The 57,289-nt window shown below is 65.9% G+C and carries 53 protein-coding genes and 1 tRNA gene (2 of these 54 only partly in view); 25 read left to right on the top strand and 29 right to left on the bottom strand.

What is annotated here, in order from left to right; all coding sequences use genetic code 11:
• The 4 genes from IFT54_RS13770 to rsmA form a co-directional block, all read left to right on the top strand.
• Window positions 1-1,444, top strand: partial view of an LPS-assembly protein LptD gene (locus tag IFT54_RS13770; RefSeq protein ID WP_192071122.1) — the 3' portion only. Its footprint begins 800 nt before the window's first position; the window shows 1,444 of its 2,244 coding nt (coding positions 801-2,244); its start codon lies off the left edge, out of view; its stop codon occupies window positions 1,442-1,444.
• A 138-nt stretch (window positions 1,445-1,582) separates the two neighbouring features.
• Window positions 1,583-2,920: a peptidylprolyl isomerase gene (locus IFT54_RS13765; RefSeq protein ID WP_446740675.1), complete on the top strand. Its 1,338-nt coding sequence runs from the start codon at window positions 1,583-1,585 to the stop codon at window positions 2,918-2,920.
• A gap of 7 nt (window positions 2,921-2,927) precedes the next feature.
• On the top strand, window positions 2,928-3,938 hold the full coding sequence (pdxA, locus tag IFT54_RS13760) for a 4-hydroxythreonine-4-phosphate dehydrogenase PdxA (protein ID WP_192071057.1): 1,011 nt from the start codon (window positions 2,928-2,930) through the stop codon (window positions 3,936-3,938).
• Entirely contained in the window at window positions 3,935-4,786 is an 852-nt protein-coding gene (gene rsmA, locus IFT54_RS13755) for a 16S rRNA (adenine(1518)-N(6)/adenine(1519)-N(6))-dimethyltransferase RsmA (RefSeq protein ID WP_183936486.1), read from the top strand. The genes pdxA and rsmA overlap by 4 nt, the downstream gene beginning before the upstream one ends.
• An 11-nt stretch (window positions 4,787-4,797) precedes the next feature.
• Here the strand turns inward: rsmA and IFT54_RS13750 are convergent, their stop codons facing one another.
• From IFT54_RS13750 to guaB, 3 genes are all read right to left on the bottom strand, one after another.
• Window positions 4,798-5,298, bottom strand: a complete 501-nt coding sequence (locus IFT54_RS13750; RefSeq protein ID WP_031393398.1) for a tetratricopeptide repeat protein — start codon at window positions 5,296-5,298, stop codon at window positions 4,798-4,800.
• 32 nt (window positions 5,299-5,330) lie between these two features.
• The gene (locus tag IFT54_RS13745; RefSeq protein ID WP_192071056.1) at window positions 5,331-6,518 is read right to left on the bottom strand and encodes an RsmB/NOP family class I SAM-dependent RNA methyltransferase; all 1,188 of its coding nucleotides are present in this window, start codon (window positions 6,516-6,518) and stop codon (window positions 5,331-5,333) included.
• A 173-nt stretch (window positions 6,519-6,691) separates the two neighbouring features.
• Complete coding sequence (gene guaB / locus IFT54_RS13740; RefSeq protein ID WP_192071055.1) at window positions 6,692-8,149, bottom strand: IMP dehydrogenase; 1,458 nt, start codon at window positions 8,147-8,149, stop codon at window positions 6,692-6,694.
• A gap of 120 nt (window positions 8,150-8,269) precedes the next feature.
• Between guaB and IFT54_RS13735 the strand changes: the two genes are divergently transcribed.
• Window positions 8,270-9,262, top strand: coding sequence for an SPFH domain-containing protein (locus tag IFT54_RS13735; protein ID WP_192071054.1), 993 nt, complete (start codon window positions 8,270-8,272; stop codon window positions 9,260-9,262).
• A complete protein-coding gene (locus tag IFT54_RS13730) occupies window positions 9,262-9,699 on the top strand; it encodes an NfeD family protein (protein ID WP_192071053.1) in 438 nt (145 codons plus the stop codon). Before IFT54_RS13735 ends, IFT54_RS13730 begins: the two co-directional genes overlap by 1 nt.
• Window positions 9,700-9,811: 112 nt before the next feature.
• Here IFT54_RS13730 and IFT54_RS13725 read toward each other — a convergent pair whose 3' ends face one another.
• A complete protein-coding gene (locus IFT54_RS13725; RefSeq protein WP_192071052.1) occupies window positions 9,812-11,422 on the bottom strand; it encodes a phosphoenolpyruvate carboxykinase in 1,611 nt (536 codons plus the stop codon).
• A gap of 202 nt (window positions 11,423-11,624) precedes the next feature.
• Between IFT54_RS13725 and IFT54_RS13720 the strand changes: the two genes are divergently transcribed.
• From IFT54_RS13720 to IFT54_RS13690, 7 genes are all read left to right on the top strand, one after another.
• Window positions 11,625-12,332 (top strand): response regulator transcription factor, encoded by a 708-nt coding sequence (locus IFT54_RS13720; protein WP_031393404.1) that lies wholly within the window; start codon window positions 11,625-11,627, stop codon window positions 12,330-12,332.
• Window position 12,333: 1 nt separating this feature from the next.
• Window positions 12,334-13,917, top strand: a complete 1,584-nt coding sequence (locus tag IFT54_RS13715; protein WP_192071051.1) for a sensor histidine kinase — start codon at window positions 12,334-12,336, stop codon at window positions 13,915-13,917.
• Window positions 13,918-13,930: 13 nt separating this feature from the next.
• Window positions 13,931-14,362: an HPr kinase/phosphorylase gene (locus IFT54_RS13710; protein ID WP_159512651.1), complete on the top strand. Its 432-nt coding sequence runs from the start codon at window positions 13,931-13,933 to the stop codon at window positions 14,360-14,362.
• Window positions 14,359-15,276, top strand: coding sequence for an RNase adapter RapZ (gene rapZ, locus IFT54_RS13705; RefSeq protein ID WP_192071050.1), 918 nt, complete (start codon window positions 14,359-14,361; stop codon window positions 15,274-15,276). Before IFT54_RS13710 ends, rapZ begins: the two co-directional genes overlap by 4 nt.
• Before the next feature lie 16 nt (window positions 15,277-15,292).
• Window positions 15,293-15,700, top strand: coding sequence for a PTS sugar transporter subunit IIA (locus IFT54_RS13700; protein WP_031393408.1), 408 nt, complete (start codon window positions 15,293-15,295; stop codon window positions 15,698-15,700).
• Window positions 15,697-15,972: an HPr family phosphocarrier protein gene (locus IFT54_RS13695; protein WP_031393409.1), complete on the top strand. Its 276-nt coding sequence runs from the start codon at window positions 15,697-15,699 to the stop codon at window positions 15,970-15,972. The genes IFT54_RS13700 and IFT54_RS13695 overlap by 4 nt, the downstream gene beginning before the upstream one ends.
• Before the next feature lie 99 nt (window positions 15,973-16,071).
• Complete coding sequence (locus IFT54_RS13690) at window positions 16,072-16,869, top strand: TrmH family RNA methyltransferase (protein WP_192071049.1); 798 nt, start codon at window positions 16,072-16,074, stop codon at window positions 16,867-16,869.
• Between the two features lie 9 nt (window positions 16,870-16,878).
• On the opposite strand, the gene rmuC is transcribed toward IFT54_RS13690, so the two are convergent.
• The 3 genes from rmuC to recR all read right to left on the bottom strand — a co-directional run bounded on the left by rmuC (window position 16,879) and on the right by recR (window position 19,936).
• A complete protein-coding gene (rmuC, locus tag IFT54_RS13685) occupies window positions 16,879-18,342 on the bottom strand; it encodes a DNA recombination protein RmuC (RefSeq protein ID WP_192071048.1) in 1,464 nt (487 codons plus the stop codon).
• A gap of 414 nt (window positions 18,343-18,756) precedes the next feature.
• On the bottom strand, window positions 18,757-19,281 hold the full coding sequence (gene def, locus IFT54_RS13680) for a peptide deformylase (RefSeq protein WP_031393412.1): 525 nt from the start codon (window positions 19,279-19,281) through the stop codon (window positions 18,757-18,759).
• Window positions 19,282-19,339: 58 nt separating this feature from the next.
• Window positions 19,340-19,936 (bottom strand): recombination mediator RecR, encoded by a 597-nt coding sequence (gene recR / locus IFT54_RS13675; protein WP_031393413.1) that lies wholly within the window; start codon window positions 19,934-19,936, stop codon window positions 19,340-19,342.
• A gap of 52 nt (window positions 19,937-19,988) precedes the next feature.
• Here recR and fmt point away from each other — a divergent pair, with 52 nt between their 5' ends.
• Window positions 19,989-20,915 carry a methionyl-tRNA formyltransferase gene (gene fmt, locus IFT54_RS13670; RefSeq protein ID WP_192071047.1) on the top strand — a complete coding sequence of 309 codons (927 nt, stop codon included), beginning with the start codon at window positions 19,989-19,991 and terminating at the stop codon, window positions 20,913-20,915.
• Window positions 20,912-21,652, top strand: a complete 741-nt coding sequence (truA, locus tag IFT54_RS13665; protein ID WP_192071046.1) for a tRNA pseudouridine(38-40) synthase TruA — start codon at window positions 20,912-20,914, stop codon at window positions 21,650-21,652. Before fmt ends, truA begins: the two co-directional genes overlap by 4 nt.
• A 12-nt stretch (window positions 21,653-21,664) precedes the next feature.
• On the opposite strand, the gene IFT54_RS13660 is transcribed toward truA, so the two are convergent.
• From IFT54_RS13660 to dapA, 11 genes are all read right to left on the bottom strand, one after another.
• Window positions 21,665-22,861, bottom strand: a complete 1,197-nt coding sequence (locus IFT54_RS13660; RefSeq protein ID WP_192071045.1) for a class I SAM-dependent RNA methyltransferase — start codon at window positions 22,859-22,861, stop codon at window positions 21,665-21,667.
• Window positions 22,858-24,348: an NAD(P)H-hydrate dehydratase gene (locus IFT54_RS13655; protein ID WP_192071044.1), complete on the bottom strand. Its 1,491-nt coding sequence runs from the start codon at window positions 24,346-24,348 to the stop codon at window positions 22,858-22,860. Before IFT54_RS13655 ends, IFT54_RS13660 begins: the two co-directional genes overlap by 4 nt.
• Window positions 24,345-24,620, bottom strand: a complete 276-nt coding sequence (locus IFT54_RS13650) for a hypothetical protein (RefSeq protein WP_244648977.1) — start codon at window positions 24,618-24,620, stop codon at window positions 24,345-24,347. Before IFT54_RS13650 ends, IFT54_RS13655 begins: the two co-directional genes overlap by 4 nt.
• Before the next feature lie 106 nt (window positions 24,621-24,726).
• Window positions 24,727-26,448 (bottom strand): dihydroxy-acid dehydratase, encoded by a 1,722-nt coding sequence (ilvD, locus tag IFT54_RS13645; RefSeq protein WP_031440068.1) that lies wholly within the window; start codon window positions 26,446-26,448, stop codon window positions 24,727-24,729.
• 117 nt (window positions 26,449-26,565) lie between these two features.
• A complete protein-coding gene (locus IFT54_RS13640) occupies window positions 26,566-26,916 on the bottom strand; it encodes a response regulator (RefSeq protein ID WP_031396103.1) in 351 nt (116 codons plus the stop codon).
• Between the two features lie 48 nt (window positions 26,917-26,964).
• On the bottom strand, window positions 26,965-29,349 hold the full coding sequence (locus tag IFT54_RS13635; protein ID WP_192071042.1) for a hybrid sensor histidine kinase/response regulator: 2,385 nt from the start codon (window positions 29,347-29,349) through the stop codon (window positions 26,965-26,967).
• 80 nt (window positions 29,350-29,429) lie between these two features.
• The gene (locus tag IFT54_RS13630; RefSeq protein WP_192071041.1) at window positions 29,430-31,490 is read right to left on the bottom strand and encodes a M13 family metallopeptidase; all 2,061 of its coding nucleotides are present in this window, start codon (window positions 31,488-31,490) and stop codon (window positions 29,430-29,432) included.
• 127 nt (window positions 31,491-31,617) lie between these two features.
• The gene (locus IFT54_RS13625; RefSeq protein ID WP_192071040.1) at window positions 31,618-33,705 is read right to left on the bottom strand and encodes a M13 family metallopeptidase; all 2,088 of its coding nucleotides are present in this window, start codon (window positions 33,703-33,705) and stop codon (window positions 31,618-31,620) included.
• Window positions 33,706-33,797: 92 nt separating this feature from the next.
• Window positions 33,798-34,283, bottom strand: a complete 486-nt coding sequence (locus tag IFT54_RS13620) for a DUF2062 domain-containing protein (RefSeq protein ID WP_192071121.1) — start codon at window positions 34,281-34,283, stop codon at window positions 33,798-33,800.
• 78 nt (window positions 34,284-34,361) lie between these two features.
• Window positions 34,362-34,844 carry an SsrA-binding protein SmpB gene (smpB, locus tag IFT54_RS13615; protein ID WP_031395420.1) on the bottom strand — a complete coding sequence of 161 codons (483 nt, stop codon included), beginning with the start codon at window positions 34,842-34,844 and terminating at the stop codon, window positions 34,362-34,364.
• Between the two features lie 115 nt (window positions 34,845-34,959).
• Entirely contained in the window at window positions 34,960-35,859 is a 900-nt protein-coding gene (gene dapA, locus IFT54_RS13610) for a 4-hydroxy-tetrahydrodipicolinate synthase (protein ID WP_192071039.1), read from the bottom strand.
• A 79-nt stretch (window positions 35,860-35,938) separates the two neighbouring features.
• On the opposite strand from dapA, the gene IFT54_RS13605 reads away from it, so the two are divergent.
• The 4 genes from IFT54_RS13605 (at window position 35,939) to IFT54_RS13590 (ending at window position 39,697) form a co-directional block, all read left to right on the top strand.
• Window positions 35,939-37,942, top strand: a complete 2,004-nt coding sequence (locus tag IFT54_RS13605; RefSeq protein ID WP_192071038.1) for a lytic transglycosylase domain-containing protein — start codon at window positions 35,939-35,941, stop codon at window positions 37,940-37,942.
• Window positions 37,943-37,961: 19 nt separating this feature from the next.
• On the top strand, window positions 37,962-38,438 hold the full coding sequence (gene greB / locus IFT54_RS13600) for a transcription elongation factor GreB (protein WP_031439512.1): 477 nt from the start codon (window positions 37,962-37,964) through the stop codon (window positions 38,436-38,438).
• Window positions 38,439-38,535: 97 nt separating this feature from the next.
• Window positions 38,536-38,916: a DoxX family protein gene (locus IFT54_RS13595; RefSeq protein ID WP_192071037.1), complete on the top strand. Its 381-nt coding sequence runs from the start codon at window positions 38,536-38,538 to the stop codon at window positions 38,914-38,916.
• Between the two features lie 10 nt (window positions 38,917-38,926).
• Window positions 38,927-39,697, top strand: coding sequence for an NYN domain-containing protein (locus IFT54_RS13590; protein ID WP_031439510.1), 771 nt, complete (start codon window positions 38,927-38,929; stop codon window positions 39,695-39,697).
• A 17-nt stretch (window positions 39,698-39,714) separates the two neighbouring features.
• On the opposite strand, the gene IFT54_RS13585 is transcribed toward IFT54_RS13590, so the two are convergent.
• The 3 genes from IFT54_RS13585 to ettA form a co-directional block, all read right to left on the bottom strand.
• On the bottom strand, window positions 39,715-40,479 hold the full coding sequence (locus IFT54_RS13585; RefSeq protein ID WP_192071036.1) for a DUF3108 domain-containing protein: 765 nt from the start codon (window positions 40,477-40,479) through the stop codon (window positions 39,715-39,717).
• Window positions 40,480-40,494: 15 nt separating this feature from the next.
• Window positions 40,495-41,688, bottom strand: coding sequence for a sensor histidine kinase (locus tag IFT54_RS13580; protein ID WP_244180764.1), 1,194 nt, complete (start codon window positions 41,686-41,688; stop codon window positions 40,495-40,497).
• A 242-nt stretch (window positions 41,689-41,930) separates the two neighbouring features.
• Window positions 41,931-43,610 (bottom strand): energy-dependent translational throttle protein EttA, encoded by a 1,680-nt coding sequence (gene ettA, locus IFT54_RS13575; RefSeq protein ID WP_192071120.1) that lies wholly within the window; start codon window positions 43,608-43,610, stop codon window positions 41,931-41,933.
• A 104-nt stretch (window positions 43,611-43,714) separates the two neighbouring features.
• Between ettA and IFT54_RS13570 the strand changes: the two genes are divergently transcribed.
• From IFT54_RS13570 to IFT54_RS20530, 6 genes are all read left to right on the top strand, one after another.
• Window positions 43,715-45,115, top strand: coding sequence for a M20/M25/M40 family metallo-hydrolase (locus tag IFT54_RS13570; protein WP_192071035.1), 1,401 nt, complete (start codon window positions 43,715-43,717; stop codon window positions 45,113-45,115).
• A 154-nt stretch (window positions 45,116-45,269) separates the two neighbouring features.
• Window positions 45,270-45,536, top strand: a complete 267-nt coding sequence (locus tag IFT54_RS13565; RefSeq protein WP_031393308.1) for a hypothetical protein — start codon at window positions 45,270-45,272, stop codon at window positions 45,534-45,536.
• Window positions 45,537-45,659: 123 nt separating this feature from the next.
• Window positions 45,660-45,735: transfer RNA gene (locus IFT54_RS13560), tRNA-Ile, on the top strand.
• An 856-nt stretch (window positions 45,736-46,591) separates the two neighbouring features.
• On the top strand, window positions 46,592-47,143 hold the full coding sequence (locus tag IFT54_RS13555) for an FxDxF family PEP-CTERM protein (protein WP_192071034.1): 552 nt from the start codon (window positions 46,592-46,594) through the stop codon (window positions 47,141-47,143).
• A gap of 1,834 nt (window positions 47,144-48,977) precedes the next feature.
• Entirely contained in the window at window positions 48,978-49,238 is a 261-nt protein-coding gene (locus tag IFT54_RS20535; protein ID WP_244648974.1) for a hypothetical protein, read from the top strand.
• Window positions 49,239-51,330: 2,092 nt separating this feature from the next.
• A complete protein-coding gene (locus tag IFT54_RS20530; protein ID WP_244648973.1) occupies window positions 51,331-51,990 on the top strand; it encodes a PEPxxWA-CTERM sorting domain-containing protein in 660 nt (219 codons plus the stop codon).
• A gap of 128 nt (window positions 51,991-52,118) precedes the next feature.
• Here IFT54_RS20530 and IFT54_RS13540 read toward each other — a convergent pair whose 3' ends face one another.
• The 8 genes from IFT54_RS13540 to mdcC form a co-directional block, all read right to left on the bottom strand.
• Window positions 52,119-52,457, bottom strand: coding sequence for a hypothetical protein (locus tag IFT54_RS13540; RefSeq protein ID WP_192071032.1), 339 nt, complete (start codon window positions 52,455-52,457; stop codon window positions 52,119-52,121).
• Window positions 52,458-52,509: 52 nt separating this feature from the next.
• Window positions 52,510-53,085, bottom strand: coding sequence for a GAF domain-containing protein (locus IFT54_RS13535; protein ID WP_197984674.1), 576 nt, complete (start codon window positions 53,083-53,085; stop codon window positions 52,510-52,512).
• A gap of 152 nt (window positions 53,086-53,237) precedes the next feature.
• Window positions 53,238-54,149 (bottom strand): acyltransferase domain-containing protein, encoded by a 912-nt coding sequence (locus IFT54_RS13530; RefSeq protein ID WP_192071031.1) that lies wholly within the window; start codon window positions 54,147-54,149, stop codon window positions 53,238-53,240.
• Complete coding sequence (mdcB, locus tag IFT54_RS13525; protein ID WP_197984673.1) at window positions 54,146-54,982, bottom strand: triphosphoribosyl-dephospho-CoA synthase MdcB; 837 nt, start codon at window positions 54,980-54,982, stop codon at window positions 54,146-54,148. The genes IFT54_RS13530 and mdcB overlap by 4 nt, the downstream gene beginning before the upstream one ends.
• Window positions 54,979-55,608 carry a malonate decarboxylase holo-[acyl-carrier-protein] synthase gene (gene mdcG, locus IFT54_RS13520; RefSeq protein ID WP_192071029.1) on the bottom strand — a complete coding sequence of 210 codons (630 nt, stop codon included), beginning with the start codon at window positions 55,606-55,608 and terminating at the stop codon, window positions 54,979-54,981. The genes mdcB and mdcG overlap by 4 nt, the downstream gene beginning before the upstream one ends.
• Complete coding sequence (gene mdcE / locus IFT54_RS13515; RefSeq protein WP_192071028.1) at window positions 55,608-56,324, bottom strand: biotin-independent malonate decarboxylase subunit gamma; 717 nt, start codon at window positions 56,322-56,324, stop codon at window positions 55,608-55,610. Before mdcE ends, mdcG begins: the two co-directional genes overlap by 1 nt.
• Window positions 56,311-57,270: a biotin-independent malonate decarboxylase subunit beta gene (locus IFT54_RS13510; protein WP_192071027.1), complete on the bottom strand. Its 960-nt coding sequence runs from the start codon at window positions 57,268-57,270 to the stop codon at window positions 56,311-56,313. The genes mdcE and IFT54_RS13510 overlap by 14 nt, the downstream gene beginning before the upstream one ends.
• Window positions 57,267-57,289, bottom strand: the final stretch of a protein-coding gene (mdcC, locus tag IFT54_RS13505) for a malonate decarboxylase acyl carrier protein (protein ID WP_192071026.1). The gene runs 295 nt beyond the window's last position; the window shows 23 of its 318 coding nt (coding positions 296-318); its start codon lies off the right edge, out of view; its stop codon occupies window positions 57,267-57,269. The genes IFT54_RS13510 and mdcC overlap by 4 nt, the downstream gene beginning before the upstream one ends.

The raw sequence follows: 57,289 nt of genomic DNA, 5'->3' as shown, positions 1-57,289 counted from the left end.
CCAGGCTGACTATTCCGCGCTCAGCACCAGGGGCGCGTTCAGCCTGCGCGCCTATGCGACCGAAAGCCGCCGAAGCGACGATCTGACCACGGCAAATTCGGCGGACACCAGCATGGCGTTCCGCGGCTACCTCGACGGCATGGCACGCTATCAGCTGACACCCAACTGGAGTGTTAGCGGCTCGCTCCGCCTGACGACCGACCGGACATTCCTGCGGCGCTACGACATCTCGCGCGACGACCGGTTGCGCAGCACGGCCAGCCTCGAGCGGATCGACGACAGCAGCTATTTCGCGCTGACCGGCTGGTACGTCCAGACGCTGCGCGTCAATGACAGCCAGGGTCAGCAGCCGATCGCGCTTCCCGAGATCGACTATCGCAAGCGCTTCGACGATGGACTGGTCGGGGGCCGCGTCCAGCTCCAGCTCAACACGCTCGCGCTGACACGCACCGACGGACAGGACACGCAGCGCGCGTTCGCCAGCGCGCAATGGGATCTTCGGCGTCTGACGAACTGGGGTCAGGAAGTTACCTTCACGGCATTCGCCCGCGCCGATGCCTATAACACGAACAACACCGACGCGACCTCGATCGTCAGTTATCGCGGACTCGAAGGGTTTCACAAGCGGGCGATCGGCGCAGCGGCCGTCGACGTGAAATGGCCGTTCATCGGCACGTTCCTCGGCGGCACGCAGCGGTTCACGCCGCGTGTCCAGCTCGTCGCCGCACCGAGCATTGCCAACACGCGCATCCCCAACGAGGATTCGCGCGCCGTCGACCTCGATGATACCAACCTGTTCGCACTGAACCGGTTTGCCGGGTATGACCGGTTCGAGGATTCCTCGCGCGCTACCTATGGTGGCGAGTGGGCACTCGACCTTCCGGGAATCGCGTTCACGACGAATATCGGACAGAGCTATCGCCTTGGTACGCGGCCGACGATCCTGCCCGACGGTACCGGGCTCAGCGACCGGTTCTCCGATATTGTCGGCCGCAGCGAATTGCGATTTCGCGACTTTGTCTCGGTGGTGCACCGCTACCGGCTCGACAAGGACAGCCTGGCGATCCGCCGCAACGAGATCGACGCCACGATCGGGTCGCGCGCGACTTACGTGCTCGTCGGCTATCTAAAGCTCAACCGCAACATCGACGCCGCGATCGAGGATTTGCGCGACCGAGAGGAAATCCGCGTCGCCGGCCGTGTCCAGTTTGCCCGGTTCTGGTCGGCCTTCGGATCGGGAGTCGTCGATTTGACGAACAAGTCGGAAGATCCGCTGTCGGTCAGCGACGGTTTCAGCCCGATCCGCCACCGTGTCGGCGTTCAGTATGAAGACGATTGCCTGCGGCTTGGCGCGACGTGGCGGCGGACGTACAACGATACCGGTGATGCGCGGAAGGGGAACAGTTTCTTGCTGACGCTGGCCTTCACCAATCTTGGCCGCTAAGCCCGCATTCAGCTAAGCCAGGGTAGGCCGCGCGGCACGTGCGATGATACGCGATGATGGGATACCGACACCTTGAAGCATGATGTTCGACTGACGGCGCGTGGTGGCCGCGTAATCGGCGCTGTGGTCCTTGCCGCATTGACCGCAAGCGCAATTGCCCAGACCGCGCCAACGCCCGCGCCCGCTGGAGGATCCGGGCAGACCGTGTCCGATCAGAGCGTGCCCGACAATACCGGGCTTAATCTGCCGACGAATCTTCAGATCTTCGGCAAGGTTGATCCGAACGTCCGCAAGCCGACGGCGATCGTCAACGACTCCGTGATCACCGGCACCGACGTCGATCAGCGCGTCGCCTTGATCGCGATGGCCAACGAGGGCGCCAAGCTCTCGCCCGAAGACCGCGACCGGTTGAAGCTTCAGGTCCTGCGGCAGCTGATCGACGAGACGTTGCAGATCCAGGAGGCGAAGACCGCCGACATCACGATCACGCCTGCCGAACTCACGCAGAGCTATGACGCGGTGTCGAAGCGGTTCAACCGGACCCCTGCCACCATGGCGGCCTATCTGCGGCAGACCGGCTCGTCGGATCGCTCGCTCAAGCGTCAGATCGAAGGCGAACTGGCCTGGCAGCGCTATCTGCGGCGCCGCGTCGAGCCCTTCGTCAACGTCGGCGACGAGGAGGTCAAAGGCATCATCGACCGTCTCGAGGCGGCCAAGGGTACGGACGAGTTCAACCTGAAGGAAATCTACCTCGCCGGGAATGCGACGAACGGGCAACAGGTCTATGCCAATGCCCGCCAGCTGATCCAGGAAATCCAGAAGGGCACGCAGCCGTTCGAGTCCTATGCGCGGCAATTCTCCGAGGCGTCGACCCGCGCGGTCGGCGGCGATCTCGGCTGGGTTCGTGCATCGACGCTGCCGCCGGAGCTCGCCCAGGCGACGCAGTCGATGCAGGTCGGCCAGGTGGCCGGTCCGATCGAGGTGTCGGGCGGCTATTCCATCCTGTACCTTACCGACAAGCGCCAGGTGCTGACCGCCGACCCACGCGACGCGCGGCTCAGCCTGAAGCAGCTGACGTTGCGCTTCCCGCCCAATACCTCGCAGGCGCAGGCCGCGGCTCGCGCCGAGGCGTTCGCTAGAGCGACGAAGGATCTGCGCGGGTGCGGCACCGTCGAAAAGGTCGCCGCGGGCATCGGCGCGGATGTTGTCGACAATGATACGGTCCGGATCCGCGATCTTCCGCCGCAGCTTCAGGAAGTGATGCTCAAGTTGCAGGTCGGCGAATCGAGCCCGCCGTTTGGGTCCGCCGAACAGGGCGTACGTGCCCTCGTCCTGTGCGGACGCGACGATCCGCAGTCAGGCAATCTGCCGAGTTCGGAACAGATCCAGGGACAGCTCGAGCAGCAGCGCGTCAATCTGCGGGCCCAGCAGAAACTGCGCGATCTGCGTCGTGACGCCGTCGTCGAATATCGCTGATCCTGACATGCCGCAGTCGCGCCCCCTCGCCGTCTCGATGGGCGACCCTGCGGGGATCGGACCTGAAATCATCGCCAAGGCTTGGGCCGCGCGTGTTGCGCACGACCTGCCCCCGTTCGTTGCGATCGGCGACATCCGGGCGATCGAGCGGGTCTGGTCCGGGCCCGTGGTCCGGATCGCTGATTCTACCGAAACGGCCACGGTATTCGCCGGTGCGCTGCCGGTGCTGAGCGTCGAAGACGCGGGCGAGATCGTGCCCGGGAATCCGGATGTCGAGGGCGCCCGTTGCGCCTTGCATGCGCTCGAGCTTGCGGTGGGACTGGTCAAGACCGGAGCAGCACGCGCACTGGTCACGGGGCCGGTATCGAAGGCAAAGCTTTATGCGATTGGCTTCACCCATCCCGGGCAGACGGAGTTCGTCGCTGAACGGTTCGGCGTCGCGGGCGAGAATGCCGTGATGATGCTTGCCGGCCCGTCACTCCGTGTCGTGCCGATCACAACGCATGTACCGCTCAGCGACGTCGCGTCCCTGCTGTCGGTCGATTTGATCGTCGCAAAGGGGCGGGCAACGGCTCGTGGGTTGACGCGGAATTTCGGGATCGCGGCCCCGAGGCTCGCCTTTGCCGGGTTCAATCCGCATGCGGGCGAACAGGGCGCGCTCGGTCGTGAGGAGATTGATATCATCGCCCCGGCGATCGAGCTGCTGCGCGCGGAGGGCATCGATGCGACCGGGCCTTTTGCGGCAGATACCTTGTTCCACCCGCGCGCGCGCGCAACCTATGACGCGGTACTTTGCTGCTATCATGACCAGGCGCTCGTGCCGCTCAAGACCATCCATTTTGACGAAGGCGTCAACATCACGCTCGGGCTGCCTATCGTGCGTACGTCGCCTGACCACGGCACGGCATTCCCGATCGCCGGTAAAAACCTCGCCGAACCGGGTGCCATGATCGCGGCGATCGCGATGGCCGGCCAGGCATCCGATCGGCGTGCCGCGCAAAGCGCCGAAAGTCGATGATCGCCCCGGCAACGGCCCTCCCCCCGCTGCGCGAGGTGATCGCGCGGCATGGCCTCAATGCCAGCAAGGCGCTGGGGCAGAATTTCCTGTTCGACGGGCAATTGCTGGCGCGCATCGCCGCTGTGCCGGGTGACCTGCACGACGCTGAAGTCCTCGAGGTCGGCCCAGGTCCCGGTGGACTGACCCGCGCTTTGCTTGCGGCGGGTGCGCGCGTGACGGCGATCGAGCGGGATCACCGCTGTATCCCGGCGCTAGCCGAACTGGGCGACGCGTTCCCGGGGCAGTTGACGGTCATCGAGGGCGATGCGCTGGCGATCGACGCACCGGCGTTGTTCAAGACAAAGCCACACATCGTCTCCAACCTGCCCTATAATGTCGGTACCGCCTTGCTGGTCGGCTGGCTGTCGGCGGACTGGGTGCCATGGTGGCAATCGCTGACGCTGATGTTCCAGAAGGAGGTCGCTGAACGGATTGTCGCGACCACCAATAGCGACCATTACGGACGTCTGGCGGTGCTGGCACAATGGCGAAGCGCGTCGCGGATCGCGATGCCGGTCCACAGGTCGGCCTTCACGCCGCCTCCCAAGGTCATGTCCGCGGTCGTCCACATCACGCCACATGCTGCGCCCGAGGGTGTCGACTTCGCCCTGCTCGAACGGCTGACCGGCGCCGCCTTTGGCCAGCGTCGCAAGATGCTCCGCCAGAGCCTGAAGTCGGTGCCTGGTGCTCTCGATGCGCTGGAGCGGATCGGGATCGATGGGACGCGACGCGCGGAGACCTTGTCGGTGCTGGATTTCGTGGCACTGGCGCGCGCTGCGAAGACACGGCCGCTCACCGTCAGCGGCTGAGGTCGTTCCGCTCAGTCCTTGGCGGGGGTCGCGGGCTTTACGACCTGCGCAGTCGTGATGGGCGGCCCCTTGGCGATGATCGCGGCAAGCTGCACGGCTTCGGGACACTGACCCTTGCAGATGGTGCGGATCTTGGCGAGGTTGTCGCGGGCCCGGACGACCGCGCCCTTCATCACCAACGCACTGCCCTGCCCCTGCAACGCGGTGACGTCGTTGGGCTCGAGCAACAGCGCCTCGCGGTAAAGGCGGATCGCCTTGCCCGGCAGTTCGCGTGCCTCTGCGACCCTGCCCAGTTCGACGAACGCCGCGCGATTGCGCGGATCCACCGCGACCGCGGTTTCGAGCATGTCGGTCGCACCGTCGAGATTGCCGGCCGCCTTCAGGCTGCGCCCCTGTGCGAGCAGTTGCAACGACCGCGCATCAATCTGCGTATCGGGCCGTTGGCCGCTCAGCGACGTCGATACGGACACGACCGTCAGCGCGGCGGCAACGGCAACGGTCGAAAAACGCATGATGGTCTCCAGGCGGGGCACAGCGGATTTGGCTAGCATGGGCTGATAAGGCGCGCGACAAAAAATCCGTCGGTGCCGTCGCGGCCGGGCTCGAGGCGAACCCCGTGGCCATGGACAGCGCCTGCGGGCAACGACAGCGGCGCGGTCGTCCAGCCGGGATGCGCGCCCAGGAACCACGCAACCTGGTCCGTGCCTTCTGCATCGAGCAGCGAACAGACGATATATACCAATGCACCGCCCGGTTTCACCAGCGTTGCCGCGACCGACAGGACCTGCTGTTGGGTCGACTGCAATCTGGACACGCGGTCGGGCGTCAGGCGCCAGCGCGCCTCGGGATTGCGTCGCCACGTGCCTGTTCCCGAACAAGGCGCATCGACGAGCACGCCGTCCGCGCGGCCCGCCCATTCACTCAACGCCTCGATCTCGCGGGTCGGGTTGAGCAACTGCGTCTCGATGATCGCGGCGCCCGCGCGGGTCGCGCGCGGCGCCAGCCGTGACAGCCGGTTACGATCGGTATCGCAGGCCAGGACGGTACCCGTGTTCGCCATCATCGCGGCGAGCGCGAGCGTCTTGCCGCCAGCGCCCGCGCACAGGTCGACGATCCTTTGGCCGGCCTTGGCCTGCATCGCGAGCCCGACGATCTGGCTGCCCTCGTCCTGGACTTCCAGCGCACCCTCATTGAACAGCGCCAATGCCTCGACATTCGTGCCGGTCGGCAGCCGGATGCCGTCGGGAGCGTGCGGTGTCGCCTCGGCCTCGGGCAATGCGGCGAGCACGGCGGGACGATCCGCGACGAGCGTGTTGACGCGCAGGTCGAGCGTCGCACGCCCGGCAAGATCGGTGAGCGCCGCGCCATCGAGTCCCGATGCCCGCAACGCCTTGGTCAGCCATTGCGGCGCGACGCCGGCGCGTGCGCGCGGTTCATCCTTGCCGATCGGCGCTGGTGCATGGGTCGAGCCGTCGAAGGTCGCGGCCAGCGCGGGGTCAGCATCGGCTACCAGCAGCATCGCGGCACGACCGTTCTCGGGTCGATCTCCTGCCTTGCGGATCGCCGCATAGACGAGCTCACGCACGGCGCGACGGTCCTTCGACCCAGCATAACGACGCGTGGCGAAGTAGCGGGCGATGAGCGTGTCGGCTGCCGCGCCACTCTCGCGGGCAGCGGCAATGATCTGGTCGAGCAGTTCGATCGCGGCCTGCGTCCGTGCCGACGGGGTCAAGGCCGGCCTCCCGGGATTGCGCAATATCGGGCAGTGATTTGGTAGGGGATCATCATCATCCCCTGTCCCTACCCCCTCCCGGACGCAGAAGGGAATGATTTCAGGTATCCGCTTGCCACATTCCCGGCCGGCGGGCCCTCCCGATCCCGTTGCGGCATCGGGAGGCGTCGATGCTAGCGCGTCGGGTAGTTCGGGGCCTCGCGCGTGATCGTGACGTCGTGGACATGGCTCTCCATCAGGCCGGCACCGGTGATCTGGACGAATTCCGCGCGTGCCTGCAGATCCGGAATCGTTGCCGACCCTGTATAGCCCATCGCCGCCTTGATCCCGCCGACGAGTTGGTGGACGACATCGCGTGCCGGGCCCTTATACGCAACCTGCCCCTCGATGCCCTCGGGCACGAGCTTCAACTGGTCCTTGATATCGCCCTGGAAGTAGCGATCCGCGGACCCGCGGCCCATCGCACCGACCGAGCCCATGCCACGATAGGATTTATACGCGCGCCCCTGATACAGGAATGTCTCGCCCGGCGCCTCGTCCGTCCCGGCAAGCAGCGATCCGATCATCACGGTCGATGCGCCTGCAGCCAGCGCCTTGGCCATGTCGCCCGACGTGCGGATACCGCCATCCGCGATCACCGGTACGCCGGCCTTGTGGCCGGCCTCGGCGCAATCCATCACGGCCGTTAGCTGCGGCACGCCCACGCCAGCGACCACCCGCGTGGTGCAGATCGACCCTGGACCGATGCCGACCTTGATGCCGTCCGCGCCCGCGTCGATAAGCGCACGGGTGGCGTCGCCCGTCGCGACGTTCCCGGCCACGACCTGCACCGAGTTGGACAGCTTCTTGACCCGCTCAACGGCACGCCCGACGTCGCGATTATGCCCATGTGCCGTGTCGATCACGATCAGGTCGCATCCGGCGTCGACCAGCTGTTCCGTGCGATCGAAGCCTTTGTCGCCGACGGTCGTCGCCGCAGCGACACGCAGGCGACCCGCTTCGTCCTTGGTCGCGTCAGGGAACATGACGGCCTTTTCGATATCCTTGACCGTGATGAGGCCGACGCAACGATACTCGGCATCGACGACCAGCAGCTTTTCGATGCGACGCTGGTGCAGCAGCCGGCGCGCTTCCTCCTTGCCGACCTCGGTCGATACAGTCGCAAGATTCTCGTGCGTCATAAGCTCGCTGACCGGCTGCTGCGGGTTACCGGCGAAGCGAACGTCGCGATTGGTCAGGATTCCGACTAGCTTGCCATTCGACTCGACGACCGGAATGCCGCTAATCCGATGGCCGGCCATCAACGCCTGCGCTTCGCCTAGAGTGGCGGTCGGCTTGATCGTGATCGGGTTGACCACCATCCCCGATTCGAACCGCTTGACCTGACGGACCGCGACAACCTGTTCCTCGATCGTCAGGTTACGGTGTAGCACGCCGATGCCGCCGAGCTGCGCCATGACGATCGCCATGTCCGCTTCGGTCACAGTGTCCATCGCGGAGGACAGGATCGGAATGTTGAGGGCTATCCCCCGCGTTACCTGGGTCCGCGTGTCCGCCTGGCTTGGCAGCACGTCCGATCCCCCCGGATACAGTAGGACGTCGTCGAAAGTGAGGCCGAGGCGGATATCCATGAAAGCTGCCGATCCTGGGTGTGGGGTGGCGCGCCATGTAACCAAAGCGGGCGCGTACGGCTAGGCCCCTCTGCGAACGGCGTGCTATAGCCGGGCACTACACGCATGGGGGATATTCCGATGGGGTTGATTGTCGCCGGGCTCGCAGTGGCGCTGGTGCTGTTCTATTTGATGACCAGTATCAAGATCGTACGGCAGGGCTATCAATACACGATCGAGCATTTCGGAAGGTTCACCACGGTCGCAAGGCCCGGCTTCAATTTCTATCCGGCGTTTTTCTACCGTGTCGGGCGGAAGGTGAACATGATGGAACAGGTGATCGATATTCCCGGGCAGGAGATCATCACCAAGGACAATGCGATGATATCGACCGACGGGGTCGTGTTCTTCCAGGTGCTGGATTCGGCCAAGGCCGCCTATGAGGTGTCGGACCTGTATCAGGCGCTGCTGCAGCTCACGACGACAAATCTTCGCACAGTGATGGGCTCGATGGATCTCGACGAGACGTTGAGCAAGCGCGACGAGATCAATGCGCGATTGCTGAGCGTCGTCGACCACGCAACGACGCCCTGGGGGGTCAAGATCACCCGGGTGGAGATCAAGGACATTCGTCCGCCCGCCGACATCGTCAACGCCATGGGCCGCCAGATGAAGGCCGAGCGCGAGAAGCGCGCAAACATTCTGGACGCGGAAGGCTCACGCGCCTCGGAAATCCTCCGGGCAGAGGGCCAGAAGCAGGCACGGATCCTCGAATCGGAGGGCCGCAAGGAATCGGCCTTTCGTGATGCCGAGGCGCGCGAGCGCGCGGCCGTTGCCGAAGCGTCGGCCACCCGGGCGGTGTCGCAGGCGATCGAGGAGGGCGGCGCGCAGGCGATCAACTATTTCATTGCGCAAAAATATGTCGAGGCAATCGGCAAATTCGCCACGTCGCCCAATGCGAAGACGATCCTGTTTCCCGTCGAGGCGACCCAGTTGATGGGAACGCTGGGTGGCATTGGCGAGATTGCGAAGGATGCCCTGCGCGACACGGTGCCGACAGCCGCCCCGGCAGCGAAGCCGTCACCCAGGGGACCATTTGAACTCTCGAACACCAACGAGGTGCCGAAAAGCTGATGTATGGAATCGGACCGGCCGTTGCATGGCTGATCGCTGCGCTGGTGTTGGGGATCGCGGAATTGGCTGTTCCGGGCGTTTTCCTGGTCTTTCTGGCGATCGCCGCAGCGTTCACCGGGGTGATGGCGCTCGCGCTGCCGGACCTGCCGGTCGCCGTACAGCTTGTAGCCTTCGCGGTCTGGAGTGTGGTCGCGGTCACGATCGGCAAACGATGGTATCGTGACTATCCGGTCGAGGGCGGGGATCCGCTGCTTAACGACCGCGCGGCGCGATTGATCGGCCAGATCGTGATCGTCGAGACGGCGCTCGTTGGTGGCCAAGGCCGTGTTCTCGTCGGTGACGGCAGCTGGCCCGCACGCGGGCCCGACGCGGCGGTCGGCACGCGGGTCAGGATCGTCGCGGTGATGGACGGCGCGGTGGCTGTGGAACCTCAGTAGACGGGCGTCGCAACGTCTCGGACGGCCCGTTTAATGTCGATGGCGGGACCGAGAAGGGCTCGACGCCCCATCCCGGTCCGGCACCCGCGAACCTACCGGGCCGCTCGGTTTGTCACGCAGCTTCGGTCACCTTCGGCGCCGCCTGCATTACGCTGGCATCGACATGCTCTGAGAACTGCGCGAAATTCTCGACGAACAGATCGACCAGCTTTGCCGCTGTCGCGTCATAGGCATCGGTATCTGCCCATGTCGTCCGCGGATCGAGGATGGCGTCGTCGACGCCCTGTACGCTAACCGGAACCTGAAACCCAAAGTTAGGGTCCGTACGAAATTCGGCAGTCTTCAGACTGCCGTCCAGCGCAGCGTTCAGAAGCGCACGCGTAGCCTTGATCGGCATCCGGCTGCCGACACCATATTTGCCCCCGGTCCAACCCGTATTCACCAGCCAGCAGTCGACCCCGCCGCGGGCGATCCGCGCTTTCAGGAGATTACCATAAACTGAGGGATGCCGCGGCATGAACGGAGCGCCGAAACAGGTCGAGAACGTCGCATCGGGCTCGGTCACGCCGATCTCGGTGCCGGCGACGCGGGCCGTATAGCCTGACAGAAAGTGGTACATCGCCTGATCCGGCGTCAGTTTGGCAATCGGCGGGAGCACACCATAGGCATCGGCGGTCAACATCACGATGTTCCGCGGAACCGGACCCATATTGTCCGCCGAGCTGTTGGGAATGAAGTCGATCGGATAGGCGCCCCGGCTATTTTCCGCGAGCGTGTGATCGTCAAGATCAAGCAGGCGCGTGGTGGGATCCATCACGACATTCTCGAGAACCGTTCCGAACCGCTTCGTCGTCGCGAAGATCTCGGGCTCGGCATCGGCCGACAAACGGATCATCTTGGCGTAGCAGCCACCTTCGAAGTTGAAGACGGCGGTATCGGACCAGCCATGCTCATCGTCGCCGATCAGCGTTCGGCTGGCATCGGCACTCAAGGTCGTCTTGCCGGTGCCAGAAAGCCCGAAGAACACCGCGGTATCGCCGTTTGCGCCCATGTTTGCCGAACAATGCATCGGCATCACCCCGGCCGGCGGCAGGAGGTAGTTGAGCAGGCCGAAGACCGACTTTTTCATCTCCCCGGCATATTTCGTACCCCCGATAAGGATGAGCCGATCGGTGAAATTGACCGCGATGACGGTTTCGCTGCGGCAACCATGCCGCGCGGGATCGGCCTGGAAGCTGGGCAGATCGATGATCGTATAGTCGGCTTGAAAGCCTTTCAGCGCTGGCGCTTCCGGACGGACAAGCATCGTCCGGATGAAGAGATTGTGCCAGGCGAGTTCCGTGACGACGCGAACATTCACCCGGTGATCGGGTTGCGATCCGCCATATAGGTCCTGAACGAACAGCGTATTCTTCTGCGCCAGCGCGGCGTAGAAATCTGCCTTCAGTGCGGCAAAGTGCGCCGCAGCCATCGGCTTGTTGCTCTTGCCCCACCAGACGGTCGCGTCGGTTTCCGCGTCGCGGACGATGAACTTGTCCTGAGCCGAACGTCCGGTATGGGCGCCCGTTTCGACGACCAGGGGCCCGTCGGCGGACAGACGCCCCTCACCCCGGTCGAGCGCGGCTTCGACCAGCTGCGCGGTCACCAGATTCCAGTGCACCTCCGCATGTGTTTCAATTCCCTGCGCATCGAGCCCTGAGGCAGGGGTTCGCAAATCGGACACGGCATCTCTCCATAAGACACTTGCGCATACGTATGTATGTCGTTGAGTCTCGATCTAGGCGGGCCTGTGATCCGGGTCAATTCGACCGGAGGGCGTGCAACTCACGCCGCGGTCTGGTGTACCCCGGTTGAGTACGCTAGCACTTTGCCCTACGCAGCCCGAGATTTATCCCGGCGGGCGCCAAGAAGATGACAGCCAGACCATGACGGCAACGATCGCGCTCGTCGATGACGACCGAAACATCCTGACGTCCGTGTCGATCGCCCTTCAGACCGAAGGGTTTGTCACGCGGGTCTATTCGGATGGCGAGACCGCGCTGAAGGCCTTGACGGACAATCCCCCCGATCTGGCGATCTTCGACATCAAGATGCCCCGTATGGATGGTCTGGAACTGTTGCGGCGGCTGCGCGAAAAGAGCCAGATTCCTGTCATCTTCCTGACCAGCAAGGACGACGAGCTCGACGAGGCGCTTGGTCTTGCGATGGGGGCGGACGACTATATCGCGAAGCCGTTCTCGCAGCGGTTGCTGATTGCGCGGGTCCGGGCGATCCTGCGGCGCGCGGAACTGACCCGGTCGCCTGGCACGGAGACGGAGGCCGAGGCGGCCGGGCCGCTCGACCGGGGACGGCTCAGCATGGACCCGGCGCGCCACCGGACCCTATGGGCAGGCGAGCCCGTGACGCTGACGGTGACGGAATTCATGATCCTCGAAACGCTCGCGCAGCGGCCGGGTATCGTCAAGACGCGCAACCAGTTGATGGACGCCGCCTATCAGGACGACATCTATGTCGACGACCGGACGATCGACAGCCACATAAAGCGGCTTCGTCGCAAGTTCCGACAGGTCGATCCAGATTTCGACGCGATCGAAACGCTGTATGGGGCAGGCTATCGGTTCTCCGAAGATTAGCATGGGACGGAGCGATCCGGGCGACGACGTGGGCGATCGTACCGAGGATGACGGTCGCGACCTGACATTACGCTGGTCCGGTCAGATTTCGCTTACGCGGCGCATCCTCGCCGTCAATATCTTTGCGCTCCTGCTGCTCGCAGGCGGCTTTTTCTACCTCGATTCCTATCGCAGCCGGATCGTCGACAGCCGCGTCGCGCAGGCCGCACGCGAGGCGCGGCTGATTGGCGAGGCGATCGCCGCAGTCGATCCGGCGCTGCGTGAGCCGCTCATCGTTCGGCTGGCGCAGGATACGGGCTCGCAGATCCGGGTCTTCGACCGCAACGGGCAGATCATCAAGGACAGTCGCGCACTGGGGCTGCGCAGTTTCGTGCTGCACGACCCGGACAAGGAAGACTGGGGGCAGGATGCCGCGCGCTTTCTCGACGCGGTCATCGACGTGGTCGTGATGGCGCCCCGCGCACCGCTTTACCGCGAACGCGGCCCGCGGCAACGCTGGCCCGACGTCGAGGACGTGCGGCTGCGGCATGGGATCTCCACGACGGTCTGGCGCGCGCCCGACCGCACCCCGGTGATAACGGCGGCAGCCCGAGTGCCGGGCGGCGGCGTGGTGATGACCACGGTGAACGCACGCGATATCACGCGCACCGTCCGTATCGAACGCTTCCGCCTGAGCATGGTGCTGTTGTTGGTCTCGATCGTCTCCGTGCTGCTGTCGCTATTCCTTGCACGAACGATCGTCCGCCCCCTCCGCCGTCTGGCACGAGCGGCGGTACGGGTACGGCTCGGACGCGCGCGCGAGGTCGTTGTCCCTCGACTGCCGTCGCGCCGGGATGAATTGGGGATGCTCGCCCGCGCGCTGTCGGACATGAGCCTGGCGCTCAGGGCTCGCATCGACGCGACCGAAGCCTTCGCTGCCGATGTTACGCATGAAATGAAGAACCCGCTGGCGTCGTTACGGTCTGCGGTGGAAGGGCTGTCACGCGTGCAGGATCCCGCCCTCAAGGAGCAGCTGATGGCGATCGTGCGAGACGATGTCCATCGACTAGATCGGCTGATCTCCGACATCTCCGACGCGTCGCGACTGGACGCACAGCTCAGCCGGGCAAAGTTCGAACCGATCGACATGGTCAGCCTGATCGACGGCTTGCTGTCGCAGCGCCTCGCTCGCGACGTCGAACGTGAAATCCGTTTTCGCTTCGATCGCAGCGACGATGGCCCGTTCGTCGTGCTCGGCGAAGGCGCCCGGCTTGAGCGTGTGATCGAGAACCTGATCGATAACGCGGTATCCTTCTCGCCCGACCGCGGCCTGATCACGTTGTCCGCAATGCGCGGCGCGCACGAGGTCGTCCTTCGTGTCGAGGATGAGGGCCCGGGCGTCCCTCCAGACGCACGCGATGCGATCTTTCGCCGCTTCCACTCGGTCAGACCTGACGGCGAGGCCTTCGGGCGTCACTCCGGATTGGGACTCGCCATTGCGCGTACCATCGTCGAGGGGCATCAGGGCACGATCACCGTAGAATCGCGCGAGGATCGGCTGGGCGGTGCCCGGTTCGTAATCCATCTGCCGCTGTACGCACGATGAGGGAGCTCTAGTTCTGTCTGTCCTCTCGTCCGATCGCCTGCATGCGACGACCGTCTCGATCGGCGGCCAGGGCGTCCTGCTGGAAGGACCTTCCGGCATCGGCAAGTCCGACCTCGCCCTTCGCCTGATCGACCGCGGCGCAATGCTGGTCAGCGACGACCAGACCATCGTGGTGCGCTCGGGTGCCCGGTTGCTGGCACACCCACCCGCTTCCATCGCAGGCCGGATCGAGGTTCGGGGTCTGGGCATTATCGCCATGCCCTATGTTGTCGACATACCCATCGCCCTGCTCGTACGGCTAGGTGGACAGGTTCCGAGGATGCCCGAGCGAGAGGCACGGCGGATCGCCGGCGTCGACATCCCGGTCCTCCTGCTCGAACCACTCCAGGCGTCCGCTCCACTGAAGGTTGAATTGGCTCTGACACACGGAATTCTCGCCGCATGACGCGCCAATCAAAGCCGATCCTGCTGATCACCGGCATGTCGGGCGCGGGCAAATCGACCGTTCTCAAGACGCTTGAGGATCTGGGCTGGGAGATCGTCGACAACCTGCCGCTGATGCTGCTCGATCGGCTGCTAGATACGCCGCGCGCAAAGGGACAAATGGATGATTCCACCCCCCTGGCGATTGGTATTGGCTCGCAAACGCGCGATTTTGATGCCGATCGCATCATCGGGCGTATCCGCGATCTGCGCGATCGGCACGATCTGGAAATCGGGACGCTGTTTCTCGACTGCTCGGGGGTAGAACTCGAGCGACGCTATTCGGAGACGCGGCGACGTCATCCGCTCGCGCCCGATCGCCCCGCGGGCGACGGGATCGCGCGCGAGCGTGAAATGCTTCGGCCGCTGCGCGACTGGGCGAACCGGTTGATCGACACGACCACATTGGCGGCCAACGAACTGGCGCAACAGATCCGCCACAGCTTCGCGCAGGACGATCAGGGTGCTCCGACGCTGTCGATCCAGTCGTTCGGCTTCGCTCGCGGGCTACCCCGCAACGCCGACCTCGTCTTCGACATGCGGTTTCTGCGAAATCCGCATTGGGATCCGCGGCTGCGTCCTGGGACCGGACTGGATCTCGAGGTTGCGCAATATGTCATGGCCGATCCGGCCTATGAAGCCGCTGTCAGCCGCATCGAGGATCTGCTGCTCCTGTTGCTGCCGCGCTACAAGGCGGAGGGCAAGTCCTATGTCAGCGTTGCGATCGGGTGTACCGGAGGGAGACACCGGTCGGTTCATGTTGCCGAACGGATCGCCGGACGGTTGCGCGCAGAGGGTTTTTCGCCCACGGTAAACCATCGCGACCTGGGGGCCGCGCCGCAGGACTCGCTTGAGGGACCACCGGTCGGCTTATGAGTATGAAGCGTCTGATATGATCGGCCTAGTTTTGGTGACCCACGGGCGGCTCGCCGACGAGTTCGTGACCGCAATGGTCCATGTCGTCGGCCCGCAGGAACGTGTCGCGGCAATCGCGATCGGCCCGGATGACGATATGGAGGAACGCCGCGCGGATATTGCGACGGCGATCGCCGAAGTCGATGCGGGACGCGGCGTGATCGTCCTTACCGATCTGTTCGGCGGTACCCCGTCCAACCTTGCCATCTCCCTGATGGAGCGGGGCCGGGTGGAGGTGATCGCGGGAATGAACCTACCGATGCTGATCCGGCTGGGGTCGGCGCGCAAGGCGATGACGGTCGTGGCGGCGGTCGCTGCCGCGCGTGAAGCCGGCCGGAAATATATATCCGTCGCATCCGAGGTTCTCGGCGAGGCGGCAGCGTGACCGCGGTTGCGCGCACTGTCCTGATCACCAACCGCCGGGGATTGCATGCCCGGGCGAGCGCGAAGTTCGTTACGCTCGCCTCCTCGCAGCCCTGCGATGTGCTGGTCGAAAAGGACGGCGCGGGCAGCGTGACGGGAACGTCGATCATGGGGCTGATGATGCTCGGGGCCGCGATGGGCGATTCGATCGTCATATCGGCGACGGGCGATGGCGCGGATGAAACCGTCGCCCGGCTGGTCGAACTTGTCGAAGCCAAGTTCGGCGAGGATTGAGCCCCCTTCCCCGCAGCGCTTGCCGCGGCGGGTAGCGGCGGGCATGAGCAGCGCGTGCTGACCAACCTCCCCTGTTTCCGCGCGCCGAAGGGCCGATAAATGCCTCGCGAAATTACCGCCTTCTCGAACCCGTTGATCAAATATGTCCGCGATCTTCGCGACAAGCGACATCGCAAGGCTGCACGCCAGTTCCTTGCGGAGGGATTGCGGATCTTGACCGAGGCACGCGAGACCGGCCGGCTGCCCCGCACGCTCTTCTACGCTGCGGCGAGTGCCAACCACCCGCTGGTCCATGCGCTGTCGATGGATGTCGAGGAGGCGGGTGGCGAATCGATCCAGACGACGCCAGACATCCTGTCGAAGCTGTCGGGCAAGGACAATCCGCAGGCGGTGGTCGGCGTGTTCGATGAGTTCGACGCGGCACTCGAGGATCTGGACCGGACCAGTGCAGGGATCTGGCTGGTAGCCGAGCGGCTGCGAGATCCGGGCAATCTCGGCACGATTTTGCGGACCGGCGATGCCGTCGGCGCGGGCGGGCTGATCCTGATCGGCGAGTCGGTCGATCCGTTCTCGGTCGAGGCGGTGCGGGCGAGCATGGGGGCGCTGTTCACCATTCCGGTCGTCAAGACCGAGTGGGCGCCGTTCGAGGCCTGGCTCCGCAGCGGTCCCGGGCAGCTGGTCGGGCTAAGCCTCGACACCGAGACCGATTACCGGGCGGCGTCGTACAGCGCCCCGACCTTCTTGCTGACCGGCAACGAGGCGCAGGGCATGCCGGCGGAGATGGCCGAAGGCTGCGACACGCTGGTCAAGATTCCGATGCTGGGCAAGGCCGACAGCCTCAACGCCGCGGTCGCCACCGCGGTGATGGCCTATGAGGTTCTTGCCCAACAGCGTTGAAAACGCGGGTTAAACGTCCGCGGTCTCCGGTTTCTCGATCAATGCCGGCCCCTCGCCCAACGCCAGCGCGTCGATCGACGACACGTCCTCGAGATCGCGCGCGCCGGTCTCGATATTGAGGTCGCGGAACTTGCGGCCGGTGACCATCAGGCGGCCGTTGAACGAGTTGGTAAAGCCGTTGAAGTTCTTCACCGCGCTGTTCAGACCGACCCCGACCTTGCGCAGATCGTCGGCGACCTTGGCCAGCCGGTCGTGCATCTCCTTGCCAAGTTCGCCGATCTTGCGTGCCTCGTTGGCGAGCTTTTCTTGCCGCCAGACCGCAGCGACGGTCCGCGCGATCGCAATCAGATTGGTAGGAGTGGCGAGCAAGACCCTCTTTTCAAACGCGAAATCCCACAGCGTCGGATCATGTTCGAGCGCGGCGGAGAGGAAATGTTCGCCGGGGACGAACATGATCACATAATCGGGCGTGTCCGCGAACTGGCTCCAATAGGCCTTGTTGCCGAGCCCGTTGACATGCGCGCGCATCGACGCGGCGTGTGCCGCCAGACCGACCAGCCGCTCGGCCTCGTCGACCGCGCCGAACGCATCCTGATAGGCGTTGAGCGAGACCTTGGCATCGATGACGAGTGCGCGGCCGCCGGGGACGCGGATGATTGCATCGGGGCGCAGCCGGGCGCGGGCGCGCTCATCGGCATCGCCGACCGCAACGCTGACCTCGGTCTGGAAGTCGGTATGTTCGCTCAGGCCGCAGGTTTCGAGCACGTTCTTCAACTGCTGCTCGCCCCAGCGACCGCGCGACTTGGGCGCATTGCGGAGCGAGTTGACGAGCTTGGCGGCTTCGGTCGAGACCTTTTCCTGGCCGAGCCGCATCTGCTCGATCTGCCCCTTGAGATCGCCGAACGCGTCGCGGCGCTCCGCCTCAACCTTGGCGACGCCCTCTTCATAGCGTTGCAGCCGGTCGCTGACGGGCTGGAGCATCGACTTGAGGTTCTGGCCGGCGGATTCCTCAGACTGGCGGAAGCGGGCGTCGGCGCGGTCGAGGAAGGTCTTCTGCGCGTCGCTCAGCAGCTTGTTGGCGACATCGCCGAATTGCGCGGCCATCACGTCCTTGGCGTCGCGGAACTCGACCAGCCGCGCCTCGAACGCCTCGCTGCGGGCATGCTCGGTAGCGAGTTCGGTGCGCGCGGCGTCGCGGTCAGCGCGGATCGTCGCGAGATCGGTGCGCAGGCGGTCCGCCTCCCCGGCCCGCTCGGCATTCTGCGCACGCAGCGTGGCGACATCCTGAAGCGCGGCATTGCACTCCTGCTCGACCGCGTCGCGCGCGGTACGGACGAGATCATAGTCCGCGGCCCGCGTTCGGGCGACCGCGAGATCGCTGGCGAGTGCGCCGGCACGGCGCGAGGCCAGCAACCAGCCGAGCAGCAGTCCGGCGGCGGCCGCGAGCAGCGCGACGATCACGAGTTCGGTCATGCTAGCGTCCCAATGTTGTGAATGTTGAGACGATAAGCGGGTTCTGCGCCGAGATTCGTACAATTTCCGGCTGCGGGACCGGCCATGCAGGGTTTGGGCGCGGGCGGCTGGGGGGGCACGGTCTGGAAGGTCATCGTTGGAACATAGCACGAACGACGTGGGTAGGACAGAGGGATTTTCCTACCTTCGGACGTTGGCCTTGGTCGCTACGGGAGCGAACGGGGCTTTGCGGGCGGTAGTGCGTTATCGCCGGGGACGTGCCAACTGGGCCCCGGCCTTCGCCGGGGTGGTGTTTTTGGGGGTGGTGTTCTTGGCGTGTGCCGCCCCCGGTTACGCGGGGCTGCCTGCCTGGGCCCCGGCCTTCGCCGGGGACCTGGTCTGGGTTGGCCGGTCGAGGTAACGACCGGCGTCGGGTCAGCCAAGCTTGCGGGCCTTGGCGAGTTTCTTGAGGACCATGTCGCGCTTGAGGCGGCTGATGTGGTCGATGAACAATACGCCGTCGAGATGGTCGATCTCGTGCTGCATGCAGGTCGAGAGCAGGCCGTCGAGCTCTTCCTCATGCGCGGCACCGGTCTCGTCGAGCCACTTCACGCGGCAGCGGGCGGGGCGGACGACCTCGGCATATTGCTCGGGGATCGAAAGGCAGCCCTCGTTATAGGTCGACATCTCTTCGCTGACCGAAAGGATCTCGGCGTTGATATAGGCCTTGGGATTTTTGATCGGCTTGTCCTCTTCGTCCTTCTCTTCCTGAAGGTCGATGACGAGGACGCGCTGCTGCACGCCGACCTGAGTCGCGGCGAGGCCGATGCCGTTGAAGTCGTACATCGTCTCGATCATGTCGGCGACGAGCGTACGGGTGGAATCGTCCACCGACGCCACCGGCTCCGCGACGAGGCGCAGGCGGGGATCGGGGACTTCGAGAACGGTCATGACGGTCATGCTGCGCAGCTAGGTTCCGCGGGTTGAGCCGTCAAGCATTTGGGTTAGGCCGCAACGATCAGGCCATCGGGCGACGCGCGCGCAGCGCCTGGGCGAGCGTGCCCTCGTCGAGATAGTCGAGCTCGCCGCCCACCGGCAGGCCGTGCGCGAGCTGCGTGACGCGGACGGGGAATCGTTCGATCCGTTCGGCGATGTAATGCGCGGTGGTCTGGCCTTCGAGCGTCGCGTTCATCGCGAGCACGACCTCGTCGATCCCCCCCGCCTCGATCCGGCGGACGAGATTGTCGATGCTGAGATCCTCGGGACGGATCCCTTCAAGCGCGGACAGGCGACCGCCGAGCACGTGGAAGCGACCGGGGAACAGCCGCGAGCGATCGAGCGCCCAGAGATCGGCGACCTCCTCGACGACGCAGAGCGAGCGCTGGTCGCGGCGCGGGTCGGCGCAGATCGCGCACGGGTTGGTGGTGTCTACATTGCCGCAGACGCTGCAATTCTCTAGCCGCTCGTCGACCGCGGTCAGCGCCTCGCGCAGCGGACCCAGCGCGGCGTCGCGCTTCTTGAGCAGATGCAGCACGGCGCGACGTGCGGACCGGGGGCCGAGGCCGGGGAGCCGGGCCAGCGCCTGCGTCAGCGCCTCGATCTCGGGGGATGCCATCGCAACCAGATAGGGGGTTGCGTCGCTCCCCGCCAGCGTGTTCGAGAGGGGCATGCGGATCATCTTCATGGGAACGCCGGACTTCGCGGTGCCGGTGCTGGAGGCCCTCGTCGCGGCGGGGCACGACTTGGTGGCGGCCTATTGCCAGCCGGCACGCCCGGGCGGGCGACGCGGGCGCGAGCTGGTGGCCTCACCAGTGCAGGTCCGGGCAGAGGCGCTGGGCATCGAGGTTCGGACGCCGGTGTCGTTCAAGGCGTCGCTGCCCGAGGGGCTCGCCGCGCGGGAAGCGTTTGCGGCGCTCGACGCTGATGTTGCGGTGGTGGCGGCGTATGGCCTGATCCTGCCGCGTGCGGTGCTCGACGCGCCGCGGCTCGGGTGCCTCAACGTACACGGCTCGCTGTTGCCGCGGTGGCGCGGGGCGGCACCGGTGCAGCGCGCGATCCTCGCGGGCGATGCCGAGACGGGCGTCGGGATCATGCAGATGGAGGCCGGGCTCGATACCGGGCCGGTCAGGCTGGAGGGGCGGACGCCGGTCGTGGGCAAGACCGCGGGCGACCTGACCGCCGAGCTGTCGGTGATGGGGGCGCGGTTGATGGTCGAGGTGCTGGGCGATCTGGACGGCTACCCTGCCCGGCCGCAGCCCGACGAGGGCGTCACCTATGCGGCCAAGATCGACAAGGCGGAGGCGCGGATCGATTTCGAGCGGTCGGCGGTCGAGGTCGAGCGGCTGGTGCGCGCGATGAACCCGGCGCCCGGCGCGTGGTTCGAGGTCGCCGGCGAGCGGGTGAAGGTGCTGGCGGCGGACGTGTTGCCGTTCAGCTTCCTGGGGTGCGAGGGGCTGACCGTGAACGCCGAGTTGACGATCGGGTGCGGCGACGGCGCGATCCGGCCGACTCTGGTGCAGCGGGCCGGGCGCGGCATGACATCGGCCGAGGAGCTGCTGCGCGGGTTTGCGATTCCCTCGGGGACCCAGCTTTGACGCGGTTCGCGCTGACGGTGGAGTTTGACGGCCGGCCGTTCATGGGCTGGCAGCGACAGAAGCATGGGCCGAGCGTGCAGGCCGCGCTCGAGGCGGCGGTGCTGAAGATGACCGGCGAGACCGTGGCGGTGCAGGCGGCGGGGCGGACCGATGCAGGGGTGCACGGGATCGCGATGCGCGCGCATGTCGATATCGAGAAGCCGGTCGCGGCGTTCCGGCTGATGGAGGGGCTGAACGCGCTGGTCAAACCGGCGCCGGTGTCGGTGCTGGCGTGCGAGGTGGTGCCCGACGACTGGCATGCGCGGTTCTCGTGTATCGGGCGGTCGTACGAGTACCGGATCGTCAACCGGCGCGCGCCGCTGAGCTTCGAGGCGGGGCTGGCGTGGCAGGTGCCGCAGCCGCTCGATGCGGACGCGATGGCCGAAGCGGCGCGCGCGCTGGTAGGGCGGCATGATTTCACGACGTTTCGGTCGGCGCATTGCCAGGCGGACAGTCCGTTGCGGACTTTGGACCGGCTGGATGTGGTACGCGAGGGCGAGCGGCTGTTCGTCTACGCGGCGGCGCGGTCGTTCCTGCATCACCAGGTGCGGTCGATGGTCGGGTGCCTCGCGCTGGTCGGCATGGGACGCTGGGCGGTCGGCGATGTCGCGGACGCGCTGGCGGCGAAGGATCGGGCGATGCTGGGGCTCAACGCACCGCCCGATGGGCTGTTCTTCGTTACTGCGGTTTATCCGTAAAGAGACAAGAGGTTAGCGGACGAACTTCGCAGCGAGTTCGACATGCGTCGACCAGAGGAACTGGCCGACCGGCTGGATCCAGTCGATCCGCCAGCCGGCGTCGCAGAGCTCCTTGGCATCGCGCGCGAAGCTCGCCGGGTTGCACGAGACGTAGACGATCACCGGCGTCGTCGACGCGGCGAGCGCGCCGGCCTGTTCGCGCGCGCCCGAGCGGGGCGGATCGATCACCACCGCGTCGAACCGGTCGAGCTCGGCCACCGTCAGCGGGCGACGGTAGAGATCGCGGTGTTCGGGGAAGACCGGGCGTTGCAGCCGGTGCGCGGCGGCCTTGAGCGCGGTCAGCGCGTCGCGCGCGCCCTCCGCGGCATAGACCTTCGCCGGAATCGCGAGCGTGAAGGTGCCGAGCCCGGCGAACAGGTCGGCGACGGTGGCGGGCGTGCCGATCGCCTCGAGCACCGCGGCGGTGAGCGCGGCCTCGCCGTCGGGGGTCGCCTGGAGGAACGAGGCAGGTGGCAGCGGCACGGGGACGCCGCCCAGCGTGATCGTCACCGCATCGGGCTCCCAGCGGGTCTCCGGCCCCAGCCCGTCGTCGAACGCGACGCGGGCGATGCCGTGCTCCTCGCAGAACCGGGTGAGCGCCTCGGCGGCGGGGAGGCCTTCGGGCGCGAATCCGGTGATGAGGATGTCGGCGCCCTGGTCCGCGAGCGTCAGGTGGATGTCCGCGCGGCGGCGGAAATTGAGGCGCTTGAGCAGGGTGCGCAAGGGGGCGACGAGCGCGAACAGGCGCGGATCGAGGATCCAGCATTCCTTGATGTCGACGATCAGATGCGCCTTCTCGGCGGTGAAGCCGAGCGTGATCCTGCCGCCCTTCGCTTCCGCATGCAGCGTCGCGCGGCGGCGGCTGCGGACCGGCGAGATATGCGGGGTGCGGATCGGCGCGGACAGGCCCTGCCCGTCGAGCGCGGAGGCGATCCGGTCGGTGACGAAGGCGCTGTAGCTCTCATCGTCGAGATGCTGGAGCTGGCAGCCGCCACAGGTCGGGAAATGGACGCAGGGCGGCGTCTGGTGGTGCGGGCCGTGGGTCACGCTGCCATCGGCCGCGAGCGTGTCGCCGGGCGCGGTGAAGGCGGCGTGGCGGCCATCGGCGGTGATGCCGTCGCCGCGCGCGGCGACGCGGACGATGGTGTCGGTCGTTGGGTCACTAATCATAAGGACGCTCTGGCCGACCGGAGCGCATTCGCCAAGTCATCGGCGATAAATGCCGGCCCGGATCGACGCGCGGCCTCGCCGTGAAGCCACACGCCCGCGGCGGCGGCGGCGAGCGGATCGAGCCCTGCGGCCAGCATCGCGCCGATCGCGCCGGCGAGGACGTCGCCGGTGCCGGCGGTGGACAGCCAGTCGCTCGCGCCGGGGGCGAGCCGGACGCGGCCGTCGGGCGCGGCGATGACGGTGTCCGCGCCCTTGAAGACGACGACTGAACCGGTGCGCGCGGCGGCGTCGCGGGCGCGGGTGATCTTGTCGTCGTCCGATCGTCCGAAGAGCGCGTCGAATTCGCCGGCATGCGGGGTGAGGATGACGGGGACGGTGAGCGCGCGGATCCGGTCGGGATCCAGCAGGCGGAGCGCGTCGCCGTCGAGGACGAGCGGGTGGCCGGCGGCGAGCGCGGCGTCGAGTCGGGCGCGGGCGGTGTCATCACGGCCGAGGCCTGGACCGATGACCAGCGCACCGATCCGGTCGTTGGCGAGCGCGTGGTCGGAGAATGCCGCACGGACGAGTGCGTGCGGCGGGCCCGCGCTGTCGCCGAGCAGCGTCACATAGCCCGCGCCCGCGCGCATCGCGGCGAGCGCGGCGAGGTCGGCCGCGCCCGCCATCGTGCCAGCGATGATCGCGACCATGCCGCGGGTATATTTGTGCGCGTCGGGTCCGGGGGGTGCGAGGTGCGGGCTTTTGAGCACTTCGGTCCGGCTGGTGACGGGGACGCCGATGTCGAGGAGGCGGATCTCGCCGCAACAGCGGGCGGCAGGCTGGAGCAGGTGCACGGGTTTGAGTGCGCCGAGGGCGAGCGTGAGGTGGAAGACGGGGGGTGTCGTGAGCGCGCGGCCGGAGTCGGTGGCGAGGCCGCTGGGGAGGTCGATGGCTATGGCGAGGGTGGCGGCTTTGGTCAGGGTGTGGAGTCTTTCCCCGATCGATACCTCCCCGGCGGAGGCCGGGGTCCAGTTGGGTGAACCGTGCGCGTCGTCGATAGCGGTGCCCAACTGGGCCCCGGCCTTCGCCGGGGGGGTGTTTGGGGTTTGGGGAGAGGTACCATTCAAGGGTCGGGTCAGGCCGGTGCCGAAGAGGGCGTCGACGAGGACGGGCGCTGGCTTCGCGTCGGCGAGAGCTTCGACGGGGCCGGGCCACCCTGCCCTTGCCGCCCTGGCCGCGTCGGTGCGGGGCTCGGAGAGCGCGGCGACGCGGACGGTTGCGCCCAGTTCGGCGAGCACGCGCGCGGCGACATAGCCGTCGCCGCCATTGTTGCCGGGGCCGCAGAGGATCAGGATGGCGTTCGATCCCGCCAGGCGGCGGACCGCGTGCGCGATCGCGGTGCCCGCGCGGTCCATCAGCGTATCGACCGTGACACCGGTTGCGATCACCGCATCCTCGGCCGCGCGCATCGCGGCAGCGGTCAGGACGGGCTGGCCCTCGATCCGGATCATGAGCCGTTCGCGCCCGGCTGGACCGTCCCCGGGAGGCGGTAGCGGTCGGTGCCCAGCGCGACGTCGATGCTGCCGGCCGTGGATGCCGTGACGCGCGCCCGCTCGGCCCCGTCGGCGGCGATGACGCCGCGCCCATCCGCGGAGATGCGCAGCCGGCGAAAGCCGCCATCGGCGTGGCGGAGGGTCAGGATCACGCCATCGGGACCGCGCGCCTGCTCGATCGTGCAGTCGGGGGCCAAAGCGGCGGCCCCCTTCGCGCAGGGGACATGCATGACGGGTGGGTCGTCGCGGCGCGACGCCGTGTCACCGGCATCGGGCTTGCCGCTCCCGCAGGCTGCCAGCGGGAGTGAGACAAGCCCGACAAGGTACTGCGATCGTTTAGATATCCGCGTAGACATGCGTTTCGGCTGCGGCTCCCGGGTGCGTGACCGCGCCCTTGTACGCCGGACCGACGGTCTTCGCATAGCGCCACAGCGCGCCCGAACCGTAATCGGTCTTGCGCGGGACCCAGACCGCGCGGCGTGCCGCCATCACGTCCTCGGGAACATCGAGATCGATCGTTCCCGCCTCGGCATCGATATGGATGATGTCGCCATCCTCGACGAGCGCGATCGGGCCGCCATCGGCGGCCTCGGGACCGACATGGCCGATGCAGAAGCCGCGCGTGCCGCCCGAGAAGCGGCCGTCGGTGATCAGCGCGACGCTCTCGCCCATCCCCAGCCCGTAGAGCGCGGCGGTGGTCGAGAGCATCTCGCGCATGCCCGGGCCACCCTTGGGACCTTCGTATCGGATGACGATGACCTCGCCCTCGTTGATCGCGCGGGCCTCGACCGCGGCGAAGGTGTCCTCCTCGCAGTCGAACACGCGCGCCGGGCCGCTGAACTGCAGCCGGTGCATGCCCGCGACCTTCACGATCGCGCCATCGGGGGCGAGGCTGCCACGCAGGCCGACGACACCACCCGTCGGCGTCAACGGCGTGCTGATGTCGTAGATGACCTTCTGGTCGGGGTTCCACGTCACCTGATCGATATTCTCGGCCAGCGTCTTGCCGGTGACGGTCATGCAGCTGCCGTCGAGGAAGCCGCCGCTGAGCATCGTCTTCATCAGCATGTAGACGCCGCCCGCCTCGTACATGTCCTTGGCGACATACTTCCCACCGGGTTTGAGGTCGGCGATGTACGGCGTTGTCTTGAAGATCTCGGCAACGTCGAACAGGTCGAACTCGATCCCCGCTTCCGACGCCATGGCGGGCAGATGCAGCGCGGCATTGGTCGAGCCGCCGGTCGCGGCGACGACTCGCGCCGCATTGATGAAGGCCTCGCGCGTGCAGATGTCGCGCGGGCGGATATTGTCGGCCAGACACTCCATAACCTGCGCGCCGGCGGCCACCGCGATCTGTTCACGCGTCGTGTAAGGAGCTGGCACCATGTTGCTGTTCGGAATGGACAATCCGATCGCTTCCGCGACGCAGGCCATGGTGTTGGCGGTATATTGGCCGCCGCAGGCGCCGTGGCCCGGGCAGGCGACCTTCTCGAGCGCATGCACCTCCGACAGCGGGCAGGCGCCGGCAGCATATTTGCCGACGATCTCGAACACGTCGACGACGGTGACGTCGCGTTCCTGATAGCGGCCGGGCAGGATCGACCCGCCATAGACGAACACCGAGGGGATGTTGAGGCGGAGCATCGCCATCATCATGCCGGGCAGCGACTTGTCGCAGCCGGCAAAGCCGACCAGCGCGTCGTAGCAATGGCCGCGGACCGAGAGTTCTACCGAGTCGGCGATGACTTCACGGCTGACGAGGCTCGCCTTCATCCCCTGATGCCCCATCGCGATGCCGTCGGTGACGGTGATCGTGTTGAAGCGGCGCGGCATCCCGCCGCCCTGGATGACGCCGGCCTGCGCGGCGTCGGCCTGCGCGTCGAGCGTGGTGTTGCAGGGGGCCGAGTTGTTGCCGGCGGACGCGAGCGCGACGAACGGACGCGCAATATCCTCTTCGGGGATACCCATCGCGTAGTAATAGCTGCGGTGCGGCGCACGCTCTGGACCGACGGAGACATGCCGGCTCGGCAGGCGCGATTTATCGAATATACGGGTCATGGCGACCGCCTATGTCGCGAGACGGGGCCTTTACGCAAGACAGTTGCGCATGGATTTGCAGTTTTATCCGCCGCGGCCGCGGTCCGACGAGGACCGCAGAGCCCGCGCGGCGGACCGTCAGAGGCTTTCGAGCGCCTTGGCGACGCCGTCCATCGTGAACGGCTTCTGCAGGCGGGGCCGGTCGCGGAAACGGGGATCGAGGCCGTCATCGCCACCGCCGGTCGCGAATACGAAGGGAATTCCGCCTTCGGCAAGCCGTTCGGCGATCGGAGTACTCTTCTCACCGCCACGCAGGTTGACGTCGAGGATCGCGGCGTCGACACCCCCGGCCGAGATGCGGTGAAGGGCATCGGCGACGGTGTCGACGGACCCTGCGACGCCCTTGTCCAGCACCTCGAGGAAATCCTCGAGCATCATGGCGATCAACGGTTCATCCTCTACGATGAGGATCTGCTGTGGCACGTTCATATTTTGTACCTTAGGCGGCAATTTCGCCGAGCGCCAACATCTTGTTGCTTAACGTGCCGCAAGAACGTCGCGCGCGGCTTCGGCAAGCTGCTGAACCGAGAAGGGCTTGGGAAGAAACTCGACATTGTCGAGGTCGATCGACTTGCGCAGCTGTTCCTCGGCATAGCCCGACATGAAGACGATCGGCAGGTCGGGATATTTCTCGCGTGCGTGCCGGACCATCGTCGGGCCGTCCATGGTCGGCATCACCACGTCGGTGATCAGCAGATCGGGGCGGCCGTTCTTCGCCATGATCTCGAGCGCGACCTCGCCATTCTCCGCGGTCAGCACGCTATAGCCCTGGCGGGTGAGCGCGCGTTCGGCGACTGCGCGGACCATGTCCTCGTCCTCGACGAGCAGGATGGTCCCCGTGCCCCACAGGTCGGCGGGCTTGGCCGCGGGCTTGGGCGCGGTGAGCCGCGGCGCGGCAGGGGCGGCGTGGACGGGGAGGAAGATGGTGAAGGTCGCCCCCTGCCCCGGCTGCGATTCGGCGAAGATATAGCCGCCCGACTGCTTGACGATGCCGTAGACGGTCGAGAGGCCGAGCCCGGTGCCCTTGCCGAATTCCTTGGTCGTGAAGAACGGCTCGAAGATCTTGGGCAGGACCTCGGGCGGGATTCCGGTGCCGGTGTCCTGGACGATCAGCGCGGTATAATCCGCGACGGGCAGGATGTCGGAGGCCATCTGCCGCACCTCGGTCGCCGAGACCGAGCGCGTGGTGATGGTCAGCGTGCCGCCGCCGCGCGGGTTGGCGGACAGGATCGCATCGCGGGCGTTGACCGCGAGATTGACGACGACCTGTTCGAGCTGCCCCGGATCGGCGCGGACCGGCCCCAGGTTGCGGCCGTGCATCATGTCGAGCCGGACGGTCTCGCCCATCAGTCGCTTGAGCAGGTTCGAGACCTCGGACACGACGTCGGGCAGCTGCAGGATCTGCGGGCGCAGCGTCTGCTGGCGGCTGAAGGCGAGCAGCTGGCGGGTCAGCCCGGCGGCGCGGTTCGAGTTGGTGCGGATCTGCTGGATGTCGTCATAATCGCTGTCGCCGGGCGAATGGCGCATCAGCATCAGGTCGCAGTGGCCGATGATCGCGGTCAGGATGTTGTTGAAATCATGCGCGACACCGCCGGCGAGCTGGCCGACCGCCTGCATCTTGGTCGCCTGCGCCACCTCGCGCTTCAGTCGCGATTCCTCGCTATTGTCCTTGAGGCTGAGCAGGACTGCGGCGTCGCCGAGCCCGCGCGCGCCGGCGATGGTCAGCGCGACCGGCTCGTCGGGATGATCCTTCAGCCGCACCGCCATGTCGGTCGAATGCGTCTGCCCGCCTGCGAACCGGCGGATCGCGTCGGCGACCGCGGTCTTGTCCTCGCGCACGACGAGGTCGCCGGGGTAGAGCGGCGGCGCGGCGCCGACGACCCCGGCGGCGCGCAGGAACGAGTCGTTCATCTGGATGAAGCGGCCTTCGCGATCGACCAGCGCCATGCTGAACGGCATCAGGCTGACGAGGCTGCGGACATGCGCGGAGGCAGACGCGCCGATCGCGGGCGCGTCTTCCTCGTCGTCGAGCAGGATGACGAGGACGGGGGCGTCGTCACCCTCGACAAAGGGCACCTGCACCACGCGCAGCGGCGTCCCCGCGCCGCCCTCGCGCGCGAAGCGGACGAGGCCGCGATTGTCGGTGATCAGGAAGCGCGCGAAGTCGCGTCCCTCGATCGCCTCATGCTCGTCGCCGATCGCGCGGACGCGGAGCACGCGGTTGGTCGCGCGGACGCGGCCGTCGGCGCTGAGCAACGCCGCCATGATCCCGCTGCCGCCGAGCCGGTCGCCGGTCGGCCCGTCGATCAGCCGCTCGGCGGTCTGCGCGAGGTCATAGTCGGGCGCGGTGACGAACCGCCAGACGAGCATGTCCGCCTCGTCGCCGGCGCGGGTGATCGATGCCGAGATGCGCAGCCCGTTGGCGACCAGCCGTTCCGCCTGCGCGTGACCGTCGCGCCACGCGGTGCGTCCGGCCTCGGCCAGCAATACGCCCCCACTCGCGTCGAGCGGCAGCCCCGGCGGGGTCGGGAAGCCGCTGAACACCGCGTCATAGGCATCGTTCGCGCAGACCAGCCGGCCCGCGCGATCGGTCACCGCGATCGCATCGCCGCTCGCCTGCGCCACCGCCCGCGTGAAGTCCCAGTCGATCGTGCGCAGTTCGGCGCTGCCGGCGCGCGCGAGCACGCGCCAGACGATCACCGCGCCGATGACGATGATCGCCGCGGCGAGAAAGGCCGCCGCGACGACGAGGTCGCCGATCATGCCGAGCACCAGCCCCGACGCGGCGATCCCCGTCACCGCCGCGACGAGGGCGGCGCGGCGGTTCGGCCCGAGGCCGGTCTGGGGCGGAAGCGAAACCATGCGATGCCTCTTCCGCTGTTCGGGGGTTTGGGGTCAAGCATCATGTCCCCACCCGGTTTCCCGGGCAGGGACGCGGCCGGTCACCAGATGCGCACGCGCTGTTCGGGTGCGAGATACAGGCGCTGCGTCGGCTTGGGCTGATAGGCGGCATACCAGGGGTCGAGATTGCGGACGACCGAGGCGCGCTGCTGCGACGGCGAATGCGGATCGGTCAGCAGCCGCTGACGCAGGTTCGCCTCGCGGTAGTTGCGGCGCCAGACCTGCGCCCAGCCGAGATAGAAGCGCTGGTCGCTGGTGAAGCCGTCAAGCACGGGCGCCGCCTTGCCGCCGAGCGCGGTGTGATAGGCGTCATAGGCGACCGTCAGCCCGGCGAGATCGGCGATGTTCTCGCCCATCGTCAGCTGGCCCTTCACGTGCATCCCCGGCAGCGGCTCATAGGCGTCGTACTGCGCGCCGAGCTTGCCGGTGAGCGCGTTGAACCCGGCGATGTCCTTGGGCGTCCACCAGTCGGTGAGCTGGCCCTTGGCATCGTATTTCGAACCCTGGTCGTCGAAATGATGGCTGAGCTCGTGCCCGATCACCGCACCGATGCCGCCATAATTGACCGCGTCGTCGGCCTTGGGGTCGAAGAAGGGCGGCTGGAGGATGGCTGCGGGGAAGACGATCTCTACCATGCCGAAATTGGCATAGGCGTTCACCGTCATCGGCGTCATGCCCCATTCCCAGCGCTGCAGGGGCTTGCCGAGCTTGGCGATATTGTCCTGATGCTGCCATTCATTGGCGCGCCATTCGTTGCCGAACGCGTCGCCGGACGTGATCGTCAGCGCGGACAGGTCCTTCCACTGGCTGGGATAGCCGATCTTGGGGGTGAAGGCGGCGAGCTTGGCATGCGCCTTCTGCTTGGTTTCGGGCGCCATCCAGTCGAGCTTGTCGATCCGGCGGCCCATCGCGGCGAGCACGTTCTTCACGAGCACATCGGCTGCCGCCTTGGTCTCGGGCGGGAAATACTGCGCGACGTAGAGCTTGCTGACCTCGTCGCCGAGCGCACCACTGGTGAACTGGACGCCGCGCTTCCAGCGGGCCTCCTGCTCGGGGGTGCCGCCGAGCACGGTGCCGTAGAAGGCGAACTGTTCGGCGTCGAACGCCTTTGGCAGCACGTCCGCATAGCCGTCGAGCGAACGCAGGATCAGCTGGTCCTTGAGCACGCCGATCGGCGCGGTCGCGACGAGTTTTGCAATGCCGGTGATCGCCGAGGGCTGTGCGACGATGACGGTCGGCACGGGCGTGCCGGTCGCCTTGAAATAGCCGGCGAAGTCGAAGCCGGGTGCGCGCCTGGCGAGATCGGCGACGGACATCTTGTTATAGGTCTTGGTCGCGTCGCGGCTGTCGACGCGGGTCCAGCTGACCCGGGCGATCTCGGTCTCGAACGCCAGCAGCGCGGCGGCGCGCGCCTCGGCATCGGGTTCGCCGGCGAGCGTCAGCATCTTCGCGATGTGCGCGCGGTAGGCGGTGCGCGCCTCGACCAGCTTGGCGTCGGTGCTGAGATAATAGTCGCGGTCGGGCAGGCCGAGCCCCGACTGGCCGAGCGAGAGGGCGTATTGCTCGGGTATCTTGTCGTCCTGGCCGACGCCGCTGCCGAACGGGCCGCCGATCCCGGCGCGATCCGCCTCGGCGAGCAGCGCGGGATAGCCCGACCGGTCCTTCAGCGCGGCGATCTTCGCGAGCCATGGGCGGATCGGTGCCAGCCCCTTGGCCTCGATCGTGCCGGTGTCGAGGAAGGTTGCATAGGCGCGGCCGATCTTCGAGTTCGAGTCCTTGGCCGCGGTGTCGAGGATGCCGCGGGTGCGCGTCTCGGACAGGTCGGAGAGGAAGTTGAACGCGCCGTAGTTCGACTTGTCCGCGGGGATCGGGGTGGTCTTCGCCCAGTTGCCATTGGCGAAGGCGTAGAAATCGTCACCGGGCTGGACGCTCTTGTCCATGCCCTTCTCGTCGAAGCCGAAGCTGCCATATTGCGCGCCGGTCGCGGCGGGTGCGGCGGGTGCGGCGGGTGCGGCCGTTGGTTCGGCGGTCTGCGAGATGGCGGCGGTGACGCCGGTGATCGCGGTGGCGGCGAGCAGGCCGGCGGCGATGTAGGTCTTCATGTTTCTCTCCAAACTACGTCATCCTGACGAAAATCAGGATCCAGAGCCACCGGCGTCCGCGCGTGTGGCTCTGGATCCTGGGTCGAGCCCAGGATGACGGGGCTATGTGGGGCGGTAGGAGTGTAGCTTACCAGATGCGGACGCGGGTTGCCGGGGCGAGGTAGCTGGCTTCGCCGGGCTTCACGCCGAACGCCGCGTACCAGGGGTCGAGGTTGCGGACGGTGAGGACGCGCTGGTGACCCGGCGAGTGCGGATCGGACAGCAAGGTCTGGCGCAGTGCGGGTTCGCGGAACTTGCTGCGCCAGACGCCGGCCCAGCCATAATAGAAGCGCTGGTCGCCGGTGGTGCCGTCGATCACCGGCGCGGGCTTGCCGCCGAGCGAGCGGTGATAGGCGTCATAGGCGACGGTCAGCCCGGCGAGATCGGCGATGTTCTCGCCGAGCGTCAGGCCGCCCTGGACGTGCAGCCCGAGCAAGGGCTCATAGGCGTCGTACTGCTTGACCAGCGCGTCGGTGAAGACCTTGAAGCGCGCGACGTCCTGCGGCGTCCACCAGTCGGTGAGCTTGCCGCTCGCGTCGTATTTGCGGCCCTGATCGTCGAAATGATGGCTGATCTCGTGACCGATCACCGCGCCGATGCCGCCATAGTTGATCGCCGGGTCCGCCTTAGGATCGAAGAAGGGCGGCTGGAGGATCGCGGCGGGAAAGACGACCTCGTTCATCGTCGGATTGGCATAGGCGTTGATCGTCATCGGCGTCATGAACCATTCGCCGCGGTCGATCGGCTGGCCGAGCTTCTTGAGGTCGCGATCATAGTCGAAGGCGTTGGCGCGCGCGACGTTACCGACGAGATCGCCGCGCTGGACCTGAAGCGCGGAATAGTCGCGCCATTTATCAGGATAGCCGATCTTGGGGGTGAAGGCGGCGAGCTTGGCGAGCGCCTTGGTCTTGGTCTCGGGCGCCATCCAGGCGAGGTTGCGCAACCGGTCGCCCATCGCCGCGATGACGTTCTTGACGAGCTGGTCGGCGGCGGCCTTCGATTCCGGCGGGAAATATCTGGCGACATACTGCTCGCCGATCGCCTCGCCCATCGCGCCCGACACGGTCGAGACGCCGCGCTTCCAGCGGACCTGCTGCTCGGGCGTGCCCGACAGGGTGGTGCCGTAGAAGCCGAAATTGGCCTTGTCGAAATCGCTCGAGAGATAGGGTGCATAGGCGCGCAGCACCTTGAGCATCGCATAGTCCTGAAGGACATTCACCGGCGTGTCGGCAAAGACCTTCGCCTCGCCGGTCAGCGCGCTCGGCTGCGCGACGAGGTAGAAGGGACGGCCGGTGACGCCCATCGCGGTCATGTACTGCGCCCAGGGGAAGCCGGGCGCCTTGGCCGCGAAGTCGGCGGCGGTCCATTTATTGTAGGTCTTGTCCGCGTCGCGGCTTTCGATCCGCGTCCAGTGCGCGGTGGCGAGGCCCTTCTCCATCGCGAAGACCGCCGCGGCGCGCGCGGCCGCGTTGGGCTCGCCCGCGAGCGTCAGCATCTGCGCGAGATACGCCTGATAGGCGGTGCGGACCGCGGCGAGCTTGGCATCGTCCTTCAGATAATAATCTCGATCGGGCAGCCCGAGACCACTCTGCCCGAAGCCGACGACATAGGTGGTCGGGTCCTTGTCGTCCTGCTGGACGCTGACGCCGACGAGCCCGCCGACCCCCTGGCGCTGCAGCTTCGCAATCTGGGTGACAAGCGCGGTCTTGTCGGTGGTCGTCTTGAGCGCGGCGAGCATCGGCTTCACCGGGCCCGCGCCCTTCGCGTTGACCGCCGCCTCGTCCATGAAGCTCGCGTAGAAGTCACCGACCTTGTCGCCGGGCTTCGCGGTCGCGGCGTCGAGGATCGTCCGGGTGCGCTCGAGCGACAGGTCCTGGAGGACGTGGAACATGCCGTAGGACGAGCGATCGGCGGGGATCGGCGTCGCCTTCTCCCAGCCGCCATTGGCATAGTCGAAGAAGTCGGTGCCGGGCTTCACCGCGGTATCGCGCCCCGCCATGTCGAAGCCGAAATCGCCGATCTGTGGCTTGTTCGCATCCTTAGGCGCAACGGGACCGCTGGCCGCACCGGCGAGCGCGGGCGACGGCGCGGCCGGTCGGGCCGGGGTCTGACTGGTCTGGGCCGAGACCGTTGCGGTGGAGGCGAGCAGAATGGCGGTGACAATCGACGTACGCATCAAGGACCCTCGGGGAAGAACTTCAGGATGCGGTGTGTTCTACGCCGATAAGACGCTCCGTCAATTCGTCGGGCGACAGATAGTGACGATTGTTACGATCCGCGATTATCGTGGCGGTGCCGCCACTTGCGGGCAATCCACAGCCGCCAGCCAAGTGCGCTGAGCGCATAGCCGCCGATCGAGGCGACGATGGTGATGGCAAGGAGGCCGAGCGCGGTGGCGGGTCCGGCCTGCATCAGCCAGGGGACCCAGTCGGCCTGCGCGGCGGCTTCGGCGACCGGCTGGCCGGGGACATGCGCGTCGATCCGCAGCATCCACGACCCGATCCAATAGGCGGCGATCCAGAGCGGCGGCGTCGTCAGCGGATTGGTGATGAAGGTGGTCAGCGCGGCGGTCGGCACATTGGCACGGAATGGCAGCGCGAACAGCGCGGCGACGGGGGTCTGCGCGACCGGCACGAGGATCCCTGCGACCATGCCGAGCGCGACGCCGCGGGGCACCGAGCGCCGCGTGAAGCGCCACAATTCGGGCGCGAGCACGCGGTGCGCGACGGGGCGCAACAGGCGGTTGCGCTCCATCGAATCGCGGGTCGGCAGATTGCGATGCGACCACGCCGCGAGGCGCCCGAAAAGACCGACCGGCGCCCTGGTCACGGCCTATCCACGATCCCGCATGATCCGGCCCTGCTCGCGCTTCCAGTCCTGTTCCTTCACCGAATCGCGCTTGTCGTGGTTCTGCTTGCCCTTGGCGAGAGCGAGCTCGACCTTCGCGCGGCCCTTGGAATTGAAATAGATCATCAGCGGCACGAGCGTCATGCCCTGGCGCGCGACCGCGCCGAACATCTTGTTGATCTCGCGCTCGTGCAGCAGCAGCTTGCGCGGCCGCTTGGGCTCATGGTTGAAGCGGTTGCCGTGGCTGAATTCGGGGATGTTCGAATTGACGAGCTGGACCGTGCTGCCCTTCACCTCGGCATAGGCCTCGGCGATCGAGCCTTCGCCCCCGCGCAACGCCTTCACCTCGGTGCCGGTCAGCGCGATCCCCGCCTCGAACACCTGCTCGATATAATAGTCGTACCGCGCGCGCCGGTTCTCGGCGACGATCTTGGTCTTTTCGAAGGTCGGGGGTTTGGGGCGTGCCATGGGATGCGCGATGTAGGAGGTCGGAGGGCGAAGGGGAAGCGGGCGTCGTATCGCGTTGGACGTTAATTGTCGGTCCCCCCGTCATCCTGACGTGCGTCAGGATGACGGACGGGGATCAGACCAGGCCGGCGTGCGCCAGCGCCGCGTCGACCGCGGCGCGCGAGGCGTCGCCCGCGGGGGTCATCGGCAGGCGCAGCGTCTCGGGGAAGCCGGCCCGTACCCGCGCCATGGCGTATTTGACCGGGCCCGGCGACGCGTCGGTGAACAGCGCGTCGTGCAGGGGATAGAGCCGGTCCTGATAGGCGAGCGCCGTGACGAAATCGCCCGCCTGGCACGCCGCCTGAAACTCGGCGCAGAGCTTCGGCGCGACGTTGGCGGTGACCGAGATGCAGCCGGTGCCGCCCATAACGTTGAACGCGAGCGCGAGGTCGTCATTGCCCGACAGCTGGCAGAAGTCTGGCCCGCAGGCTTCGCGGTGCTGCGACACGCGCGCGAGCACGCCGCTGGCGTCCTTCACGCCGACGAACACCTGCGGAAAGGCGGTGACGACCCGCGCCAGCGTCGCGGGCTGGATGTCGGTGACGGTGCGGCCGGGCACGTTGTAGAGGATGATCGGCAGCGGCGCGTCGGCGGCGAGCGCCTCGAAATGCCGGAAGATCCCCTCCTGGCTCGGGCGGTTGTAATAGGGCGGGACCATCAGCGCGGCATCGGCGCCAGCCTCGTGCGCCGCACGCAGATTGGCCGAGGCAACGCGCGTGTCGTTCGACCCTGCCCCGGCGATCACGGGCACGCGGCCTTTCGCCTGATCGACGCAGACGCGGACGACGTGGAAATGCTCGTCATAGGACAGAGTCGCTGCCTCGCCGGTGGTGCCGCACGCGACCAGCGCGGACGAGCCCTCGGCGATCTGCCACTCGACGAAATCGCGATAGGCGCGCTCGTCGAAAGCACCGTCCGCGGCGAACGGCGTGACGAGCGCCGGGATCGACCCGGCAAAGGAAAAACCTGCAAACATCGGTATATTGCGCTCCTGCCGCGCTAAATTCGGGCGTTTCGTTCAGGACAGATACGGGTTGAACTGCTATCCTGTCCACATGGTAGCATTGGCGTTCAAATCGAGCATCGCTCTGGCGGCTCTGGCCGGCACGGCGGTATCTTCAGGGGTCGGACAGGAAACGCTCGACCGGTACCGGACGCAGCTTTCGAATATCGGCCCGCAGGCGCAGCCGATGGCGAGCGACGGCGCGATCGCCTCGACGATCGCGCAATGGCGTGCGCTGCAACAGACCGACGCGCTGCCGTTCGACAGCTATGCCGGGTTCCTGATGGCGCATCCCGGCTGGCCGAACGAGACCGCCAATCGCCGCGCGGCGGAGCGGCAGGCGGCGATCGGCAGCGGTGCGGCGGGCAGCGTCGTCGCGTTCTTCACGCGCTATCCGCCACAGTCCGCAGCGGGCAATCTTGCCTATGCGCGCGCATTGCAGGCGACCGGGCAGCGCGACCGCGCCTATGCCGCGGTGCGCACCGCATGGCGATCGGGCGGACTGACGCCGATCGATCAGGTCGCGGTGACGACGGGCTTCCCCGGCGCCCTGTCGCCGGACGATCAGGATGCGCGGATGGACGCGCTGCTCTGGTCGGGACAGACGAGCGCAGCGCAGCGGCAGATCCTGATGGTCAGTCCGGCGAAGCGCGCGCTGTTCGAGGCGCGGCTCGCCTTCCGGACCAATGCGCCGAACGCGTCCGACCTGTCCGCGGCGACGATGGAGACGTATCGCGGCGACGCGGGCTATGTCGCCGATCGGGCTGTGTGGCTGCGCAACAGCGGCGCGAGCCCGAGCGCGCGCGCCTGGCTCGCACGGCCGCGGGCGCTGACCACGCGGCCGGGCAATGCGGGCGAATGGTACGAGATCCTGGTGACCAATGCGCGCGGCGCGGCGAATGACGGCCAGTGGCAGGTCGCCTATGACATCGCGCGGCAGATCGACGATGCCTATCCGGCGGGTGCGAACATCTCGGCCAAATCCTATGCCGAGCGCGACGAATATACCAATCTCGCCTGGCTCGGCGGGCAGGCGGCGATGAAGAAGCTCGGCCGCCCCGCGGATGCGATGACGTTGTTCGACCGCTATGCGCGCGGGTCGAATTCGCCGGTGGTGCGGGCGCGCGGCTATTACTGGGCGGGACGCGCGGCCGAGGCGGCGGGCCGGCAGGCCGATGCGACCGCCTTCTACACGCAGGCGGCCGGCTACCGCGATCAATATTACGGACAGCTCGCGACCGAGCGGATGGGTCGCGCGCTGACCCCGCCACCGCCGATGGCCAGCCTTGCGATCGCACCCGCGGTGCGCGCCGCGTTCGAGCAGCGCGAGACGGTGCGCGCGGTCAAGTTCCTCGGCCAGATCGCGGACTGGCAGGACCAGACCGCGTTCGTCCGCCAGATCGCCGCGGATGCGACGACCGACACCGATCACGCGCTTGCCGCCGAACTGTCGACGCGCATCAACCGTCCCGATCTGGGCGTGATGGTCGGGCGCAGCGCGCTGGCGAACGGGCTCAGCGACTATTCCGCAGCAGGCTTCCCGACCGTCAGCGTGCCTGCGGGCTATGAGGACAACTGGACGATCATCCATGCGATCTCGCGGCAGGAGAGCCAGTTCGATCGCGCCGCGGTCAGCCATGCCGGTGCGCGCGGGCTGATGCAGCTGATGCCCGCGACCGCGCGCGAGCAGTCGGGCAAGATCGGGCTCGCCTATAACCAGGCGTCGCTGACGACCGATCCCAATCTGTCGATCATGCTGGGGTCGAGCTACTTCCAGCGGATCTATGCGAACTATGGCAGCTATCCGCTTGCGATTGCTGCGTATAATGCGGGCGGCGGCAATGTGAACAAGTGGCTGCGCGCCAATGGCGACCCGCGCACCGGCGCGGTCGACATCATCGACTGGATCGAGGCGATCCCGTATCAGGAGACGCGCAACTATGTGCAGCGCGTGATCGAGAATGCCGTCGTCTACGACCTGATGAACCCCGCCCGCGCCAAGAGCCGCAGCGTCGCACGGACGTCCTGGTATCTCGGCAAGACCCGGCCCGGCTGAACCGGACGAGACGGCGCGCATGGATCGGCCCAACTACATCACCCCGGCAGGCTATACGGTGCTGCGCGAGGAATATGAGCTGTTGCTCGGCAGCGAGCGGCCGAAGCTCGTCGAAGTGATTTCCTGGGCGGCGGGCAATGGCGACCGGTCGGAGAATGGCGACTATATCTATGGGCGCAAGCGGCTGCGCGAGATCGACCGGCGGCTCGGCTGGCTGTCGCGGCGGATGAAGGCGGCCAAGGTCGTCGATCCCGCCGCGCAGGAGGACCGCAGCCGCGTCTGGTTCGGCGCGTGCGTGACGGTGGCGGACGAGGAGGATGTCGAACGCGTGCTCACGCTGGTCGGCGACGACGAGACCGATGCGGGCAATGGGCGGATCGGCTGGAATTCGCCGTTCGCCCGCGCACTGAGGGGTGCCGCGATCGGTGATGTCCGCCGCGTCGACCTGCCCGCGGGCGAGCGCGAATATGAGGTCGTGGCGATCGCCTATCCCTGACCTCGCATCGCTGAACGATCCGTTTCCATCCGGCGCGTTGACGCAGACACGCGCGCATAGGACGTAGCGGGACCGCAACGACGTTCAGGATGATCCCATGCCGATACCCGCCACCTGGTCCCCCCGCCTGCTCAGCGTGATGCGCGTCGTCGTGGCGCTGGTGTTCTTCAGCCACGGTATTTCCAAGTTCTTCGGGCTGCCGCCCTTCCCGATGGCGATGACCCCGTTGCTGTACGTCGCGGGCATAATCGAGGTCGTGGGCGGTGCGTTGCTGATCGTCGGGCTGTTCACGCGGCCGGTGGCGTTCCTGCTGTCGGGCATGTCGGCGGCGGCCTATTTTCTTGCGCACGCACCGCAGGGGCCCTTCCCGATCGCCAATGGCGGCGAGGCGGCGGTACTCTATTGTTTCGTGTTCCTCTACCTCGCCGCAGCGGGTGGCGGCGCGTGGAGCGTGGACGCGGCGCGCGGGCGCGGCTAATCCCGGCGGCATGGCCGATACCACAACCCGCAACGTCGCCCTTCTCATCGACGCCGACAACGCATCGTCGGCGACGCTCGACCCGGTGCTGACCGTTCTTGCCGAGCTCGGCACGGTCAACGTCCGGCGCGTCTATGGCAACTGGTCCAAGCCCGCGCTCAAGGGCTGGCGCGACATGTCGATCAAGCACGGCATCGAGCCGCAGCAGCAGTTCGACCTGACCAAGGGCAAGAACGCGACCGACATGAAGATGACGATCGACGCGATGGACCTGCTGTTCCGCGGCCGGATCGACGGGTTCGGGATCATGTCGTCGGACAGCGACTTCATGCCGCTGGCGATGCGGATCCGCCAGGACGGCGTGCCCGTCTATGGCTTTGGCACCAGCCGCACGCCCGAGGGGTTCCGCCAGGCGTGCACGCGCTTCATCGACGTCAGCGCGCTCGACGACGAATCCGAGCCGATGCCGCTGTCGCTGCCGCCCGCGATCGGTGGCGAGAAGGCCCCTGCCCCCGCCGCGCCGGCCGCGCGCCGGTCGCGCGGCGGCGAGCCGATCGGGTCGGACCTGATCAAGCTGCTGATCGACGCGTATAATGCGGGCAAGCGCGACGAGAAGGGCTATCAGAGCCTGACCGAGCTCGGGCAGCGCGCGGGCAATCGGTCGAGCTTCGATGCGCGCAATTACGGCTTCAACCATCTGTCCGAGCTGATCGAGGCGGTGCCCAATTTCCAGACCGAACGCCGTGACGGCGGTCGGATCTACGTCAAGCGGGTCCGCTGAGCGCCCGCACCGGTCGCTCAGTCGAGACCGGTGCAGTCGCCGCCAAGCTTTGTCCCGCCCCGCGCGGCGAAGCTGCCGAGCTCGCGCGCCTCGCGTTTCGCGATCAGCGTGGTGGCGCTGGGCTTGCCGTCCTTGAGAACTGCGACGGTCCAGGCATCGACGGGCCCGGTCGGTGTCGCGACGCTCTGGCTGCCGGTGACGGTCAGCGTGAAGCGGCCGATCCCGCCGTCATACTGGTAGAAGGGCAGCGAGAAGCTCTTGCCCATCGCGAGCGGCAACGCGCCGAACGTCACGCCCCAGAGATTCCCCTCCCAGATCGGTCCCGCCACCGCGACGTCGATCGGCGTGACGACGGCCTTGTCGGTCTTCGTTCCGACGATGCGGCCGGGGGTGTAGCGAAGTGCGACATGCTCGACCCCGCTCCGGCTGTTGTCGAAGGTGATCGGCGTCAGATCGTCGCGGTTCAGGACGAAGTGATCGCGCATCGCGAAATTCGCCATCGGCACGCGCTGATGCACGACGATATCCCAGGCGGGCCGACCGCCGACGCGGATGGCGCGGATGACCTGGCGGGTTGCGCCGATGACGGTCTGGCCGGATAGTGCTCCGGCGGCCTGCGTGCCTGCGGGGGCGCCGGGGCGGTAGATCGCGAAGCACTGGTCGACCGGCTTGACCCTGTCGCCCTGCGGCGCAGTCACCGCAGCCGCTGCGGCCGCTAGCATCATCAGCATGTCCATCATCCCCACCCCGTCGTTGTGGGAGAGGTGTGCTACGGACATCATACACGCGTCAAGCGATCAGTCCGGAAGCACGATCCTCGGATCGGGAATGTCGAGGACCGCGCACGTGCCGCGCTCGGCATTCTCGATCGCGATCGTGCCGCGCAACTGCCGGGCAAGGCTGCCGATCATCCGCATGCCGAGGCTTTTGCGCGAGGCGGCCTTGAGGTCGAAATCGGCGGGCAGCCCGACGCCGTCGTCGGACACGGTCAGCAGGATCCGGCCGTCGGCGTTGCGGATCGTCACCGCAATGACGCCGCCACCCTCGCCATACGCATATTTGATCGCGTTGGTGACGAGCTCGGTGACGAGCAGGCCGAGCGGGATCGCGGTATCCGCGCTGATCCGGATCGCGTCGATGTCGCAGTCGATCCGGTGCAGCGGCGCCTGTTCGGCAAGCCCCGTCGCGATCCCGCAGACCAGGTCGTCGAGCGCGACGATCCCGACCTGTTCGCCGCGCCAGAGCTGGTCGTGCGTCTGTGCGATCGCGGTGATGCGCGCCTGCGCGTCGCCGAGCAGCCGGGTAATGCGCGGGTCGTCATCCTCCTGCATCTGGAGGTTGAGCATCGCCGAGACGAGCGCAAGGCTGTTCTTGACGCGGTGGCTCGCCTCGCGCGTGAGCAGCTCCTGATGTTCCATCGCGTCGCTCAAGCGCTGTTCGGCCTGTTGCCGCTCGATCGCGACGCCGATCAGATTGGCGAACCCCTGCATGAAGGCGAGGTCGGCAGGCTCGAACTTGCCCTCGTCGGGGCTGTCGACCTCGAGCACGCCGAAGCGCTTGCCCGACGTCTCGACCAGGACGTTGATCGCGCGGCGGATATGGTGCTCGGCCATGAAGGCGGGCGTACGGAACCGCTCCTCATTCTCGAGATGGTTGGAGATCACCGGCTGGCCGGTCTCGAGCGCGAAGCCCGCGGGCGAGGCGAGATCGGTGCGCATCTCGGCCGATCCGACCACGCCCGGCGCCCAGCCGATCCCCGCGCGCACGAACAGGCTGTCCTGCTCGGGGCGATATTCGAGGAACTTGCAGTATTTCGAGCGCATCCCCTCGCCGCACAATTCGGTAGCGCGCTGGAGCATCGGTTCGAGATCGCGCGCGCGCAGCGCCTCGATCCCGAAATCGGCCAGTATCGATTGCTGGCGAAGCCGGTATTGCAGCTCCCCCGCACCCGGGGGGGCATCTCCACCGGGGGAGTGTTCGATAACTGTCACGCCTGCTCCGTTCGTGGGGACCAATATGTCTCCTACCGACCCCGGTTAGGGGATCAACATGGCGCTTGCGTGGCAGGCACCAGCTCGGTCCTACACCGCCCTCGTCATCCTGACGAAAGTCAGGATCCAGGGTTACGGGCGGACCGCCTCTTGGCTCTGGATCCTGACTTTCGTTAGGATGACGGGGTTGATGGGGGGGGCGCCGCAGCCCGGAAACATGGGCCGCGGCGGGTCTCAGACGCTCAGCGCGTGAGCTTCTTGTACGCCAGACGCGTCGGGCGGTCGGCGGCGTCGCCAAGGCGACGGCGCTTGTCCTCCTCGTAGGATGCGTAATTGCCCTCGAACCACTCGACATGGCTGTCGCCTTCGAAAGCGAGGATGTGCGTGGCGAGGCGATCGAGGAAGAAGCGGTCATGGCTGATGACCACCGCGCAGCCTGCGAACGTCTCGAGCGCCTCTTCGAGCGCACGCAACGTCTCGACGTCGAGATCGTTGGTCGGCTCGTCGAGCAGGAGGACGTTGCCACCCTCCTTGAGCATCTTGGCCATGTGGACGCGGTTGCGCTCGCCGCCCGAGAGCTGGCCGACCTTCTTCTGCTGGTCCTGCCCGCGGAAGTTGAACGCGCCGACATAGGCACGCGTGCCCATCTCCTGCTTGCCGAAGCGGAAGATCTCGAGCTCGTCGGAGATTTCCTGCCAGACGTTCTTGTTCGGATCGAGATCGTCGCGGCTCTGGTCGACATAGCCGAGCTTGACGGTCGAGCCGACCTCGATCGTGCCCGTGTCCGGGGTTTCCTGACCGGTGATGAGCTTGAACAGCGTCGACTTGCCCGCGCCGTTCGGGCCGATCACGCCGACGATGCCACCGGGAGGCAGCGTGAAGTCGAGACCGTCGAACAGCAGCTTGTCGCCGTACGACTTGGTCAGGCCCTTCGCCTCGATCACCTTGCCGCCGAGACGCGACGGCAGCTGGATCAGGATCGCGGCCTTGCCGGCGACGCGATTCTCCTGCTTCTCCATCAGCTCGTCGAACGCGCGGATACGGGCCTTCGACTTGGTCTGGCGCGCCTTGGGGGTCTGGCGCATCCAAGCGAGCTCATCAGCGATCGCCTTCTGCTTGCCGGCCTCTTCGCGCTCTTCCTGGCTGAGGCGCTGGGCCTTCTTCTCCAGATAGCCCGAATAGTTGGACTCGTAGGTGTAGTAGCGGCCGCGATCGAGCTCGAGCACCCAGTTGACGACATTGTCGAGGAAGTAGCGATCATGCGTCACGAGGATGACGTTGCCGGTATATTCCTTGAGGTAGTTCTCGAGCCACGACACGCTCTCGGCGTCGAGATGGTTGGTCGGCTCGTCGAGCAGCAGGATCTGCGGCTTCTCGAGCAGCAGCTTGCAGAGCGCGACACGGCGCTTCTCGCCGCCCGAGAGATTCACCACCGACGCATCGCCCGGCGGGCAGCGCAAGGCTTCCATCGCCTGTTCGAGCTGGCTGTCGAGCGCCCAGCCGTCGACCGCGTCGATCTTGGCCTGGAGATCGCCCATCTCCTCCATCAGCGCGTCGAAATCGGTGTCGTCCTTCGGATCGCCCATCTCGGCGGAGATCGCGTTGAACCGGTCAACGAGGTCGGCGACGGGGCGGACGCCGTCCTTGACGTTGCCCATCACGTCCTTGGTCGGATCGAGTTGCGGCTCCTGCGCGAGATAGCCGACACTGACGCCGTCGGCCGCCCAGGCCTCGCCGGTGAAATCGGGATCCATGCCCGCCATGATCTTCATCAGCGTCGACTTGCCCGACCCGTTGGGGCCGATGATCGCGATCTTGGCGGACGGAATGAACTGGAGGTGGATGTTGTTGAGGACGGGCTTTGCGGCACCGGGGAAGGTCTTGGTCAGACCCTTCATGACGTAGGTATACTGGACGGCCATGTGGGTGCCGAGCTCCATGCTTGAATGAGGCGGGATTTGACGTGCGCAGATAGCGATGCGGCGGGCCGTTGGCAAACGGGGAGCAGCGACATAGGCTGTCGCGGATGATGAAGCACACGCTCGCGGTATTGGCCGCCTCCACCCTGTCCGTTCCTCTCATGGCACAGCGGACCGCACCACCCGCCCCTGCCCCGGTCGATGCGAAGGTCGCAGCGCTCCGCGATGCCGCGCTCAAGGACGAGGTCGCCTATGACATCGTCGAGGGGATGACGACCGAGATCGGCCCCAGGCTGGCGGGGACCGAGGCGGAGGCGCGTGCGCGCGCCTGGTCGGTGACGAAGCTGAAGGCGCTGGGCTTCAAGAACGTGCGGATCGAGCCGTACCAGATGCCCGTCTGGGTGCGCGGCGTCGAGACCGGGTCGATCCTGTCGCCCTTCCCGCAGGCACTGAAGCTGACCGCGCTCGGCAATTCGGGTGCGACGCCCGTGGGCGGGCTCACCGCACAGGTGGTGGTGTTCAAGACCTATGGCGACCTGGCGGCGGCGCCCGCGGGGAGCCTTGCGGGCAAGATCGCCTATGTCGGCAATGCGATGGAGCCGACGCAGGACGGGTCGAGCTATGGCGCGTTCGGACCTGCACGGTTCGTGGGGCCAGCGATGGCGGCGAGCAAGGGTGCGGCCGCGATCGTGATCCGCTCGATCGGCACCGACCATCATCGCAATCCGCATACCGGCACGACCAACTTCCCCGAGGGCGTCACGCCGATCCCGTCGGCGGCGCTATCGGTACCCGATGCCGAGCTGATCGAACGGATCGCGACGCGCGGCAAGCCGATCACGATGACGCTCGTCCTGACCCCGCGGATGACGGGCACGCACGAATCGGGGAACGTGATCGCCGAAGTGCCGGGGACCGATCCCAAGGCGGGAATCGTGCTGGTCGGCGGGCATCTCGACAGCTGGGATCTCGGCACGGGCGCGATCGACGATGCGAGCGGCGTGGCGATCACCGCGGCGGCGGCCAAGCGCATCCTCGACGGCCCGCGCCCGCGGCGCACGATCCGCGTCGTCTGGTTCGGCGCCGAAGAGGTCGGCGGCTTTGGCGGCAAGGCCTATGCCGAGGCGCACAAGACCGAGCGTCACGCGACCGCGGGCGAATCCGATTTCGGCGCGGACCGCGTCTGGCGGTTCGAGACCAACCTGCCCGACAGCGCGAAGCCGGTCGGCGATCGCCTCGCCTCCGCGCTCGCCCCGCTCGGCATCGCGCGCGGCGCAGGGGTCGGCGGTGACGGCACCGATGTCGGCCCGACCATGGCGCTCGGCGTCGCGGCGATCGACCTCAACCAGTCGGGCACGCGCTATTTCGACACGCATCACACCCCCGACGACACACTCGACCGGGTCGATCCCGAGCAGCTTCGTCAGAACGTCGCGGCGTGGACGACGATGCTCGCGATCGTGGCCAATGCGCCCGAGGAAATCGGCTCGGTCGTGCCAAGAAAGTGACCAGTTGCGGCAACCCGCCCGTCATCGGACTGTCGCAAAGCTTGCTGGGCGATGAATTTAGCGGATTGACCGCCGGTCGGGGGCCGCTATTTGACGGGGCTTCGCGACGGCAATCGGGTCGGCCGCGAGTGAAACTATGCTTGGGAGCATTCGAATGAAGAAGATCGTTCTGATCGCTGCTGCCGCCGGCCTGATGTCCGTCGCAGCCTGCAGCAAGTCGCCAGAAGCCGCCGCAGTTGAGAACAACGCGGACATGCTGGCTGACAACATGGAAATGCAGGCTGACAACATGGACGCCATGGCGGACAACACCTCGAACGCTGTCGCAACCGACGTGCTCGAGAACGCAGCCGACAACATGAACGCAGCAGCAGACAACGTCCGCGATGCTGCCGACGAGAAGACCGACAACATGAACTAAGACCTTGTCGGGCGCTTGCGCTCGACAGCGTTTTAGAGTCGGAAAGGGCGTTCCTTCGGGAGCGCCCTTTTTCTTTGGCACCCTTTTTCTTTGGAAACGCTTGCGCTAACGCAGGCGGCGGTGGGGCCTGTAGCTCAACGGTTAGAGCTGGCCGCTCATAACGGCTAGGTTGCGGGTTCGATTCCTGCCGGGCCCACCAATTTCTAAAATTATCACTACCTTACCTCGTCAGGGATGCGCAGAATTGCGTCGTTTGTGGGGGTTTTCCTTCTCACACGTTCCATACGGCGAACTGAGAGTGCGGGATATTTGGGGGTATTTTTCAAATGGTATTTTCTGCCCCCCAGATGTCATGATTCGGCCCGGATTTCTGCGGCTTGCGGAGCCGCTCCGGCTTCGGCGGAAGCACCTGGTTTGAGGGTGTCGATGATCATGCTGGGCGGCCTTGCGACGATGATCGCGGCAATGCCCGCCGCAGCGCACGCCGCGGTGCAAGTCGCGGCAAACCGCGATTGACGAACCGCTTTAGATCGGCGGCGTTACGCCCTATCATCGTAGAGAGGCTAGCGAGGCTCCTGCCTGGCTCTTTGTCGAGCTCGGCAGTCGAACTCGCGGCGTTTGCGTTCTCATTGGGCGCATCCAAACAACGAATCAGGGTAGCGCCCGAGCTATACTGCTCCTTTTTTGTTCTCAACCTGCCTGCCATCGCCGGGCGGAACGAGGCACGGGATAGTTCGGAAAACCTCGTAACTCGGGGGGGCTTGAATGTCGCTAAAAGAACAGTGTGCCCGTCAACAACTATTGGAGATTTAGGTCATTCTTCTTGTCTTGTTAACCAAGGTTGAGCAGGGCCTATTGCACGCTTCTACCGTGGAAAATGCCCCCGGATGCAAACGATCCGGCCGCGCGACTTCATGACGCTCATCGCACTCCGCTCACGATGCACGATTGTCCCGAAACCACACAATGGTTGGGTGGTGGCCATTTTCAGGCAATTGCATAACTTTATGGCCCCCTTTACTTTTTTTCCAAGGAACACGTAAAAAGGGACCATCATGAAGCGTTTACTTCTTTCGACAATGGCATTCGTATCCGCATTTGCGATGGCCCCAGCGGCTCAAGCAGTTAACTTCACTCCGAACGACCCGGAGTTCACCGTCAGCGGCGATATAAAGAATGGTACCGTTTCGGCAGATTTCGGCCGGGCGGGCATCAAGCGTGGTGCATTCACAGATACTTTCAATTTCATCATCGATCAGGCCGGTCTGGCTAGCGGTACGCTCAGCACGAGCACGACGCGGTTCTTCAGCCCGACCGATCTTGATATCCTGTCGGTGTTCATCAACGGCTTCGCAGCGTCGAAGACGGTTGTCGGCAAGGCCGAGTTTTTCGAAATCAACAACGTGGCGATCGCAAAAGGTGCGACGAACCAGATCGTCGTGAACGGCCTCTCGCGTGGTAACGGCTCCTATGCCGGCACCGCGACCTTTGAGCCGACGGCAGCAGTTCCCGAGGCTGGTACCTGGGCAATCATGCTGTTCGGTATCGGCGGTATCGGCTCGTCGATGCGCGTTCGTCGTCGCCAAGCGAAGATCGCATTCGCCTAAGCCGATTTCACAGCCGGTCCCAGTGTCCGGCCGTGTGAAGGCAGCCGTCAACCTTTCGAGGTTGGCGGCTGTTTTCATTTGAATCCAGCGCGATTGAGGCTGCGGAGGGATTGATGTGGCGCGACGACCGCCGTTGACCGACACCTAAGCGTACGGTCGGGCGCGAACTGGTCGAAGTCGACTTTCTTATGCCGCCCACAGCCACAGATCAGATCCATGGTCCGGATACCGAGGGACCGCATGGGTCGGGTTTAAGTGGTCAAACGTCGACGGAATGACAATGCAGAAAATTCAATAAGAGCCGCGCTCAGTGAGGCCGCTTACGGTCGCGTAGACACACCAGCGGTCCGCCTAACCCTGCGCTGTCTCTGACATCACTGCCCCGAGCGCCGGCCCCTCGTGCTCTTTTGGGAAGCCGCGCAGCAGGATAGCGAAATTGGTCGGTGCCAGAGTGTGACGGCCTCATCAACGGCATTGTGGGGCAGCTGCGTCGATCCGGCGCATATACCGCAGTCAGCAACGCGCGGGCGGCATTGGCATCAAGAATTTTCAGTTAATCCACTTTAACCGCATGGAGTTGCAATTACTAAACAGATTCAATGCATAAATCCCCTTGTCGAAAGACAAGCACTTTCAAATCTGGGGGTTCAAATGCGCTACTGGCCAATCGGCAAGCCCATTCGGGGTTAACTTTGCCATCAGCTTGGGGATCACTATTGGCGTCATTGACGCATCCTGCAGGGCGCAAAGCAATGCGTTACTAGGCCAATGGTGACCCTTACAACGGCTGAAACATAAAATGCCCGGCTTTCCGATCCGGGCATTTTTTGTGTTCACGACCGCGTCATATCCTTTGCCGGACTCTCATCGGTGCATTTGCGAAAAAGCAAGGCCAAGAGGTTCCACTGCTTTTTGCATAGCGGTGTGCGCAGTCTTAAACCGCCCGCCTACCAGATAGCCCATCAAAGGCGTTCGTTACGCCGAACTACTGCGACGGCCCTTTGTTGATCGCATCGACTTTCCGAACGAGGACTCGCATTCTGGTTACCGAACTTCCGATCCAGCTGAACTGTCCGCAGACACTGCAAACACGTTCAACCCTGGCAAGATAGCGCCAGTGGCCGCGCAAGAGCGGTAGGCGTCATTCTCGGCATGGTGAAGTGCATCGGCCAAGAAAGAGGCCACAAGCGGATTGTTAGATACGTCGGCGACGTGAAGCGCCCAAGCGATCGCGGAGCGCAATATTTCTGCGTCGTGTCCAAAGGGCGTGTTCATGGGGCGGTTTGTTACAAAGCGAATTCTTGGGAGCCAAGCTCGCGTTCGGCATACAAGGTTAAGATCAACCTAGGTTACTTTCAGTCGGGACCCAAGCCGGCCTGACTCAACCCGCTGCCAGCTATACTGGTGAGCAAGGATCTGAATGGGGCACCTGACCGATCGCGTCACGCTGTTGCCGGCGTGCCGAGGTGCACCCAGCGAGCAGCTGATCGGATAGGACTGATGCCGCTTCGATGTCGAGCGTAACAGCAACGCCCGGCCCATCAATCAGCACCCTCCCCTCGTTCGCTGAGACGTTCAGAATTTCCGGACGCAAGGTACGCAGCATGCCAATTCTCCCGTAGAACAATCAGCGACCAATGGCGGCACATCGTTCCGTGTATTGATCCACGGCAGGACGATACTCAATGACCGAGATCGCTCGCCTCGTGTTGAGGGAAGCCTTGAGTTTGGAGCGGAGCAGCGCGCTAGCTAGGTCAGAAAACGTCAGTCCCAGTGACGCTCTTGCATACGAAGGTCGATCGTATACTTTCGGTCGAATTGCAGGAGTCGAACGATGAAATATCGCGTTGCAGTTGCGCTGATCCTCACCCCCATTGGCGTAAAGGCGCAAACGTCAGAAGCCCCTGCCAAGGCCGTAGAGGCGCCAGCCCAAGAGAAGAAGATCTGCCGGTCAATGACGCCGACGGGCTCTTTCATGGCAACGCGCGTCTGCAATTCGGCTGCGGCGTGGCGCAAATTTGATGGGATAACTGCTGACGGCGCGCAGCAGACCCGGGATGTCTATCGAATGACCACGACCGGCGTGCCGCACTGAGTTAGATGCAGCGGCGATTTCCTGCAATGCCCGCCGCCTGGCAGTGGAATCGGATGCCGCAATCTGATTGAGCGCCGAAAGAAGCCGCTCATTGCGCGCGCAAACCGCCGCTTTCGTCATGCTGGCACGGAGCGGCGGCTTCCCGACAGTTCGGCCGCGCACAACCATGTCAGTCATGTTTTCCTCGTGGGTTCCCGCCACCAAATGCGCAGGGTTGCAGCAGATCGCGCGGTCGCAGGTGTGACGGATGACGCGTTCGCCTGGGTCTTCGCCGTTAACTATTGCCGATGCCACCCGGTTTGATCGGCGGATCCTGCCGCCTCCCACCGTCGTCTGACCGTACAGCCCTTTACCGCCGCGGCATGCTGTCCAATCCCAGCACTCGCCTTCACCGCGGCGGGCGACGTTAGACCAGAATCGGGCAATGATAGCCGGCCCCCGGATTGGATCCGCGAGGTAAGGCCATATAGGCTTGATCCCGAACCGGGGCTTAAACGGCGCCGTCGCGGCTATCTCGACGCTCATGAAATACACCCCACTGCACGTGGGGGATTCTTGGGGGTATAATGCCCCCCGCCACGAGCTTTGTAAGGGCGTCAGTTCGATAGGTGCCGGGCCCACCAATTTCCAAAATCACAGTCTCCATATCGCCGCAATAAGCCGCAGCAATGCGCCACTTCTCCGCGGTTTTCTTGTCAGGCGTTCCATGACTACCTGTCGCCGATCAGGCGTTCCGGGGGCGGCTCAGGGGGTAAATTCAGATTGCCCGCACCCGATTTCCCCGCAAGGCCATCCGAGCATGCAGCCAGCGATTTCCAAACCTCCCGGGCGGAGCCGCACCTGATGCGCGGCAACGCCTTGTCTCGCGCGATCTGACAGGATCCGGCGGCTTTCCCGGTGACCAATGATCGCGCGCGCCCAGTGCCCGCTCGTCGGCGTTGAGGACGATCGCGCGGTGGCGGCGTTCCTCCGCTGGCAGACGTCGCGGCGAACCGCGCGTGACGAACTGGTTCATCTAGGCGACCTCTCGCCCTATCATCGTAGAGAGGCTAGCGAGGCTCCTGCCTGCTCCTTGGCGTGCTCGGGCAGTCGGATGCGTAGGGGTTACATCCTCATCGGGCGCGTCCGGGCAGCGAATCAGGATCGCACCTGAGCTGCATCGTTCCGCTATTATTCCCAACCAGTTTGCGGCTGCCCGCAGTCCGAGAACGCGCGAGGATTCGGAAATTGAAGCAGCTCGGGGGGCCTCGACGTCACCCGGTCGCCAGCCTAGCCCGTCGTCAAATAAATGACTGTTGGGTCACTCTTCGTGTCTTGTTAACCATACAAAAACAGGACTTATTGCGCGCTATGACGGTGCGAAACGCGCCGCGGAGCAGAGGGTGTTTCAATGGTAATGATCCTGGTGGGCTGGGCCGGCTCTTCCGTCGCAGCTTTTCTCGTTCTCGGGTACGCCGCTCACAAGCTCAAACACGTATGAAGCGGGAACTGGGTTAGGATCCACACGCTTTCTATCCGGAAGAGGACGGGCTCGACCGGGGAGCCGACCGCGCGCGTCGAGCGACTGACGACGGGCCGACCTGCACCTACCAACCAGTTGATCGGAAGGGACGGACGCCGCCTCTATGCCGCGCGTGGCGGCAAGGCCGGGTCCGTCGATGAGCACCCTCCCTTCGTTCGCCGCGACGTTCAGAGCTTCAGCCTGCACCTTCGGCTGCATGGCCAGACGCGATGCGGTTTCTGGTCATCGATCACGATCATGCATGTCCGATGGCGCTTTTCATCCGTAAGATCATGAGGCGCAGCGCCCGCCGCCAGTTGCGACACCGCATCCGTCACGATCGGGCTGGAAAACTTCCGTCGGGAAGTGGAGCACCTGCACCTTTCCCGATCGGTAGGGGAACCTGGACCACTCCCGCGGCTTGCTCAGGGAATTCCGCATCAAATAACCGACGAATCCAAGAATATGCGGAGGTCTCCTATAATCCGATTGGAGTAGTGCGTCTTAAGCCATTAGGATTATCGTCGAGAATTCCGGAGTATGATAAGGAAAGAATGGCGACGCTGGTTGCCGAATTTCGAGGATAGTCCCATGATAAACAAGGCAATCATAGTCGGAATGCTTGGATTTACGGCAATTTGTGCGACACCCGCTGCAGCTGTATCAATCATGGATCCGACCGACGACTTCATTCCGTCATATACTGCGGGTCCACGTTTTGCAGATCTCGACGTCACAGGCTTCTCGGTCAATTACGACAGTATGTCGCAATTCTTCACGCTAGGCGTCACTTTTGCCGGGGATATCGATCCGCAGACGGCGGGTCTGTACATTTTCGGCGTCAACACCGGTACAGGCATCGCCAGACCTTTTGCCTCGATCGGTCAACCCGATGTGATCTTCAATCAGGCCATTGTGATACAGAAGAACGGCACCGGATCGGTCGGTCCAAACGCCTTGGACCCAGCTGGTATTTCCATCGCTGGAAACATGCTGACAGCGCGGGTTCCGCTCGCCTTGCTGCCGAGCACGGGCTTTGGGCCAACGCAATATGGGTTTAATCTCTGGCCCCGAAACGGTGTGGGTAACGTCAACCAGATTACGGATTTTGCACCTGAGAATGCGACCGTTTCGATCGGCGCGGTTCCAGAGCCGGCAACGTGGTTCATGATGCTTGTCGGCTTCGGGGGAGTCGGCCTCGGGCTCCGCCGGCGCATCGGTAAAGTCGTCACAGGTACTGCTTACGCCTGATCTCGATGACAGTTCATCCCATATAGAGCCGCCGCCCTTCATTGGTCGGCGGCCTTTCAGTCCAGCGTCATCTTCGTCTGATATCTTGTCCCAGAGTAAGGGCGTCGAGGATCAGGCAGCGTGCTGGACTACATAATCGCCGAAGGGGTGCCTAGTGCGACAATATGCTCGACGGCGTCCTCGGTAATTTCCTGGGCACCCTCCAGCCCAAATTCGCCGAGATAGGACCAGGCGACCCACCCGACATATCTCGGCAGGCCCGGAATGGCGAGGCCGACCGATCGGCCGATCGTCACGCCATAATCCGCTTTCACCCGAAAACCACGCGTGGAGACGCCCGTCACGGTCGCGGGTATCATTTCGCCCAGAGGGGTGATCAGAAGCGCCCCCAGGTTGACGAGATGCCGGGATGCGCAACGACGTTCGATCAGCGCCGGCGAGATATCGCTCGCGATTTTGCGATACATATTCATTTCGAGGCACGTCCGGGCAGTCTACGTCGTTGCGCACACGTGGCCATCACGGTCGCTGGCTTTGCATCGAAGACTGGACTTCCTTATCGCCTTCGCGATCGACGTCGGCCTGCTTGCTTATGGCATGGACAATCGCCTCTGCTTCCTTCTTCAACGCGATGATCCGCGCCCTGTCGTCGTCCGTGACGAAGTCACGGGGTTTTTCATCGAAGACGCACAATGCGCCGAGTACGGTGCCGTCTTCGTCGCACAGAGGCGCGCCGATATAAAATTGAATGCCCTCGATCGTGTCGACGAAAGGGTTGCCGGCGAAACGCTCGTCTGCGCCGGCGTCCGGAACGATCGTCAGTTCGTCGGGGGATAGAATGGCATGCGCACAGAAGGACGTAGACCTCTTATAGATGCCGGCCTCGAAACCCGCTGCGGACAATACGTAAGTCGAGTCCTGATAGACGATGGTGATGGCTGCGGACTTCGCCTTCAGGGTATCGCGGACAGCATCCAATATCGGCCGGAATCTGCCGACATGCGGACTTGCGATGAGATTGCTTGTCGCAATGGCCCTTTCGCGTTCGCGTTCATTTTCCGGCTTATCCGCCATGATGTAGAACGAGATCGACATATCATATCCTAGCCCTATGTGCCCAATCGAGCAGATAGGGAGCCTAAGCGTCCGTTTGCCCGGCCTGTGACGATATAAAGCAATAGCTAACAAAGGGTTGGCATCACCGCCCGTCCCATCGAACGACACCCTCTCCTTGTCTCCCCCGACGTTCAGCGGGTGATCCAGGCGGTGATTCCGGCGAGGCTGCGGAAGTCGTCGACTGCGCGGACGTCGAGCGTGGGATAGGCGGCGCGGACCATGTCGGCGAGCGCGGTGCCGGGGCCGAGTTCGAGCAGGCGGTCGACGCCGCGTTCGACCAGCGCCTCGAGCGTGGCGGCCCAGTCGATCGTCGTGTCGAGCTGTGCCGCAAGTCCTGCGATTCCGGCGGCGCCGCGGACGATCGTGGCGTCAGTTGCGCCAATCAGCGTGCGACCCCGGATCGGCCGTGCGGGCTGGGCTTCGAGCAGCGCGGCGTGGAACGGGGCGACCGCAGCGGAAAGGCGACGGGTGTGCGACGCGACGCGGACCGTGATCGGGCGGGCAGTCAACGCACCCTCCGACAGTGCGGCGTTGCAACAGGCGGCGACCTGCGCGCGGGTGCCGCCGATCACGAACAGCAGGCCGGGATTGACGATCGCGATGCCGCAGTCGAACCGTGCGACCAGCGCCTCGACCGCCGCGCGCGGCAGGCCGCGGACGAAGCCTAGGCCATCCTCCGCGCCGCCGGCCGCGTCCATCGCCGCCGCTCGCGCCGCGGTGAGCCGCAGCGTGGCGGCGGGCGACCACAGGCCGGCGATACCCCAGGCGGTCATCTCGCCGACGCTATAGCCCGCGACAAGCGCCGGACCGATCGGTTCGAGACACGCCGCCGCCGCCAGCCCGCGCGCGACGCAGAGGATCTGGCTCGTCGCATTGGCGTGGAGCCGGTCGTCCGCGGCGGTCCGGACGAGCTGATGGACGTCCTGTCCGAGGATCGCGGTGGCCGCGGCGAGGATCGGCGCGGCGGCGGGTTGGTCGACGAACAGGTCGAACATCGCGCGGTCCTGCCGCCCCTGCCCCGAGCAGAGCAAAGCGAGCGTCACGCGTCATGCGCCGCGGCGAAGAACGTCATCGCCAGCAGATCCGCACAGCCCCCCGGACTGAGCCGCCGGGCGACGAAGCGGTGATGGACCGCGATCGCGCGCGCGCGCCAGTCCGCCGCGGCAATGCCCCCGGCTGCGAGGAAGGCGCGGGCCTCGCCCTGCGCGAAGGTCAGGCCGGACGGGCCGCCGCGATAGAGGAGATTGGTGTCCGCGACGCCGACGATCAGCGCCATCAGGACCTGCACCGCCTGCGCGTTCCGGTCGTCGGGCCGCAGGCGCCGCGCGGTGGCGAGCGCGGGCAAGGCGGTGGCGTAGAGCGCGGGGAAGCCGGCGGCGGCCTCGGCGCGTGCACCGCCCGCGGCATGGCGGCGCGCGACCGTGGTGCCATGACTGTGCAGCGCGACGGGCCCGCGCAGGATCTCGGCGCCCCAGTGCTGCGCGACGATCGTCCCGAGCGGCGCGGCGATGCCATAGCGCTGGCGGAACCCCGCAGCGGCGCAGAGCAGGCCCATGCCGAAGATCGCGCCGCGATGCGTGTTCACGCCGCCCGTCGCGACCATCATCGCCGCCTCCGCCGCGATCCCGATCGCGCGCAGCCGGTCCATCCCTGCCCCCGCAGCCCCCGCCTGGGCCAGCGCGGCAAGATAGGGGGCGAGCGCGTCGGCGCTGCGGTTCATCATCGCCGCATCCATGTCGTCATGCGCGCCCGGATCCACCGGGCTGACGAGGCCGGGCTTGGGATAGGTCGCGATCTCGCGACGGAGGCACAGCGCGGCAGCGTGGCCGATCGCGTCGGTGTCGACCGCGGGTGTCGTCGCGACGAGCGCGGTCATGCGAACACCGACGCGCGCGGGGTCACACTGTTGGTGTCCGCCGCCTTGACGAGCAAGTCGGGTGCGTCCGATGCCCATTCGCGCCATTGCACCGCATGGCCTTGGGGGGTGAGCAGTTCGCCGTCGATCCGCATCGGTGCGGTCGCTCCGATCGTCAGAAGCGCGCGAGCACGTGCGGTCGCGGCGTGGTCATCCGCCACCGTCCAGAGCAGGTCGAGATCCGAACCCGGCGACAGATAGGCCAGTCCTGTCAGATGCGCCCAGGCGAGGCTGCCGAAACAGCGCGTGTCCGGGTCGAGCGTGACGAGCGCGGCGATGCTGTCCTGCCAGGCGGGGGGTGCCGCCGCCGCCGCATCGCGCAGCAGCGGCGGCGGGGCGTCGGCCCGGATCGCGTCGGGGGGCACGGCAAAGGCGAGCCGTTGCTTGCCGATCGAGGGCGGCAGCGGCAACCCGAGTGGGACCAGGCACGGCAGTTCGCCGACGACCGGCCGTCGCGCGATCAGCGGGCGGTCGTCCCTGGCCCAATCGGCCAGCAGCGCCGGGGCGTTGGCGAGCCCGTGCGCGGCGAGGATGGCGGGCCAGCGCTGCGGGTCGATCCAGACCAGCCGATGTCGGTCGAACCGCATCAGCGCCGCGCTGCCATATCCACCTCGTCCGCGATCGCCGCGGCCTTGGGCCGGCCCTTGCGCTCGGCCCCGAGCGTCGCGCGCGCATCGTGATCGCGCGGCCTGGCGAGCAGCGTCGCGAGCTGATCGGCGAGGCTGCGCTGCGGATCCCAGACCTCGGCGACGCCGCCGACGCTGACCAGATTGTCGAGGCCGGGGGCGAAAACCGGGGTCGTCTTTGCCTTGTCCTCGAGCAGATCGATCGACAGCTTGGTGACGCGCGCCATCGAGGCGAGGTCCATCACTTCGGGATGCGCGCCGGGCAGCGCGACGAGCGTGTCGCAGGCGAGCGCGGTGGCGATGAACGCGCCGGCCGCGCTGCCGCCATAGAGCAGGCCGATCGTGCGGTGGCCACGCGCCTCGGCGAGCAGCAGCGACTTGGCGAGGTGCGCGAGATATTCGCTGAGGCCGAGCAGTTCGTCGCGCCGGCTCATCCGCTGGCTCGCGCTGTCGACGAGGAAGAGGATCGGCGCTCCGTCGTCGCTGCGTGCGATCGCGAGCACCGCGGCGGACAGGCGGATCGCCTGGTCGATGCCGATCGGCGCGCGGGCGGTGGCGCCGATGACATGCACGACCCGTCCGTCGGGCGACGTGCCGCGACCGAACAGCAGGTCGCCCTCCGCGGTGACATCATGGCCGGCCGGAAACAGCGAATCGAGGATCTCAGCGGGCGTCATCGGCGCTCTCCCGATACTGGGCGGCAAGGGTCGCGAAGGCGGCGGAAGGCATGTCGGGTATCGCCTGCGGGTCATCGATGCCGAGCGTGCGCCAGATGTCGGTGGCGTCGGCGGCGTCACCGAACCGGGCGATGCGGCGTTCGAGGCGGTCCTGTTCCGCGTCCAGAGTGGCCAGATCGAGACCGGGTCGCCCCCCTCTCCCAAACGGGAGGGGGGCGGCGTTCCGGACGGAACCCGCCCTGGCTGGTCGCACGAGCGCCGCGAGCATTGCCGCGCGGAACGCCGCGGCATCGTCGTCGACGAACAGGTCCGCGCCGCCGATCAGCGTCCGGTGCTTGCCGCCCATCGTCCGCCAGACCAGCGCACGATCGCGCGAGTCGAATTCCTCGACGCCCTTGTTGGTCTCGATCACCTCGGGGCCAGTGACGCTGATCCGGCCCTGTTCGGATATGATCAGCGTCGAGCAGCAGCCGGCGATCAGCCCGCCACCGCCATAGCAGCCCGCGCGGCCGCCGATCAGCCCGACGACGCGCACGCCCGCGATCCGCGCCTCGGTGACCGCGCGCATGATCTCGGCGATCGCGATCTCGCCGGCATTGGCCTCCTGCAGACGGACGCCGCCGGTGTCGAACGCGATCACCACATCGCGGTCGAGGGCTTTGGCGGCGCGGAGCAGGCCGGTGAGCTTGGCGCCGTGGACCTCGCCGAACGCGCCGCCCATGAAGCGGCCCTCCTGCGCGGCGATCATGATCGGCGTGCCGTCGACGGTCGCGGCGCCGACGACGATGCCGTCGTCAAACTGCGCGGGCAGGTCGAAGATGCCGAGATGCGGGCTGGTCTCGCGCCGCTCGGGGCCGACATATTCGGTGAAGCTGCCGGCATCGACCAGCGCCGCGATCCGCTCGCGCGCGCCCGCCTCGTACCAGCTCTGATAAAGGTTGCTCATGCTTCGGGCTCCTCGATCA

It is taken from the genome of Sphingomonas sp. CFBP 13714 (assembly GCF_014842205.1).
GTDB lineage: Bacteria > Pseudomonadota > Alphaproteobacteria > Sphingomonadales > Sphingomonadaceae > Sphingomonas > Sphingomonas aerolata.
Note: the sequence above shows the minus strand (reverse complement) of the source record. Positions and strands in the feature narration are given on the sequence as shown.

Coding starts and splice junctions, on each gene's coding strand:
- IFT54_RS13750 (WP_031393398.1), bottom strand. CDS start 5,298: ATGCGTTTTTCGACCGTTGCCGTTGCCGCCGCGCTGACGGTCGTGTCC.
- IFT54_RS13605 (WP_192071038.1), top strand. CDS start 35,939: ATGGTAGCATTGGCGTTCAAATCGAGCATCGCTCTGGCGGCTCTGGCC.
- IFT54_RS13565 (WP_031393308.1), top strand. CDS start 45,270: ATGAAGAAGATCGTTCTGATCGCTGCTGCCGCCGGCCTGATGTCCGTC.
- IFT54_RS13730 (WP_192071053.1), top strand. CDS start 9,262: ATGTATGGAATCGGACCGGCCGTTGCATGGCTGATCGCTGCGCTGGTG.
- IFT54_RS13735 (WP_192071054.1), top strand. CDS start 8,270: ATGGGGTTGATTGTCGCCGGGCTCGCAGTGGCGCTGGTGCTGTTCTAT.
- IFT54_RS13540 (WP_192071032.1), bottom strand. CDS start 52,457: ATGTATCGCAAAATCGCGAGCGATATCTCGCCGGCGCTGATCGAACGT.
- IFT54_RS13690 (WP_192071049.1), top strand. CDS start 16,072: ATGCCTCGCGAAATTACCGCCTTCTCGAACCCGTTGATCAAATATGTC.
- rapZ (WP_192071050.1), top strand. CDS start 14,359: ATGACGCGCCAATCAAAGCCGATCCTGCTGATCACCGGCATGTCGGGC.
- IFT54_RS13595 (WP_192071037.1), top strand. CDS start 38,536: ATGCCGATACCCGCCACCTGGTCCCCCCGCCTGCTCAGCGTGATGCGC.
- IFT54_RS13570 (WP_192071035.1), top strand. CDS start 43,715: ATGATGAAGCACACGCTCGCGGTATTGGCCGCCTCCACCCTGTCCGTT.
- IFT54_RS13720 (WP_031393404.1), top strand. CDS start 11,625: ATGACGGCAACGATCGCGCTCGTCGATGACGACCGAAACATCCTGACG.
- IFT54_RS13655 (WP_192071044.1), bottom strand. CDS start 24,348: ATGATCCGGATCGAGGGCCAGCCCGTCCTGACCGCTGCCGCGATGCGC.
- mdcB (WP_197984673.1), bottom strand. CDS start 54,982: ATGACCGCGCTCGTCGCGACGACACCCGCGGTCGACACCGACGCGATC.
- ilvD (WP_031440068.1), bottom strand. CDS start 26,448: ATGACCCGTATATTCGATAAATCGCGCCTGCCGAGCCGGCATGTCTCC.
- greB (WP_031439512.1), top strand. CDS start 37,962: ATGGATCGGCCCAACTACATCACCCCGGCAGGCTATACGGTGCTGCGC.
- rsmA (WP_183936486.1), top strand. CDS start 3,935: ATGATCGCCCCGGCAACGGCCCTCCCCCCGCTGCGCGAGGTGATCGCG.
- rmuC (WP_192071048.1), bottom strand. CDS start 18,342: ATGACCGAACTCGTGATCGTCGCGCTGCTCGCGGCCGCCGCCGGACTG.
- IFT54_RS13625 (WP_192071040.1), bottom strand. CDS start 33,705: ATGCGTACGTCGATTGTCACCGCCATTCTGCTCGCCTCCACCGCAACG.
- guaB (WP_192071055.1), bottom strand. CDS start 8,149: ATGGATATCCGCCTCGGCCTCACTTTCGACGACGTCCTACTGTATCCG.
- IFT54_RS13555 (WP_192071034.1), top strand. CDS start 46,592: ATGAAGCGTTTACTTCTTTCGACAATGGCATTCGTATCCGCATTTGCG.
- IFT54_RS13620 (WP_192071121.1), bottom strand. CDS start 34,283: ATGGAGCGCAACCGCCTGTTGCGCCCCGTCGCGCACCGCGTGCTCGCG.
- IFT54_RS13510 (WP_192071027.1), bottom strand. CDS start 57,270: ATGAGCAACCTTTATCAGAGCTGGTACGAGGCGGGCGCGCGCGAGCGG.
- IFT54_RS20530 (WP_244648973.1), top strand. CDS start 51,331: ATGATAAACAAGGCAATCATAGTCGGAATGCTTGGATTTACGGCAATT.
- fmt (WP_192071047.1), top strand. CDS start 19,989: ATGCGGATCATCTTCATGGGAACGCCGGACTTCGCGGTGCCGGTGCTG.
- IFT54_RS20535 (WP_244648974.1), top strand. CDS start 48,978: ATGAAATATCGCGTTGCAGTTGCGCTGATCCTCACCCCCATTGGCGTA.
- ettA (WP_192071120.1), bottom strand. CDS start 43,610: ATGGCCGTCCAGTATACCTACGTCATGAAGGGTCTGACCAAGACCTTC.
- IFT54_RS13535 (WP_197984674.1), bottom strand. CDS start 53,085: ATGTCGATCTCGTTCTACATCATGGCGGATAAGCCGGAAAATGAACGC.
- IFT54_RS13640 (WP_031396103.1), bottom strand. CDS start 26,916: ATGAACGTGCCACAGCAGATCCTCATCGTAGAGGATGAACCGTTGATC.
- IFT54_RS13585 (WP_192071036.1), bottom strand. CDS start 40,479: ATGATGTCCGTAGCACACCTCTCCCACAACGACGGGGTGGGGATGATG.
- IFT54_RS13630 (WP_192071041.1), bottom strand. CDS start 31,490: ATGAAGACCTACATCGCCGCCGGCCTGCTCGCCGCCACCGCGATCACC.
- IFT54_RS13660 (WP_192071045.1), bottom strand. CDS start 22,861: ATGATTAGTGACCCAACGACCGACACCATCGTCCGCGTCGCCGCGCGC.
- dapA (WP_192071039.1), bottom strand. CDS start 35,859: ATGTTTGCAGGTTTTTCCTTTGCCGGGTCGATCCCGGCGCTCGTCACG.
- recR (WP_031393413.1), bottom strand. CDS start 19,936: ATGGCATCCCCCGAGATCGAGGCGCTGACGCAGGCGCTGGCCCGGCTC.
- mdcE (WP_192071028.1), bottom strand. CDS start 56,324: ATGACGCCCGCTGAGATCCTCGATTCGCTGTTTCCGGCCGGCCATGAT.
- IFT54_RS13715 (WP_192071051.1), top strand. CDS start 12,334: ATGGGACGGAGCGATCCGGGCGACGACGTGGGCGATCGTACCGAGGAT.
- IFT54_RS13700 (WP_031393408.1), top strand. CDS start 15,293: ATGATCGGCCTAGTTTTGGTGACCCACGGGCGGCTCGCCGACGAGTTC.
- def (WP_031393412.1), bottom strand. CDS start 19,281: ATGACCGTCATGACCGTTCTCGAAGTCCCCGATCCCCGCCTGCGCCTC.
- IFT54_RS13650 (WP_244648977.1), bottom strand. CDS start 24,620: ATGCATGTCCCCTGCGCGAAGGGGGCCGCCGCTTTGGCCCCCGACTGC.
- IFT54_RS13635 (WP_192071042.1), bottom strand. CDS start 29,349: ATGGTTTCGCTTCCGCCCCAGACCGGCCTCGGGCCGAACCGCCGCGCC.
- smpB (WP_031395420.1), bottom strand. CDS start 34,844: ATGGCACGCCCCAAACCCCCGACCTTCGAAAAGACCAAGATCGTCGCC.
- IFT54_RS13590 (WP_031439510.1), top strand. CDS start 38,927: ATGGCCGATACCACAACCCGCAACGTCGCCCTTCTCATCGACGCCGAC.
- pdxA (WP_192071057.1), top strand. CDS start 2,928: ATGCCGCAGTCGCGCCCCCTCGCCGTCTCGATGGGCGACCCTGCGGGG.
- mdcG (WP_192071029.1), bottom strand. CDS start 55,608: ATGCGGTTCGACCGACATCGGCTGGTCTGGATCGACCCGCAGCGCTGG.